Origin of the sequence: Caballeronia humi (assembly GCF_001544475.1) — a bacterium.
In the GTDB taxonomy this organism is placed as follows: Bacteria; Pseudomonadota; Gammaproteobacteria; order Burkholderiales; family Burkholderiaceae; genus Caballeronia; species Caballeronia humi.
Genome location: NZ_FCNW02000012.1, coordinates 1 through 57,523, shown reverse-complemented (window position 1 = coordinate 57,523; position 57,523 = coordinate 1). Strand labels below are relative to the sequence as shown.

Sequence of the window (57,523 nt, the reverse complement as noted above, 5' to 3'; positions counted from 1 at the left end):
GTGCGGCTCGCGGATCGTGAGCACCGTGTAGCCGGTCTGATAGGGCAGGGTCTCGCCGTGCAGTTTGTCGGCGGCGCCCGCGTAGAACTCGAAGTAGCGCGCGACGCCCGCCGCGTCCGCGTACGCCTGCTTGAGCGGCTTGCCGGTGTCGCGGGCTTCGATCTGCGCGATCTCGTCGTGGCACGCGCCGATCAGCATCGACAGGCGCGCGAGCATGCGCCCGCGGTCCGCGGCGCTCGTGCGGCCCCAGGCGCCGTCGTAGGCGGCGCGCGCGGATTGCACGGCGCGGTCGATGTCGGCGGCGTTGCCGCGCGCGAGCTGCGAGAACACCTGGCCGTCCGACGGATCGACGACTGGGATCGTTTCGCCGACGGCCGGCGCGACCCATCGGTTGCCGATGAAATGCTTCGCTTCGTCCATGCACTGTCTCCTCTATTCCGGTACGCGTTTCGCCGCGCCCGTCTCACCCGATTATCGCGCCATCGGACGAGTCTGAACGCGGGTCTCGATTGGCTATAATGACGCATTCGCGCGGTTTCATGCCGCAGTCTCGGCTGCTCCGGCGCGGCGCGCATCATCCGGCTTCAGAACCTCAACTTTCTCAGAGAGCGCTCATGAGCTTCAATAACGTACCCCCGGGCAAGGATCTTCCGCAGGATTTCAACGTCATCATCGAAATCCCCGCGCAAAGCGATCCCGTCAAATACGAAGCGGACAAGGACATGGGCCTGCTCGTCGTCGACCGCTTCATCGGCACCGGCATGCGCTATCCGGCCAACTACGGCTTCATCCCGCAGACGCTCTCCGGCGACGGCGACCCCGTCGACGTCCTCGTCATTACGCCGTTTCCGCTGCTGGCGGGCTCGGTCGTGCGCGCTCGCGCGCTCGGCATGCTGCAGATGACCGATGAATCGGGCGTCGATGCGAAGCTCGTCGCGGTCTGCCACGACAAGATCTGCCCGATGACAGCGCACATGAAAACGGTCGATGACGTGCCCGAGTATCTGAAGGATCAGATCAAGCACTTTTTCGAGCAGTACAAGGCGCTCGAAAAGGGCAAGTGGGTGAAGGTCGAAGGCTGGGCGGGCGTCGATGCCGCGCACAAGGAGATCACCGACGGTGTCGCGAACTACAAGAAGTAAAAGCAAGCGGGTTTGACGAAGGCCGCGTGCGGATCGAGCACGCGGCCTTTTTCATGCTTGGAAAACTGGCTAGACCTCAGGGTTTTCCTCCGGGACGGAAACCGGCTCCGGCACAGGCATCACGGAATCCAGCGTCCGCATCCCCGCGATCAGCGCGCGCTTTTCGATCGCGCTCAGCCGCTTGACCCAATACTCCGCGCGCGACGCCTCCGATCTCCCCGTCAGCTCGAACGAAGCGAGCACGCGCAGCGGCTTTCGCGAACGCGTATAGCGCGCGCCTTTCCCGTTCGAATGCTTTTCGAAGCGTGCGTCGACATCGGTTGCGATGCCCGTGTAGATGCTGCCATCGGCGCACTCGATCAGGTACAGGAACCACGGCATGGCGTCGTGCGTCGTCTCAAAAACGGTGGTAATTGCCGCGCATTATCGCCGAGAGCACCGCTTTGGGCGAACCAGCGTGACTAGCAAAAGCCAAATAAGCGTTCCCGACACAATCGACGCACTTTTTCGACTTGCGCGAGAATAGCCCCTTTGCGGCGCGCATTTCGTCGATTGCGCGCCATGCATCGATCATTCAGCGGGGACGGCTCTTGAATCGCGACGTCGAAATACATGTGGTCGAAACGCTCGAAGGCGTCTCCTCCGACGACTGGAACCGTCTCGCCGGCGACAATCCGTTCGTGCGGCACGAGTTTCTGTCCACGCTGAAGGACACGCGCTGCGCGATCGCGCGCACCGGCTGGCGCGCGCATCATCTCTTGCTCAGGCGCGGCGGCCAGCTTGCCGGCGCGATGCCGCTCTATTTGAAGTCGCACTCACGCGGCGAATACGTGTTCGACCACGCCTGGGCCGACGCCTTCGAGCGCCACGGCATCCGCTATTACCCGAAGGCGCTGTCCGCCGTGCCGTTTTCGCCGGTGACCGGGCCGCGCCTGATCGCCGCGAACCACGCGGACCGCGTGATGCTCGCGCGTGGTGCAATCGAGCTGACGAAGCGGCTCGAACTGTCGTCGCTGCACGTGTTGTTTGCCCAGCAGCAGGATCTCGAAGCGCTGACGGATGCAGGCTACATGCTGCGCGAAGGCGTCCAGTTTCACTGGGAGAACCTGCCCGGCGACGGCTACGAGAGCTTCGCCGCCTTCCTCGCGACGATGAGCCACGACAAGCGCAAGAAGGTGAAGCAGGACCGCCGTCATGTGAGCGAGGCGGGCGTGACCTATACGTGGCTGCGCGGCGCTGAGATCGACGGAGCGGCGCTCGATTTCTTCTACTCGTGCTACGAGAACACGTATCGCGAGCACTGGAACCCGCCGTATCTCACGCGCGAGTTCTTCGCCGAGATCCACGCGGCGGCGCCCGAAAGCATTCTGCTCGTGATCGCCGAAGCCGATGGCGAGCACCTTGCGTGCGCGCTCAACATGATCGGCGGCGACGTGATGTATGGGCGATATTGGGGCACGCGCGAGTTCGTGTCGGGGCTGCACTTCGAGACGTGCTACATGCAGGGCATCGAATATTGCATCGAGCACGGGCTCGCGCGGTTCGAGGGCGGCGCACAGGGCGTGCACAAGATGTCGCGGGGGCTATTGCCGACGCCGACGTGGTCCGCGCACTGGATCGCCGATCGGCGTTTTGCGCATGCGATCGGCGAGTTCCTCGATCAGGAAACCGCCGCGATGGAACAACACATCGGCGAACTCGAAGCGCACACGCCGTTCAGGAAGAAAACGTGAGGTCGCACCAATATGGATCGACGTCGTAGCGCTCGATTGACGTGATCGATTGCACCGCGTGGTTGAAGGCATCGCTGGCTCGATGAAAGCCGTCTAGAATCGAATGCATCTGTCAGAGTTCGACGATACCGACCATCCGAAAGACCACCCGAAACGAGGCTAGCCATGAAACGCATCACCGCCATCATCAAACCGTTCAAGCTCGACGAAGTTCGCGAAGCACTGGCCGAAGTCGGCCTCACGGGTCTGACGGTCACGGAAGTGAAGGGCTTCGGCCGCCAGAAAGGCCACACCGAGTTGTATCGTGGCGCGGAATACGTCGTCGATTTCCTGCCGAAGGTGAAGATCGAAGTGGTCGTCGCGAACGACCAGACCGATCAGGTCATCGACGCAATCATCGGCGCGGCGCGCACCGGCAAGATCGGCGACGGCAAGATTTTCGTCGCCGACGTCGAGCGCGTCATCCGTATCCGCACCGGCGAGGAAAACGAAGCCGCGGTCTGACGCGGCGCATTCACGACATTCAGCAGCAGTAAGCGTCTCGCGGCCCCACGCGCGCACCATTGCGGCGCACGTGCGGGCCGCGCTTCGACAGCGCATCGCTCGCCGTGCCCTCGCATCACCATCTCGAATTTTTCAGGAACCGCCGGCTACGCTAAAAGTCGATGCGGTAACATCGCCGTCTCCGTCAACTTTTTGTAAGGATTTGTGAATGCACCACGCGATCGGCTTTATCCAGGATCTGGCGGTGATCATGGCGATCGCGGGCGTCGTGACGGTGCTTTTTCATCGATTGAAGCAGCCGGTCGTGCTGGGGTACATCGTCGCGGGCGTGATCATCGGGCCGTACACGCCGCCGTTCCAGCTGATCCACGACGAAGCCACGATCCAGACGCTCGGCGAGCTCGGCGTGGTCTTCCTGATGTTTTCGCTCGGCCTCGAATTCAGCCTGCGCAAGCTCTTCAAGGTCGGCGCGACGGCGTTCGTCGCGGCGCTCTCCGAGATCGTGCTGATGATCTGGATCGGTTACGAGATCGGCCGCTGGTTCGGCTGGAACTCGATGGATTCGCTGTTTCTCGGCGCCGTGCTCGCCATTTCGTCGACGACGATCATCGTCAAGGCGCTCTCCGAGCTAGGCATGAAGGGCGAGGAGTTCGCGCAACTTATTTTCGGGATATTGATCGTCGAGGATATTCTCGCGATCGCGATGCTCGTGCTGCTCTCCGGCATCGCGCAGACGGGCTCGGTGAGCGCGGGCGTGGCATTCGCGACGCTGGGGCAATTGCTGCTTTTCATGACGGTGTCGCTCGTGGTCGGCATTTTGATCGTGCCGCGCGTGCTCGATTACGTCGCGCGCGCGAAGAGCGACGAAATGCTGCTCGTGACCGTGCTCGGCTTCTGCTTCGGTTTTTGCCTGCTGGTCGTGAAGCTCGACTACAGCATCGCGCTCGGCGCGTTCCTGATCGGCGCGATCATGGCGGAAGCGCGCAGCCTGCATCGCATCGAGCGGGTGATCGCGCCGGTGCGCGACATGTTCTCCGCGATCTTTTTCGTGACGATCGGTTTGCTGCTGAACCCGACCGTGCTGATCGACTACGCGTGGCCGATCGCCGTCATCACGTTCGCGGTCGTGGTCGGCAAGATCGTGTCGTGCGGGCTCGGCACGTTCCTCGCGGGCAAGGACGGACGCACGTCGATGCGCGTCGGCATGAGCGTCGCGCAGATCGGCGAGTTCTCGTTCATCATCGCGTCGCTCGGGTTGTCGCTGAAGGTGACGAGCGGCTTCCTCTATCCGATCGCGGTCGCCGTCTCGGCGCTCACGACGCTCTTCACGCCCTACCTGATCCGCGCGGCCGATCCGATCACGCTGCGCATCGCCCGCTCGATGCCCGCGCCGGTCGCCAACACGTTCGGGCTCTATTCGCAGTGGCTCGCGAGCATCCGCCCGGAGTCCGGCGCGCCGACGATCTTCAGCATGACGCGGCGCATCGTGCTGCAGATTGCGGTGAATCTCGCGCTCGTCGCGGCGATTTTCCTGGGCGCGTCGTATTCCGCGCCTTATGCGACCGAATATCTGTCGCGCTGGCTGCAGACGAACGATGCGCAGCGCGTCGTCTTGTGGAGCGCGGCGCTCGTCGTGTCGATGCCGTTTCTCGTCGCCGTGTACCGCAAGCTCGAATCGCTCGCGCTTTTGCTCGCCGAAGTCAGCGTGCAGCCGGCGAAGGCGGGGCGCTTCACGAGCGCGATCCGCTCGACGATTTCCGGCTTGATTCCGATCGTCGCGATGTTCGGCGTGTTCCTGCTGGTGGCGGCGCTCTCGGGCGCGATCCTGCCGCCGTTCGGCCTGATGATCGCCGTGCTGCTTTGCGCGGCGCTGTTGCTCACGGTATTGTGGCGCTGGTGCGTGAAGATCCACGCGACGATGCAGATCGCGTTGCGCGAGACCTTCGAGGAGCCGCACGACCACTCGTGATCCTTTCCGATACGCGATTCATCCGGTTCCGGCAATAATGTGAGCAATTGTTTGATGGTTTGCCGCGTCCGGACCAGAGGCGGATAATTAACTTCTGTCCATTCTCAAAGCGCACAAAGCGCCTGAAACGGAATGAGCGAAAATAAAACGCCTGACGCCGGAACACCCGGCGAATCATCTTCCAGCGCGGCTGCGGCAGCATCGGCCGGCGCTGACAGCAAAGCCGCTTCGTCCACGACGGCGCCTTCCACTCCCCCGGGTATTTCTGCGGCGGCCGCACCCGGACCGCAGGCGAGCGCCGCCGAGCGCGCATCGACCGACCAGCCCGCGAGCGCATCGAACGTCGAGCCGACCGACAAAGCCGCCGCCCAGCGTGCCGAAGCGCGCGCAGGGCGGGCGTCGGCGGCAAGCGCGACGGCCGCGCAGGAAGCGAGCGTGCGCGCGGGCAATCCGGCGGCGGCGAGGGCGAGCCTCGCCGCGAACATCGAAACCGCTACGGAAGCGGAAGCCGCTCTGAAGGCAGACGAAGTCGAGACGGTCGAGTTCCGCACGACGAGCCTGCCTTCCGATTTCACGTCCACGCCGGATATCACCGCATCGAACCCCCCGCCGATTCCGCCGAACCCTCCGCCCGGCGCGCAGGCGCCGCCCGCGTACCTGAAGCGCACGGATTCGGCGTGGTCGGTGTTTGGCCGCGTGATGGCGGCGCGCGCACGCCAGATCTTTGATCGCGCGGGACAGCGGATCACGCAGCGCACGTTGCGCATCGGCGTATCGGCGCGGATCTTTCACCCGGAGCCGGGCGCGAAGGGCCTGCGCGGCAAGACGCTGCAGTATCTGGAGGAATCGATTGCGCACTGGGTCATGTCGCGCGACGTGCTCGTCTTCATGATTCCGACGGTCGGCCATCAGGGGATGCTGCATCCGAGCAACATCCGTCTGCGCGACTACGCGAAGCATCTCGACGGTCTACTGCTGCAAGGCGGCGCCGATGTTTCGCCGCAGTCGTATGAAGAAGCGGCGACGCGTCCCGAATGGCCCGGCGATCGCGTGCGCGACATGTACGAGCTGGAACTGCTGCACGAGTTCATCGAGTCGGGCAAGCCCGTGCTCGGCGTGTGTCGCGGCTGCCAGTTGATTAACGTCGCGTTCGGCGGCACGCTGTATCAGGACATCGCGACCGATGTCCCGATGGCCGGCGTCCACGTCAACGAGCAGTACGACCAGCATCGCCACTCGATCCGCTTCCCCGACGGCTCGACGCTCGCCAACATGTTCCCGGGACGCCAGGACGCGATCGTCAATTCCATCCACCACCAGGCTGTGCGGACCGTGGGGCGCGATCTGAACATCGAGGCGGTATCGGCGGCGGACGGGATCATCGAGGCGGTGCGGTATCGGCGGGCCCCGTTTGTGGTCGGCGTGCAGTGGCACCCGGAGTTTCATCGGGCGGGCGGCGAGGAACTGCTGGATTGCACGCCGTTGCTCGATACGTTCCTGCGCGTCGCGCGCGAGACGCGGTTCTGATCGTTGCTTTGAAGAACACCGATTGAAATGCAAAAGGCCCGCTGTCTGACAAGCGGGCCTTTTGCATGGTCTTGCGAAGGATGATCAACGTTCCGACGCCGCCCCCAGCGACGGCAAACCGGCTTCGTTCTGATGCTGAAGCTGCTCGACCTGGCGTTGCAAATCGCGCAGCTTGCGCTCGGCGGAAAGCTTGTCTCCCTGCAGCGCAACCGATTCCGCCTGCAATTGCTGCTGACGTTGCGAGACTTCGCTGTCCTGCGCCCGCGCGATCGACAGATCAGCGGAAAGACGCTTCGCCCGATCATCCGACACCGCGATCACGCGTTCGAGCAGCGCCTTCTGCGACTGCAACTGCATGTGGCGGATTTCGCCGTCGGCGAGATCGTAGCTCTTGCGCGCGAACTGCGCGTAGGCGCTCTCGGCGCGCGCATCGTCCTGCGTCTTCACGACGCGCCAGAAGCGCTTGTCCTGAAACAGCGCGACGTAATACACCACCTCCTGCGGATAGAAGAAGAGCGTTGCGCCGTAGCTGCCGTTGTAGGTTGTGCGCAGTTCGGTGAGTTGCTTCGACTGCACCATCTGCTTCAATTCCGCGACGTTGCCTTGCGCTTGGGAAGCGGTTTCTTCGGCGTCATCGTCGGGGGAGAAAATGTGTTTCGATTTCGACGCGGCGGAGGCGTTTGCCGGAAGCGGCGGGGCGAGCAGTTCGAGTGCGTGCGCGGCGGGCGCGAGCGCCCCGCAAAGGGCGATGGCGACGGCAAGCGTCGCGTGCCGCAATTGAGTGGTAGGCGTCATGGGGCGGGAAGCGGAAAAAGTTGGAGAGGCAAATCGGGACGCGCTCTCAAGCCGGTGCCGCAGGGGCGGGCGCGGCTTGCGAGCGCGCGGTGCATCACTTCGTGAAGTCGCCGGGGGCGTCGGTGACGCGCTGCTTCGAAAGCCGCACGTTGCCGCTCGATGATTCGACCGCCCTCGACTGGCCGCGCGGCGAGGGGCGCGCGAGGGAGCTGTTGTCGTCGAGCGTCGGCGAGTGCTGGAGCATGTTGTACATCTCCGCGACGCTCATCCCGTGCTGCGCGGCGGGACGTGCACCCGGCGCCTCGGGCTGACGCGCGACCGCGCGAGCCGGACGGCGATACGTCGTGTTCTGTTCGATGACATCGTCGCTTTCCCACATCGCGACGAGGCGGTCGCTGGCGGCGTCGCGCGTCGAATTCGCCGATGCCGCCGCGCTGCGCCGCTTGCCGCGCAACTCCTCGACGCCCGACTGACGCGACGTGCGCAGCGCTTTCTTCGTGCCACGCGACGTGACGGGATAGATCTCGTCCGCCTTCGACTTTGAACGCTGAGACGCGACGGCCTTCACATCGGCCGATGCAGGCTTCGCGGCGGTACCGGCAGTCGCGGCTACCGCGACGCGCGGAGCTTTCGACTGCACCGTGATATCAACCGGAATCGCCGCGACTGGTTTGCCCGCCTCGACGGTTTTCGCGACCTTCGGAGCGACCGGCTCGTTCGCTGCGGGAAACGCGCTCGCCGTAGCCGGCGCATAGCTTGCGGGCGCGGCGGGCGTTGCCGCTGATGTGGAGGCGGGCGTCGCGGCCTGTGTGAGTTCGGCGCGGCCGCTTTCGTCCTTGCGCGTCGGCCCGACACCGAACATCAGCCACGCGAGCAGTCCTACGCTCGCCAGCGCAATCGCGCCGCCCACGACCTTCCTGTTGTTGTCCTGCCGCCTGACCGGTGCGACCACGCGGGGCCCGTCCGAATCCGCGGCGAAAGGCTCGAATGGCGCTGCGGCCTTCACAGCCGCCGCCGACGTGATCGATGCCGCCGTCGCGCGCGGCATGAACGCCTCGAAGTCCGTGCGCGACAGCTTGTTCCACAGATTGGAGGGCGCGTAGGGATACGGCGAATCGCGCAACGTCAGCGCGCTGACGTAGGCCGTCAGGAGTTTCGCGGCATAGAACGGAACCTCGTACTCCGAGAACGCGGGGCGGGCGTGCGCCGACGCCCATTCGCGACCGAAAGTCACGGCCTGATTGGCAAGCGGATACAAGGTGGGTAAAAGCAAGTCGCCTTGCACGTCGATCATGGGAGCGGTCATGGGTCTTCTCTGTTCCGGATTCACGCGTCGGGGCTGCTTTTGTCGAGCAGCCTGCCCGCAAAAGTCACCTGACGAACCGCCAGACAACGGGTACCAGATGCGGAAAAAGCACCCTGACCGGCGATGAAAGCAACCCGCGATCATACGGAGCAAGGAAGTCGAAAACGATCAGAACCCTCCGAGTTATGCATCGGATCGACAGCCAGCCTTGACAGGGCGCGGAAAAGACAGTAGTGCAAACAAGTGCGTCTATTCGAGCTCGTAGGTATATACGAGAGAGAACAGATCGACGCCGCCCATGCGGTCGTCTTCGCGCACGGCGAAGCGCCATCCACGCGATTCGTAGAAGCCTATCGCGGGCCGATTGTCTTCGAGCACGGACAAGTGCAGGCGACTCGCGCCGCGCTCGCGCGCCCACGCCTTCGCGGCGTCGAGCATCGCGCTGCCGGCGCCCGTACCCCGATAACCCGGCAACGCGTGCAGGTTGTCGACGAGAACACTGCCGCTCGCGTCCGGATTCGCGAGACAGACGAAGCCGACCGGCACCGCGCCCAGTTCGGCAATCAGCGCGATTCCTTCGCCCGCATCGAGTTCCGCCATGCGCTTTTCCCAATGTGCCGCGCGTTCGATGGGCGCTTCTTTGTCGAGGAAGTCGTCGGGGAGGATGCCTCGATACGCCGCCGCCCAGCTCAGCGAGTGCATCCGCGCGATGAGCGCGGTGTCCGCGCGCGTCGCCTTGCGTAATCGTAATGTGGGTTTGTGTTCCGTATGGTCGAAGATAGGCATATGTAAGATGACGTTCAAATCAGGATGAGCGAAATTAGGCGATGTTCGAAGCGACGTATTAAGCCGTCACACGTTAATATTGAGCACTTCGCCGCTTGCGAAAGCCGACGGAAACCCCCCTGTTCCAGCGCCGCATCGGACTTGCCGATGCTTGCCGCCGGGTTTTATCGAGAGAGTCATGTCCACGTCACACCCCGTTCTCCCCAACGAATCCAAGTTCAAGACGGTCTTTCGCGTCGTCAGTGGCAATTTTCTTGAGATGTACGACTTCATGGTCTATGGCTACTACGCCTCGGCCATCGCCAAGACCTATTTTCCCAGCGGCAACGAATTCGCCTCGCTGATGCTTGCGCTCTCCGTGTTCGGCGCCGGCTTCCTGATGCGACCCGTCGGCGCGATCGTGCTCGGCGCCTATATCGACCACCACGGTCGGCGCAAGGGCCTCATTCTCACGCTTACATTAATGGCGATAGGCACGGCCTGCGTTGCGCTCGTGCCAGGCTACGCGACCATCGGCGCGCTCGCACCGATCATCGTGCTCGGCGGGCGCTTGCTGCAAGGCTTCTCGGCGGGTGTCGAGCTCGGCGGCGTGTCGGTGTATCTCTCCGAAATCGCGACGAAGGGCAACAAGGGCTTCTATTGCTCGTGGCAGTCCGGCAGCCAGCAAGTGGCCGTCGTGTTCGCGGCGCTGATCGGCGTGATCATGAACCGGTGGCTCCCCGCCGACCAGATGAGCGCGTGGGGCTGGCGCGTGCCGTTCCTGATCGGCTGCCTGATCGTGCCGTTTCTCTTCATCATTCGCCGGTCGCTGCGCGAAACCGATGAATTCCTCGCGCGCAAACACCGCCCGGACATGCGCGAGATCGCGAAATCGATGGTGCAGAACTGGAACATCGTCATCGCAGGCATGGGCATGGTGATCATGACGACCGTCTCGTTCTACATGATCACCGCCTATACGCCGACGTTCGGCAAGGAAGTGCTGAAGATGTCGGCAATCGACACCCTCGTCGTGACGGTGTGCGTCGGCTTGTCGAACCTCGTGTGGCTGCCGGTGATGGGCGCGCTGTCCGATCGCATTGGGCGACGGCCCGTGTTGCTCTTTTTCACGATTCTCACGATCGTGACGTCGTATCCGGCGGTGCAGTGGCTGGTCGCGGACCCGTCGTTCCTGCGGCTTCTTGGCGTCGAATTGTGGCTCTCGTTTCTGTACGGCAGCTACAACGGCGCGATGGTCGTGGCGCTGACCGAAGTGATGCCGGTCGATGTCCGCACGACGGGCTTTTCGATGGCCTACAGCCTCGCGACGACGATCGGCGGATTTACGCCCGCGATCTCCACTTACCTGATTCACTCGACGGGAAACAAGGCAGCGCCGGGCCTTTGGATGGGGCTTGCCGCGGTCTGCGGCCTGATCGCGACTCTCGTGCTGTATCGCTCGCCTGAGGCACGGAATCAGTACAAGACGGCCTGAACATCGCAGGTCGCAAAAACAAACCCCTCGCTTTGAAAAGACGAGGGGTTTTTTTACGCGTCGCGCACTGCCGCGGCGACCCTGTCCACGACATCCGCCCACGCACCCGCTTCCGATTGCCGGTAAAGCCGCGCCGTCGGATACCACGCGCTCGACGGCGCATCGATGCCCCAGCGCCAGTCGGCGGCGTGCGGCAGCATCAGCCAGAGCGGCTTGCCGAGCGCGCCGGCCAGATGCGCCACCGACGTATCCACCGACACCACGCCATCCAGCCGATCGACGATCGCGCCGGTATCGGCGAAATTTTCGAGACGGCCGTCCAGGCGATGGATCGCTTTCGAGCACGGATGCACGGCGAGCGCGGCGCGTTCGTCGCTCGTCAGCACAGGCTGCAACGCAATCCAGTCGATGCCTTCGATCGCGAAAAGCGGATCGAGCAGGGCGAGCGGGATCGAGCGCGTTTCGCCGGGCTGCAGCCGCCCCGACCACGCGATGCCGATCCGGCGCTTCGCGTGCCCGCCGATCGACCCGCGCCACTTGCGCCGGTACGCCGCCGGGATCACGAGGTAAGGCGTGCGCGCGGGCATCGCGTCCTGCGTCGTCATGCCGAGCGCGAGCGGCAGGCTCAGGAGCGGACAGGAGGCGTCGGCTTTCGGCGTGGCGTCGGCGGCGCTCGTCAGTTCGACGCGCGCCGCACGGGCCGCCGGTTCCAGCAGTGGCAAGAGCGCCGGCTGCACCTGCAGCACGACGCGGCCGGCCAGCTTCGCGGCGTAAGGCGCGAAGCGGACGAACTGCAACGTGTCGCCGAAACCCTGTTCCGCGCGCACGAGGAGCGTGCGGCCGGGCATCGGCTCGCCGCTCCAGCGCGGCACAGGCGGGGCCTTGGCGGCGCCGGGCGTCGCGAGCCGTGCTTCGTATGCGGCAAGGCCACGCGCGTAATCGCCGAGCGCGAGCAGCGCCAGCGCGCGGTTCAGTCGGGCGGCGGGTTCATCGGGCGCGAGGCGCAGCGCCTGATCGAACGCGCGGATCGCCGCCTGATGCGCGCCGAGCGCGAGATGCGCGTTCCCGAGACCCAGCCACGCGACCCCATATTTCGGATCGAGCCCGACCGCCCGCTCGAACTGCGGCAGCGCTTCCTTCTGACGGCCGAGCGTCGCGAGCGCGTGGCCGAGGCCGAAATGCGCGGGCGCGAACTGCGGATGCATGCGGATCATCTTTTGGAGCGCGTCGACGGCTTCCGCCGGCCGGCCGGTCGCATCGAGCAGATTGCCGAGGTTGAAATGCGCGGCGACATAGTTCGGCTCGACTTCGATCGCGATGCGGAACTGTTCGATCGCGCCATCAATGTCGCCGAGTGCGTTCAGCGCCATGCCGAGGTTGTTGTGCGCGCCGGCGTGTCCTGGACGGATCGCGAGCGCGCGGCGGAACGCCTTCGCGGCATCGTCGAAACGGCGCAGCGCCGAGAGCGCGTTGCCGAAGTTGTTCCACGTCGGGGCGTCGTTCGGTTGCAGGCGCAGGGCTTTTTCAAAGGCGTCGGCGGCGTCTTCGTGGCGGCCGGCCGCCGTGTAAGCGTTGCCGAGGTTGTATTGCGCGAGCGGGAAGCCCGGCTGCAGCGTGAGCGCGTTGCGAAAGCGCTCAATGGCGTCGTCGATGCGGCCGAGCGCCTTCAGCGCGTTGCCGAGGTTGAGCTGCAGGCCGGCGTCGGTCGGACGCAGGTCTACCGCGCGACGCACGAGGTCAGCCGCTTCCGCGTGCTGGCCTTGCTGGTGGCGCAGCACGCCGAGCAGATGCAGGGCGTCGACGTGTCGAGGTTCGGCGGCGAGCGCGGCTTGATAGTCGCGTTCCGCTTCGGTCAGGCGGCCGTCACGATGGGCCGCGAAACCGCGGGCGAATACAGTGTCCATGACGGGAAGAAAACGAAAACCCCGCATTTTCCCACACACTCGGGCGACGCCCGCCGAATTGACAGTTCGGCGCTCAAGGAACTAACATGTGAACACCTATTCATATGTTTTCTTTCGACCGCGCATGGCTTCGCTTCCCAACGCTTCCGATGACCGTGTCGTCCCGCTTGCCGATCTGTTTCGCCTCCTCGGCGATCCGACGCGCCTGCGCATCGTGCTCGCGTGCGTCGACGAGAAACGGGCGGTGGGAGCGATCGCGGAGGCGCTCGGGTTGTCGGCGTCGCTCGTCAGCCATCATTTGAGGCTGCTGCGCGCGGCGCGGATCGTGCGCGCGGAGCGGCAGGGCAAGCAGGTCTTCTATCTCGCCGCCGACCGGCATATCAGCGCAATGCTCGGCGAACTGCTGGAACACGTCGCCGAGCCGCAAACCGACTTCAGACCGGACAACGAGTAAATGAATACGCATTCGCACGGGCAGCACCAGCACGAGGATGAGCACGAGCACGGATATGCGCATGAAGAGCATGCGCAGGGTCACGGCCACGCGCACCAAGAGGACTCGCAGGGCCACGGCCACGCGCACGACCACGGCGGCCACGGCCATCACCACCATCACGCGCCGCAGGAAGGCCAGAGCGGCACCTTCGCGCTCGCCGTCGGGCTGAACATGCTGATCGTCGTCGTGCAGGCGGTGTACGGCTTCATCGCCCACTCGACTGCGCTCCTCGCCGACGCCGGCCACAATCTCTCAGACGTGCTAGGCCTCCTGCTCGCGTGGGGTGCGGTCTGGCTCGGCAAGCGCCAGCCGTCGCAGCGCTACACCTTCGGCCTCGGCAGCTCGTCGATTCTCGCGTCGCTCGCGAACGCCGCGCTTTTGCTCTTCGCGTGCGGCGCGATCGTCCTCGAATCGATCCAGCGGCTCCTGAACCCGGCGCCCGTCGCGGGCCTCGACGTATTCATCGTCGCGACGCTCGGGCTGATTGTGAACGGTTTCTCCGCGTGGCTCTTCATGCGCGGCAGCAAGGAAGACCTGAACGTGCGCGGCGCCTTCCTCCACATGGCCGCCGATGCCGCGATCTCCGCCGCCGTCGCGGTGAGCGGGCTCGTGATCCTGTTCTCGGGCTGGAGCTGGATCGATCCGCTGATGAGCCTCGTCGTGGTCTCGGTGATCGTGTACGGCACGTGGGGGCTCGGACGCGACGCGATGCGCCTCGCGATGGCCGCCGTTCCGCCGAGCGTCGACATGACGCGCATCCGGCAATATCTGTCCGATTTACCCGGCGTCGACGACGTGCATGACCTTCACGTCTGGGCCCTCTCCACGACCGAAAACGCGATGACGGCGCACCTCGTCATGCGCGCGGGCCATCCGGGCGATGTGTTTGTCGACGGCATCGTGGAGACCTTGCGCGCCGACTACGCGATGCATCACGCGACGCTGCAAGTGGAGCTCGGCACGACGCATCATCATTGTGCGCTGCACACGCGCGGCTGATTCCGACCGATCTCCCGCCAGCCGAAACCGCGAACGAGCGGCGTACACTGATACGAACGTGACGTATCAGGGAGGAGTGCATGTTTGCCCCAAAGCTGAATCCGCACGACAAGCTCGACGTGGCGCCGGTGCTGATCGTCGGTGCAGGGCCGACGGGCCTCGCCGCCGCCATGAGTCTCGCGCGCGCGCACATTCCGGTTCGGCTCATCGACAAGGCCCGCGCTCCCTCGCCGTATTCGCGTGCGATCGGCATTCAGGCGCGCACGCTCGAACTCTTCGAGCAGCATCGCATCGTCAAGCCGTTTCTTGAAAAGGGGCATCGCGCGCGCGTCGCCAATCTGTACTCGAACGGTCAGCGGCTCGCGCGGCTCGACTTCGATCCGCTGCAGACGCGCTATCCCTATCTTCTTTTTCTCGAACAGTCCGAAACCGAGCGGCTCCTCACCGAGCATCTGGCGAGCTTCGGCGTGTGGATCGAGCGCGGCGTCGAGCTGCACGATTTCTCGCAGGGCGCGGCGGGTGTGCAGGCGTCGCTGCGTCATCCGAACGGACGCGAGGAAACGCTGCGGCCGTCGTACATGATCGCCGCAGATGGTGCGCATAGTCTCGTCCGGCATCGGCTCGATATCGGCTTCACGGGCAAGACCTTCGAGCAGACCTTTCTTCTCGCCGACCTGCAAGTCGATTCCGACTGGGCCGACGATGAGTTCCACATTTTCGCGTCGGGCGAGGGGCTGGCCGCGCTCTTCCCGATGGGCAACGACCGCGCGCGGCTGATCGCGGACCTGCACGTCGCACCCGAATCCGACCACGGCCCGACGCTCGACGACTGCCGCGCGATTGTCGAGCGGCGCGTGCATCATCGCGTGACGCTGTCGAGCATCGGCTGGTCGTCGTACTTTCGGCTCAACAGCCGCATGGTGGACCGGCTGCGCGTCGAGCGCATCTTTCTCGCGGGTGACGCCGCGCACGTCCACAGCCCGGCCGGCGCGCAGGGCATGAACACGGGCATCCAGGAAGCGCTCAACCTCGGCTGGAAGATTGCGCGGATGCTCTCGGGTGGCGCGTCCGACCGTCTGCTTGACACCTATCACGCCGAGCGCCATCCGATCGAGCGCGACGTGCTGCGGCAATCGAGCATGCTCACGCAGATGGCGAGCGCCGAGCACGGCCCGATGAAGCTGATCCGCGATCACGTGATGCCCGCGCTCTCCGCGATCGGCCCGCTGCGCGACGCGATGCGGCGCACGGTGAGCGAGCTGTCGATCCAGTACCGGCGCAGTCCGCTGACGATGGAGCGTCTGCTCGACGGCGGCCCGCGCGCAGGCGAGCGGGCACCGGATGCGCGGGTGCACGTGGTCGATGGGCCGCTCGGGCGCGTGCCGGGCTTTGGCTGTCTTTTCGATCTGCACGATCCCGGGTACTTTTCACTGTTCCTGCTGGTGACTCCCGAAGGCGAGGACGACATCGCGCTCGCGCCCGCGACCATCACGGTGGCGCATGCGATGCGCGACCCCGATCTCGATGGGCTGGGCGTTCAGATGGAGAGGGTGTTACCCAACGCGGTGCGCGTGTGGCGTATCACGGACGTCATGCAGGGCGAGGGCGCGCAGTCGCTCACCGACAACTACGGGCGCACGCGGCCGTCTTTCTATCTCGTGCGGCCGGACGGTTATATCGCGGCGCGGGGACGGGCGCCGTCGGATGTGCACGGGCTTCTGCGCCACTGCGAGACGTGGTTCAGCGCGAACGCGAGCGCCGCCGATGCGGCGCCCGAGCACGAGTACAAGGAAGACTAGGCGGCTGGAGCCTTGGCAGGCGTCAGATCCTGCCGATGCTCGATCAGCGCCTCGTGCACGATCGGCGTCATCGTGGCGCTCACTTCAGGATCATCTAGCGCGTTGAGGATCGCGAGTCGCATGCGCGGCTCCCAGAAGCGGCGAATATGATCGGCGATGCTGTCGGTCGCTTCGTGCTGGTCCGGCAGCGAATCGAAAAAATCGCCGATGCGGTTCGCCATGTCGATCAGGTTGGCTACGTCCATTTTTCTGTCCTATTTCCCTGAGGTCGTGACGAGCGCGCCTTCTTCCGTGCGCATCTCCAACAGGCCGAGCTGCTGCGAGTTGAAGCGCGAGTAGTCCTTCTGCCATTGCGATGGCTGCTCGACCGGCATCACCTGAACTGCCGTCACCTTGTATTCCGGACAGTTGGTCGCCCAGTCGGAGGAGTCGGTGGTAATCACGTTCGCGCCCGATTCGGGGAAGTGGAACGTCGTGTAGACGACGCCCGGCTGCATCCGCTCGGTGATCTTCGCGCGCAACACGGTCTGCCCGGCGCGCGATTCGATGCCAACCCAGTCGCCCGTCTTGATGCCGCGGTCCTCGGCGTCGACCGGATGGAGTTCGAGCCGGTCCTCGTCGTGCCAGCGCGAGTTCTCCGTGCGCCGCGTCTGCGCGCCGACGTTGTACTGCGACAGGATGCGCCCCGTCGTCAGCAGCAGCGGGAACTTGCGCGTGACCTTCTCCGGCGTCGCGACGAACTTCGTGATGACGAATCGCCCCTTGCCGCGCACGAATTCGTCGATGTGCATCGTCGGCGTGCCTTCCGGCGCGGATTCGTTGCACGGCCACTGGATGCTGCCGAGCTCATCGAGCCGCTTGTAGGAGACGCCGTGGAACGTCGGCGTGAGGCGCGCGATCTCGTCCATGATCTGCGACGGATGCGTGTAGCCCATCTCGTAGCCGAGCGCGCGGGCGAGCAGGATCGTGACTTCCCAGTCGGCATAGCCGGCGAGCGGCGGCATGACCTTGCGCACGCGCGAGATGCGGCGCTCGGCGTTCGTGAACGTGCCGTCCTTTTCGAGGAACGTCGCGCCGGGAAGCAGCACGTGCGCGTACTTTGCCGTCTCGTTCAGGAAGATGTCCTGCACGACGATGCACTCCATCGACGACAGCGCGCCCGTCACGTGGTGCGTGTTCGGATCGGACTGGACGATGTCCTCGCCCTGGCAATAGAGGCCCATGAACGTGCCGTGCGACGCGGCATCGAACATGTTCGGAATGCGCAGGCCCGGCTCCGATTGCAGCTTGCAGTCCCACGCTTCCTCGAAGAGGGCGCGCGTGGCGGCGTCGCTGATGTGCCGGTAGCCCGGCAGTTCGTGCGGGAACGAGCCCATGTCGCACGAGCCCTGCACGTTGTTCTGGCCGCGCAGCGGATTCACGCCGACGCCTTCGCGCCCGACGTTGCCCGTCGCCATCGCGAGGTTCGCGATGCCCATCACCATCGTCGAGCCTTGTGCGTGTTCCGTGACGCCGAGGCCGTAGAAGATCGCCGAATTGCCGGGCCGCGCGTAGACCCGCGCGGCTTCGCGCACCAGATGCGCGGGCACGCCGGTGATCGCTTCCATCGCTTCGGGCGAGTTCTCCTCATGCGACACGAAGTCGCGCCATTGGCCGAACGCGCGCGCTTCGCAGCGCTCGGCGACGAACGCTTCGTTGACGAGCCCTTCGGTCACGATCACGTGCGCGATCGCATTGATGATCGCCACATTGGTGCCCGGACGCAGCGCCAGGTGATGCGACGCCTTGATATGCGGGCCGTCGACGATATCGGTGCGGCGCGGATCGATCACGATCAGTTGCGCGCCTTCGCGGATGCGCTTTTTCATGCGCGACGCGAAGACCGGATGGCCGTCGGTCGGATTCGCGCCGATCACGACGATCACGTCCGCTTTCTCGACCGACGCGAACGTCTGTGTGCCCGCCGATTCACCGAGCGTCGTCTTGAGGCCGTAGCCGGTCGGCGAATGGCAGACGCGCGCGCAGGTATCGACGTTGTTGTTGCCGAACGCGGCGCGCACGAGCTTCTGCACGAGGTACGTTTCCTCGTTCGTACAGCGCGACGACGTGATCCCGCCGATCGAATCGCGGCCGTACTTGTCCTGGATGCGGCGGAATTCGCTCGCCGCGTATTTGAGCGCTTCGTCCCATGACACTTCGCGCCACGGATCGGTGATCTTCGCGCGGATCATCGGCTTGGTGATGCGGTCCTTGTGCGTCGCGTAGCCCCACGCGAAGCGGCCCTTCACGCACGCGTGGCCTTCGTTCGCCTGGCCGTTCTTGTTCGGCACCATGCGAACCACCGTGCTGCCCTTCATCTCCGCCTTGAGCGAGCAGCCGACGCCGCAGTATGCGCACGTCGTCACGACCGAATGCTCCGGCTGGCCGAGCATGATGACGGTCTTTTCCTGCAGCGTGGCGGTCGGGCACGCGGCGACGCACGCGCCGCACGACACGCACTCCGATTCCATGAACGGCACGTTCTCGCTCGCGGCGACGCGCGACTCGAAGCCGCGCGCGGCGATCGTCAGCGCGAAGGTGCCTTGCGTTTCCTCGCAGGCGCGCACACAGCGATTGCAGACGATGCACTTCGACGCATCGTAGGTGAAGTACGGGTTCGACTCGTCCTTCTTGTCCTTCAGGTGGTTCTTGCCTTCGTAGCCGTAGCGCACTTCCCGCAGGCCGACGACGCCCGCCATGTCCTGCAGTTCGCAGTCGCCGTTGGCGGGGCAGGTGAGGCAGTCGAGCGGGTGATCGGAGATATAGAGCTCCATCACGTTCTTGCGCAGCGACTGCAGGCGGTCGCTTTGCGTGCGCACCTTCATGCCCGCTTCGACGGGCGTCGTGCACGACGCCGGATAGCCGCGCTTGCCTTCGATCTCGACGAGGCACAGGCGGCACGAGCCGAACGGTTCGAGCGAATCGGTCGCGCAGAGCTTCGGCACGTTGACGCCGGCTTCGATCGCCGCGCGCATCACCGACGTGCCGGCCGGCACCGTGACCGCTTCGCCGTCGATTTCGAGCGTCACGTCGATGTCGGCGTGGCGCAGCGGCGTGCCGTAGTCCGTGAAGTCGAAGGGATCGCCCTTTTGCACCGATGCCGCGCTCTTGCACGCGCAATTTCCGGAGCCGCAGCCGTTGTTCGTGTTGGACATGTCTTTTGTCTCCATTTGGCCAGCGCTTTACTCGCTGGCCCATGCAATCTGGTTGCTATGCCGCTTTCTTGGACGGCGCTTTCGCAAGACCGAAGTCTTCGGGGAAATGGTCGAGCGCCGACAGCACCGGGAAGGGCGTCATGCCGCCCATCGCGCAGAGCGAACCGGACACCATCGTGTCGCACAGGTCTCGCAGCAGCGTGACCTGTTTCGGCGACGTATCGCCCGAGCGGATCTTCGCGATCACCTCGACGCCGCGCGTCGAGCCGATCCGGCACGGCGTGCACTTGCCGCACGATTCGAGCGCGCAGAAATGCATCGCGTACTGGGCAAGGTCGGCGAGGTTCGACGTGTCGTCGTGGACGACAAGGCCGCCGTGGCCCACCACCGCGCCGACTGCCGCGTAGGCTTCGTAGTCGAGCGGAATGTCCCACTGGCTTTCCGGCAGATACGTGCCGAGCGGGCCGCCCACCTGCACCGCGCGCGCCGGCCGGCCGCTCGCCGTGCCGTCGCCGTATTCATAGACGAGTTCGCGCAGCGTCACGCCGAACGCGAGTTCGACGAGACCGCCTTGGCGGATGTTGCCCGCAAGCTGGAACGGCAGCGTGCCGCGCGAGCGTCCCATGCCGAAGTCGCGATAGAACGACGCGCCCTTCGCGAAGATGATCGGCACGGTCGCGAGCGTGATGACGTTGTTGATGACGGTCGGCTTGCCGTACAGGCCGACGAGCGCCGGCACCGGCGGCTTCGCGCGCACGATGCCGCGCTTGCCTTCGAGCGATTCGAGCAGCGCCGTTTCCTCGCCGCAGACGTAAGCGCCCGCGCCTTTCGCCACTTCCAGCTCGAACGCGTGCGACGAGCCGAGCACGCTTTGACCCAGCCAGCCGGCGTCGCGTGCGCGCTCGATCGCGCGGTTGAGCGTCACGATCGAATGCGGATACTCGCTGCGCACGTAGATGTAGCCCTTCGTCGCGCCCGTCACGATGCCCGCGATGATCATCCCTTCGATCAGCACGTACGGATCGCTTTCCATGACGAGGCGGTCGGAGAACGTGCCGGAGTCGCCTTCGTCCGCGTTGCAGACGATGTACTTCTGGTCGCTGAGCGCGCCGCGCACCGTGCGCCACTTGATGCCGGCGGGAAACGCCGCGCCGCCGCGTCCGCGCAGGCCCGATTCGATCAGCGCCTCGCAGGCGGCATCGCCGTTCATGTCGAGCGCGTTTCGCAATCCTTCGATGCCGCCGTTCGCGACGTAATCGTCAATGGAAAGCGGGTCGGTGATGCCGATGCGCGCGAACGTCAGACGCTGCTGCTTCTTCAGGTAAGGCAGTTCGTCGACCACGCCGACGTTTTTCTCATGCGCGGCGCCTTCGATGAAACCGGCGTCGAACAGCGCGGCGACTTCCTCGGCTTCGACATTCGAATAACCGATGCGGCCGTTCGCCGTCTCCACTTCGACGAGCGGTTCGAGCCAAAGCAACCCGCGCGAACCGTTGCGCACGATCTGGGCGTCGATGCCGCGCGCGGCGGCTTCATCGGCGATGGCGGCCGCGACGGCATCCGCGCCGAGCGCGAGTGCGGACGAATCGCAGGGAACGTAGATGCGTGTCATGCCGTTTCCTCCGTGTTCGTGCTGGCCTGTGCGGCCGCGAAAAGCCGGTCGAACTTCTGCGGCGTGACTTTGGCGTACAGCTCGCCGTTGATCATCATCGACGGCGACAGCGCGCACTGGCCGAGGCAGAACACCGATTCGAGCTCGGTTTCCTCGTGATGGCCGCTGTCGAACTTGCAGCCCGTGTGGCCTTCGACGTGCTGCGCCAGCGCTTCCGTGCCCATGCTGCGACAGGCTTCAGCGCGGCACAACTGCACGGTGACGCGCGCGGGCGGCTCCGACCGGAAATGATGGTAGTAGGTGATGACGCCGTGAACCTCGGCGCGCGAGAGCGACAGCGCTTGCGCCAGATGCGGAACGGTCGCGGGCGGCACGAAGCCGACGTCGTCCTGGATCGCATGCAGGATCGCCATCAGCGTGGCGCCCTGGGTGGCATGGCGGCGCACGAGCTCATCGGGCGCGGGTACAGCTTGCTGCGGGTGTGTCATGGGGCTCCTCCAACGCTCGGTATATGTTTATCGTGTGCATATTAGAGACTTATAATTTGTGCACCGAGCCGATGAAGTGAACAATAGGCGCCGTGATATATCTTGGCAATAGGAACTGGGAGTGCATATGGTCGATGTTCAATGCCGTGCCGAACTCGTGCTGCGTGATGCCGATGGCCGGGAAACCAGTCTCAGCGCGGTTGTGCCGCTTTTGCTGCTCGTTTCCCAGACTGGGAGCATCGCCAATGCCGCGTCCGCTAAGGGTTTGTCCTATCGGCACGCATGGGGCTTGTTGCGCGAAATCGAGGCGCGTCTGGGCGGCGCGCTGATCACGAAATCGCGTGGGCGCGGGTCGGTGCTGTCGGAACTCGGCGAGTCGGTTTTGCGCGCGCAGCGTATTTCCGGCGAACGGCTCGACGCGCCGCTGCAATCGGTCGCGACCGAAGTCGCGCACGAACTGAACCGGCGCCTCGCACGCGAGGCCGCGCAGGTACGCATTCACGCGTCGCACGGCTACGCGGTTGCAACGCTCGTGCGCGCGCTCGGCGTCGAGCGCATCCCCGTCGACATCAAATATCGCGAGAGCGCCGAAGCTGTCAGCGCACTGGCACGCGGCGAGTGCGAACTCGCGGGGTTTCACCTGCCGGTCGGCGAATTCCGTTCGACCTGCGCGCAGATCTACCGGGAGTTCCTCGATCCGGAACGGCATCAGCTCATTCATCTCACGCGCCGCACGCAAGGGCTTTTTCTGCCGAAGGGCAACCCGAAGCACATCGAAGGCTTGCACGACCTCGCACGCGACGACGTGCGCTTCGTCAACCGCCAGCCGGGCTCGGGCACGCGGATGCTGCTGGATCTGTCGCTGAGAAGCATCGGCGTCGATCCGGACCAGATCAATGGCTACGCGACCACCGAACTGACGCACTCGGCGATTGCAGCGTTCGTTGCGAGCGGCATGGCCGACCTGGGCTTCGGCGTGCAGCCCGCGGCGCAGCATTTCGCGCTCGACTTCATCCCGGTGATCGACGAGGACTATTTCTTCGCCTGCGAACGCTCGCGGCTGAACGAAGCGCGGCTCGCGAGCGTGCTCGACGTCCTGAAAAGCGATGCGTTCAACGTGAGCGTCGCGCATCTTGAAGGCTACGATCCGGCGCGCTGCGGCTTGCTGGTCGGCGTGGAGGAGGGCTTGAGCGGTGCGTGAGGCGTAGCGGCTGGCTTTCTCGAAACGAACGGTAAAATTAACGCTTTGCCGGGCGCTGCCCCGCGTCTCAAATTACGTTAACCTAGCGCCTTGCCGTTCACGTCTTAGCGCGACTCGAAACCGCGCCACATCTCGCCATGAAATTGCCTCTTATTGTTTCCACGTGCGCCGCGCTCGTCGCAGGCGTGGTTTATCTTGCTCCGGTCGCTTTCGCGCAAAACTCGCCGGGCGTTCCCGGCGGCGTCCTGCAGGAGCAGTTCCGCCTGAACGAGCACCCGCAAATGCCATTCGCCGCGTCCGCGCCCAGCGACAAATATCAGCAAGGCAAGTCCGCCGCACGCCGCCGCGCCGATAACGGCGATCCGAACGGCTGCAACCTGAAGTGCCCGAAGGACACAGAGTAATTCCCGCCAGCGCGGGTTCACGGTCAACGCGGCCTGAGCCCGCCGCATCCCGCAGACCGGTCGGCTGAAGGGCCACATCACATCGTCCGAGGCGCCCGGAACGGGCGTCAGATGACACCGCGCTTACAGTCCCGGCGACGCGTCCACGAGCCGTCTATGCCATCTCGCGCCCCAATTCAATAAACGCTGCACGGCGACCGAAAAACACTACGAGATGGCGGGCATTTGGTATGACGGGAGGAGTACCTTAAGTCAAGCGTCATCGGTCGGTATCCGATGACAAGCGACTTTTCCTCTTATAAACGATAAAAGAAGCGCGTCGGTTGCCCGGCATCCGCGCACGACACGGCGTCCGGTAGTTGGGGGAGAATGGTCCCAATGCCTGCCGGGCAACGGACGACGCTTCGGAATTGCCGAGGGACTGCATAAATGCGAATTCTCCAGGTCATACTGGCGCCGCGCCTGTCGGGGGCAGAAGTGCTTGTGAAGGGCGTCGCGATTGGCCACCAGCGGGCCGGCCACAGTGTGTGCATCGCATCGCTCCTGCCGCAGCACAGCGACTTCGAGCACATCAGCGACGAACTTCGCACGCACGGCGTGATGTGCCTGTTCCCGAAGAAGAGCCATCGCAAGATCGGCAGGCTGCTGTTCCTCTATCAGGCGATTCGCACGTTCAAGCCCGACATCATCTTCGCGCACGCGACGATTCCCGCCCTCTACGTGCGCGCGCTGCCGACGCGCGTGCCGATCGTCTGGGTGATGCACTCCGGCGCCAACGATTTCTCCAACTACGCGCTGCTGCGCGCCGAGCGTCTGCTGTCCGGCCGCGCGAAAGCGGTGATCGGCGTGTCGCAGAAAAATATCGACGATTACGTGAAAGAGATCGGCACGCATCCGTCGATGATGGTGGTGCCGAACGGCGTCGATATCTCGCGTTTCACCGACGACGTCGCCCCCGTTCCGGTCGCGCACAAGCAGATCGTGCAGGTCGGGCGCTATATCCCCGAAAAAAACCAGTTGCAGACGGTGCATGCGTTCGCGCGCGTCGCCCAAGCCGATCCGGATGCGCGCCTGTTGCTGTGCGGCGTGATCGAGAACCTGGCGTATCACGCGGCCGTGGTCGATCTCGTCGCGAAGCTGGCGCTGCAGGAGCGCGTGGTGATCGACGGGCCGCAGATGAATGTCGCGCAGATTTTGCGGGCGTCGGCGGCGTTCGCGATGCCGTCGAGTTTCGAGGCGCATAGCATCGGATTTCTGGAGGCGCTGGCGTCGGGGATTCCGGTCGTCGCGAATTCGATTCCGTCTTTTGCGTTCGCGAGCAATTTTCCCGGCGTGCAACTGCTTGATACGAACGATGCCGATGCCTACGGCCGCGCGCTGCTCGAATCGCTCTCGGAGCCGCGCGCGACGCGGCCGCTCCACGGGCTCACGCTGCAAAGTACCGCCGACCGCTATCTGGCGATCGCGCGGGAAGTGCTGAATTTGCGGGTGGCGGCGGGTTGAGTTTTTAACGCCGTTATTGCGCCAGCGACCTCAGCCACAGCGACTCCGAATACAACCCCGGCAGATTGCCCCAGATCTGCGCCGGCCCGAGCCTTGTCGGTCCGACAAAGTCGTAGCCCCATAAACTCGGCGCCCCTCCCGTGAAATAGAACTCGCCGAGCGTCGCGTTGGCGCGCTTGAAGAGCATCAGCGTCGCGCGGTCGTTGCGGCGAATGAGCGCGGGCATCGAATCGGACCAGGAGGTGTCGGCGAGCGTCGCGACGCGCACCGGCGCGCCATTCCTGATCTTCCACACGTCGATGCTCGCGCTGTCGCCGCGCGGCTGCAGCACGACGAGATCGTCGATGCCGTCGCCGTCCACGTCGCCCGCTGCTACTTTCACTGCTGATGGCGTGAATTGAGGGTAGGGCGTGCCGCGTTTGGGCGCGCCGAACGCGCCGCCGGTGTTCGCGATCCGCGTGACGGCGAGTGCCGAATTCACGTTTTCGATCGCCAGCAAGCCCGCGCGCGTCGATCCCGCGACGCGCGCCGGCAGAAAACGCGCGGCGGCATCGAGCTGAGGCGCTTCGAGCCAGCGCACCGGCGCGCTCCCGGTCGCATTCGCGTTGCCCGCGAGCATCCACAGGTCGAGGCCAGTATCCGGACGCTTCTGCGCGATCACGACGTCCGCGCGGCCGTCGCCGTTGAAGTCGGCGGCGATATATTGCTGTGCTATCGCGGGCGTCCATACGGCACTCGTCTGATACCAGAGACGCGGCGTATCGAAGCGGCTGCCGGTGCTGCGAAACAACCAGAACGCGGTGCCGCCGTTGCGCGGTGTGACGACCATCAGATCGGCGCGGCCGTCGCCGTCGAAATCCGCGACGAGAAAGCGCGCGCCGTCGAAGCAGAGCGTGTCGGCGCGGCACGTCGGCGCGCTGGCCTCGTGATCGAACGGGACCGCGTTCAGATACCACGGCATCGCGCTCTCGAAACGCGACATCTCCGCGACCCACACGTTGAAGCCCGGTCCGTCCTTGCGGCGCTGGATGTAGACCGTGCTGTCGCGGCCCGCGCCACGGACGTCGCCGTAGAGCGCACCTTCCTCGCGCGTGTCGGTCCATTGCGAGCGCGGCGAGATCGCCCAGCGATATTCGGCGGTCAGGAGCGAACAGCGCCCCACCGATACCGCGCCGTTCACCGCGCCGAGGCAGTGTCCGAGCGGCGTGTAGACGAGCCCGAAATCCCATGGGGTCCAGCGTTGGGCGGCCGCGCTTGGGTCGCAGGCTTCCTCGACGAGACGTCCGTCGCGTTCGGCGATGCACTGGCGCGTCGCCTCATTGACGAGTTGCGCGTCGTTCTTGTCGCCGGGCGTGACGGGGAGCGGCTGCCAGTGCCAGTTCTGCGTGGCGGCGCCTGAGCACGCCGTGAGGCGCGGACTCTTGCCCGCGCCGCCGCCGGAGGCGAGGCACTGGCTCGAATACTCGTTGACGAGCTGGATCGGCTTCGGCTGAAACTCGGCGCCGGGGTCGCCGACGCGCGCGGCGCTCCAGTAGCGGCGCGCGATCCAGTTGCCGTCCCACTGATATTCGCCGAAGACGTGGCCGGCGTCGTTTCCGTCGATCGCGAAATAGCTGCCTACGACGTCGCGCTTCTTCAGCGTCTCGGCGGCGCTCAGGTTTTTCGGCAGGCCGCCGGTCGGATAGGTGACGTGATAGCCGATCGGCAGGTCACGGTTTAGCCCCTGCGCGACGACGCGAGCGATCCGTGCGGCGTAGATGTGGTCCGGATGCTCGATGAAGGGGACCGTGTCCGGATTGAGCGTGTAGAGCTCGGTCGCCGGCGACAGGATCGCGCGCATCGTGGCGATCAGCGCGGCGCGGTCGTAGGTCGTGGCGCCCGTGCCGTCGGCGCTCATCGGATAGGTCGTGAGCGTCTCGCCGCGGTCCCACAGGAGGCCGAGCGGCACCTTGCCGCCGCGCACCGCGCCGCCGGGCAGGCGCAATTCGAGGAGCTTGACCTTCGGCTGCGCTTTCAGCACGAGTTCGTGGACCGGTTTGCCGGCGAAGACGGGGTTGGATTCGACCCATTCGTCGGGCACGCCCGCCATGCGCGCGTAGGCGAGCTTCGTGCCGGTTTCGCGCAGGAGCACGTAGTCGAACTTGGCGCCGTTCGCGCCGCCGATCAGATGCACGACGGTGACGCACCAGCCGGCGTCGAGCTTGTCGCTGATGCCGGGGTTGACGAAGAGGAGGTCGTCGTCGAGATGCGCGACGACGGTGACGAGCGTGCCGGCGCGGCAATCGGCGGTTTCGGCTGCTTTCGCGTGCAGCGGGATCAGCCCCGCGAAGAAGGCGAAGAGGAGCGCGATCGACATCGACTTCACGTGGCGCATGCGTACTCCGTGAACGCTGAATTAGCGCGGCAAAGCGCAAGCGTGCCGACTACGGGCGACACGGTCAGTGCTCAAGCGTACATGTATGACATTTCGACGGAGTGTGTGAAGTTGTCGATCGAAAACGAAAGCCGGTGAGTTACCGGCAAATTCGCGAATCGCTAAAAAATTCCACCGATTCGTCCATAACGACCGCTGGAACGTCGACAAGTTGGCTTCGGCTTATCGATTCCCGCTGCGCGCTTTTTAAAGTTTTTTTGGATTCTGCCGTTAGCCCGATCACGGATCGATCTGCGGATGTTTGGAGATTGAGGGTGACGTGACGAATGTCGGGGCGAAAAACAAAGCTCCGATGTGCTCGTAACGCAATCGGGGCTACGAATCCCGCCGTCTGCGCTGAAGCACGGGGGACCGGCGTGGAGTTTTACTGCAGCAACGCTCGGTTGATAAACCGAGTTACGGTCATAACCGCATTCAGTTTCCGAGTTCGGCTCTCCGCAGCATCTGTCCTGCTCGATAAGTTTTACATCGAGCCCACAACACCTACTACAAAGGAAATCTGAGATGCGCAAATTTTTCAAACTGTTTGTCCGCGATGAGCGCGGCGTCAGCGCGATGGAATACGCTGTCCTCGCGGGTATCGTGGTGATCGCTCTCGGTGGGATGGCGGTCACGTTCAAGGACAGCATCAAAACCATGTATGACGATCTGTTCACGAAGGTAACGACTTCACAGGGAACGTAAGGGTGGGCGGGCGCAATAGCCGTTGCGCCCTTGCATCATCCGCGATCGCGAGATCGGTCAGAGGCATTGGCGTGCGCCGCGGTGGCGCCCTTGGGGGTCGGACTTTCCAAGCCGTCGAAAAACCGCCAGGAACCCCTTTAAGGGGGACTGAAGGTGACGACCCGCGACAGAGTCTGAATGTGAATTGCAGAAAAAAACCCCGAAAGCCAAGGCCATCGGGGTTCAAGTGAGGCAGGTTGAGGGCCTGTGAAACCCCCTGAACACTAATATTGGTGGAGGCGGCGGGAATCGAACCCGCGTCCAGTAGCGCTCTACGACCAGTTCTACATACTTAGTTCTGTCATTTGATTTAGCCATAAAGACGCGGACGAACACGCTTCCTTACAGCGATTCACTAAATTTTCGACCTTGGCGTCGTGACACCGACAAGGCTTAACTGACGTATATGACCTCTCTCGGTATTGCTACCGGTCTTGCGACTCTAGTCCGTCAGTGAACTAGGGAGAGGCAGGCGGCCCTTAGGCTGCCAGTGCGAACGTTTCGTCGTTTGCAGTTACGTTTTTCCCATTGATTAACGAGGTGACGGGTCCTCGGTATGCCCTAGCCGCTTTGCAACCCCTGTCGAAACCAGGTCGCCCCCAAAGCGAAAGTAAATTATCCCACGAAAAGCGCATATGAGGCGCATCGGCGTGCTTTCAATGCGCCCAGCGTAGAGCGTTCTAGCCGATGTCGCGCAGCAACTGCTGCAGTTCGAACGGCGAATCGACGACATGGTTCGCATGCCAGCGGCGCGGCGGAATGTCGTCGCCGCAATAGCCATAGGCCGCCGCGACCGTGATCATGCCCGCAGCGAACCCCGCCTGCACGTCGCGCAGGTCGTCGCCCACGTAGACGATGCGTTCCGGCGCCACGTCGAGCAGTTCGGCCGCGTGCAATAGCGGCGCGGGGTGGGGCTTCGAGTGCGGCGTGGTATCGCCGCACACGAGGCACGCGGCGCGCGTGTCGAGCCCAAGCTGCGCGACAAGCGGTTCCGAATAACGCGTTACCTTGTTCGTCACGATGCCCCAGCGCACGCCTCGCGCATCGAGCTGATCGAGCAATTCGTCGATGCCCGGGAACAGCGTCGTTTCGATGCACAGATCCGCTTCATAGTTGGCAAGGAACTCGTCGCGCATCGCGGGGAAATCGTGATGCTCCGGCCCGATTTCGAACGCGCCGCCGAGCAGCCCGCGCGCGCCCGCCGATGCGAACGGCCGCAGCATCTCAAGCGGCCGCATTTCGAGCCCGCGATCGTGGCGCATCTTGTTGACGGCCGCGACGAGGTCCGGCGCGGTGTCGGCGATGGTGCCGTCGAGGTCGAACAGGACCGCCTGGCAGAGGCCCAGGCGGTCGTCGTCGATGAGCAGTTGCGGCAGCGGAGTAGGGTCGTCCGGCAGGACCGACGGTTTTTGTTCGCTCGTCAGATCGTCTTGGTTCATGGCGTCAGGCTTCGCGGCGGCAAGCCATCAGGTAATTGATGCTGGTGTCGCTGGAAAGGCCGAAGTGCTTGCTGAGCGGCCGGTAGGTGATGCCCTTGATGTCGACCGGCGCTAGCTCGGCTGCGCGCGCGAAGCCCGCTAGCTCCGACGGCTTGATGAAGCGGGCGTAGTCGTGCGTGCCCTTGGGCAGCATCCGCGCGATGTACTCGGCGCCGATCACGGCGAAGAGGTACGCCTTCGGATTGCGGTTCAGCGTGGAGAAGAACACCCAGCCGCCCGGCTTCACGAGCGACGCACACGCCGCGACGGTTCCCGCCGGATTCGGCACGTGTTCGAGCATCTCCATGCAGGTGACGATGTCGTAAGTGCCGGGTTCGCGTGCGGCGAGCGCCTCGGCCGAAATTTCCTCGTACGCGACTTCGACGCCGCTCTCGAGGCTGTGCAGATCGGCGACGCCGAGCGCGCTCGTCGAGAGGTCGATGCCTTTGACAGTCGCGCCGCGCGTTGCCATCGATTCGGAGAGGATGCCGCCGCCGCAGCCGATGTCGAGCACGCGCTTGCCCATCAGATGCGCGTGGGCGTCGATCCAGTCGAGCCGCACGGGATTCAGTTCGTGCAGCGGCTTGAACTCTGCGTTCGGGTCCCACCAGCGATGCGCGAGCTCGCTGAATTTCTGAAGTTCGTGGGGATCGACGTTCGTCATGGTGAAAGCAGCCTTCCTGATGTCGTGATGATTAGCCCCGAGTATATAGGCGCTGGATGGGGCGGGCAAAAGCGGCGGGCGGTGCGCCTGATCGTCGCGCGGGGCATACGGCTACCACGCCGGCGCCGAGACCACGCTCGCCGCGCGGACATAAAAAAACCCCCGCCGAAGCGGGGGTTCGATCCTGCGGTAACTCTTGCGCTATTACTGCGGAGCGCGCGAGGTACCCACAACTTCGACTTCCACGCGACGATCCGGTGCGAGGCAGGCGATGAGTTGCTTGCGGTTCTTCTGGTTGCAACCGGTCGTGACCGGGTTCTTCTTGCCCTTGCCTTCCGTGTAGATACGGTTGGCTTCGATGCCCTTGCTGACCAGGTATGCCTTGACAGCTTGAGCACGACGCAGGGACAGGCGATCGTTGTACTTGTCCGAACCGATGCGGTCGGTGTAGCCGGTAGCGACCACGACTTCCAGGTTCAGGCCGCCGATCTTCGATGCGAGATCGTCGAGCTTTTCCTTACCAGCCGGCTTCAGGACTGCCTTGTCGAAGTCGAACAGAGCGTCAGCTTGGTAGGTGACCTTTTGGCTCACAATAGCGGGCGGCGGAGCGACCGGTGCCGGCGGCGTCGGCGCTTGAGCGACCAGCGCGCCATCGCACTTTGCGTTTGCCGTGGCCGGCGTCCAGAACGCATCGCGCCAGCAAAGCTCGTTCGTGCCGTTCATCCACACGTATTCGCCCGTGCCGTTCACCCAGTTGTCGTTCACGGCTTGTCGCGATGCCGGCACCGACTGTGCCGAAGCCGATGCAGCCATAACTGCGGTAGCTGCAATGAACGCGAGCTTTGAAAGTTTATTCATATTTCTCCTCTCGAAATTGAGATTACCGCAGGTTTACTGCGAGCCTGTTGACAAAGACAAGTCATACATTGCTCGAAGTATAACATTACCGCGGAACAAAACGCGCTGTGTAGACTTCGAGCAGTGTCTAACTTTGTGCGTTGGCATTTTGCCATATCGTTCCCTTGCACCGATAAAAAATATCCCTGCTCCTATAGACCCGCAACCATATGTGGTGCATGAGCAACAAGAAAGGGACAGGAAACGAATGGGATCGTCTAGCGCGCGCGACTCGCGCATTTTGCGTGCCACTTCGCACGTTTTTCAGCGTTTTTTCGCCCGATCGCATGAAGGGGTCCAAACATGTGAGGCGGCATCATAGCCGGTTCACCTGACGAATTCACGTGCTGTCTTGCAGCAATTTGTAAGCGCTTTCCGAGCGGTCTCCGGCGCGCGTCACGTCAGAGGTTTCCGAGCCGCAGTTGACGTGCGCCGAAGGTATGCGGCCGGGATTCCGCCGCTATTCCATTCACCCCTCTGTATACGTACCGCGGCCGGGCGCGGATGTAGCGCATGTTAGAATTATGCGATTCGCCGCGTTTGCGGCGTCGTTTGCAAGCGACAGCAATATGGGTCCCGAAAGCGCCTCTGACGGCCTTCGCGGCGCGCTGTCGCCGCACTGTTCAAGACACGGATAATGGATCAATTCGCCAAAGAGACTCTGCCAATCTCCCTTGAGGAGGAAATGCGCCGTTCGTATCTCGATTACGCGATGAGCGTAATTGTCGGACGGGCGCTTCCCGATGTCCGCGATGGCCTGAAGCCGGTGCATCGTCGCGCGCTGTATTCGATGCACGAGCTGAACAACGACTGGAACCGCGCCTACAAGAAGTCGGCGCGTATCGTCGGCGACGTAATCGGTAAATATCACCCGCACGGCGACGCCTCTGTATACGAGACGATCGTGCGCATGGCGCAGCCGTTTTCGCTGCGCTACATGCTGGTGGACGGGCAGGGCAATTTCGGTTCGGTCGACGGCGACAACGCGGCCGCCATGCGCTACACCGAAATCCGCATGGCGAAGATCGGCCACGAACTGCTCGCGGATATCGACAAGGAAACCGTCGACTTCGGCCCGAACTATGACGGCAGCGAGAACGAGCCGCTCGTTCTCCCGGCGCGCATCCCCAATCTGCTGATCAATGGCTCGGCCGGCATCGCGGTCGGCATGGCGACGAACATTCCGCCGCACAACCTGCGCGAAATCGTCGATGCGTGCCTGCACCTGCTGAACAATCCCGACACCACCGTCGACGAACTGATCGAAATCGTGCCGGCGCCGGATTTCCCGACGGCGGGTGTGATCTACGGCGTCGCCGGCGTGCGCGACGGCTACCGCACGGGGCGTGGCCGCGTCGTGATGCGCGCGACCACGCACTTCGAGGAAATCGACCGCGGCCAGCGCATGGCGATCATCGTCGACGAGATTCCGTACCAGGTGAACAAGCGCACGCTGCTCGAGCGCATCGCCGAACTCGTCAACGAGAAGAAGATCGAGGGCATCTCCGATATTCGCGACGAATCCGACAAGAGCGGCATGCGCGTCGTGATCGAGCTGAAGCGCGGCGAAGTGCCCGAGGTCATTCTCAACAATCTATATAAACAGACGCAGCTTCAGGACACCTTCGGCATGAACATGGTCGCGCTTGTCGACGGCCAGCCCAAGTTGTTGAATCTGAAGGAAATGCTGGAGTGCTTTCTGTCGCATCGGCGGGAAGTGCTCACGCGGCGCACTGTATACGAACTGCGCAAGGCTCGGGATCGGGGCCACATTCTCGAAGGTCTCGCGGTCGCGCTGGCGAACATCGACGACTTCATCGCGATCATCAAGGCCGCGCCCACGCCGCCGATCGCGAAACAGGAGTTGATGAGTCGCTCGTGGGATTCGCAGCTTGTGCGCGAAATGCTCACGCGCACGGAGACGGAAGCGGTCGGCGGGCGCATCGCGTATCGGCCGGAGGGGCTGAACCCGGCGTATGGCCTGCAGGAAGACGGCCAATATAGATTGTCAGACATCCAGGCGCAGGAAATTCTGCAGATGCGTCTGCAGCGCCTGACAGGGCTCGAACAGGACAAGATCGTCAGTGAGTATCGCGAGGTGATGGCGCAGATCGCCGACCTGCTCGATATTCTGGCGCGTCCGGAGCGGATTCGTCAGATCATTGTCGACGAGCTCGGTCAGGTGCGAAACGAATTCGGTGACGAGCGCCGTTCGCGCATCGAAATGAACGCCACGGAACTGAACACCGAAGACCTGATCACGCCGCAGGAAATGGTCGTGACCATGTCGCATACGGGTTACGTGAAGTCGCAGCCGCTGTCGGAATATCGCGCGCAGAAGCGCGGCGGCCGCGGCAAGCAAGCCACGCAGATGAAAGAAGACGACTGGATCGACACGCTCTTCATCGCGAACACGCACGATCACATGCTGTGTTTCTCGAACCGCGGCCGCGTGTACTGGATCAAGGTCTACGAAGTGCCGCAGGGCTCGCGCAACTCGCGCGGCCGGCCGATCGTCAACATGTTCCCGCTGCAGGACGGCGAGAAGATCAACGTCGTGCTGCCGATCAAGGAATTCTCCGCCGACAAATACGTCTTCATGGCGACCGCGCTCGGCACCGTCAAGAAGACGCCGCTCGAAGCGTTCAGCCGGCCGCTGCGAAAGGGCATCATCGCGGTCGGGCTCGATGAAGGCGATTACCTGATCGGCGCGGCCATTACCGACGGCGAACACGATGTCATGCTGTTCTCCGACTCGGGCAAAGCTGTCCGTTTCGACGAAAACGACGTCCGCGGGATGGGCCGCGAAGCCCGCGGCGTGCGCGGCATGCAACTCGAGGACGGCCAGCAGGTCATAGCACTGCTCGTCGCGGGCGGGGAAAACCAGTCGGTGCTGACGGCAACGGAGAACGGCTACGGCAAGCGCACGCCGATCAACGAGTACACGCGTCACGGCCGCGGCACAAAGGGCATGATCGCGATCCAGACGTCGGAGCGTAACGGCAAGGTTGTCGCCGCGACGCTCGTCGAGCCGGAAAGCGAGATCATGCTGATCACCAATTCCGGCGTCCTGATCCGCACCCGTGTTTCCGAGATACGCGAAATGGGGCGCGCAACCCAAGGTGTTACACTCATCAGTCTTGACGAGGGGACGAAGCTCTCGGGACTGCAGCACATCGCCGAAGCGGAAGCTGAGGTCGAGCTGGACGCGGACGTCGAAGATGACGCGAGCGGGAGCGCCGAGACCGGCGATGAGAAGAATGACGACAACGGTGATGCGGTTTAACTGGATGCATGCGCCGTTGCCTGGGTCGCGCTTCTCTTGCGCGACTCGTGTCCTGCTTTCAAAAGCCTGAATGGATCTGGTTGCGCGACCTGCGGCTTGGCCGCCGGGCTCCGCTCGTCAAACGACGAGTGAAGCCGCGAGCGGCGAAACCATGTCGCACGGCTGCGATTGAATACTTTTCAAAGGGAGTAATGATGCAAAAACGATTTAAACAGTGGATGTTGCTGGCTGCTTTCGTACCGACCTTCGCAATGGCCCAGTCGCTGCAAAACCAGGCGCCGAATCAGGCAGCCGCTCCGGCGGCCGCTGCGGCAGCTCCGGTCGACTCCGCGAAGCAGGCAGCCATCAACGATCTGCTGGCAGCAATCGATGCGCAGAAGCTCGTTGGCGCCATCGGCAACAGCGCGCAAATGCAATCGAAGCAACTCGTCCCGGCCATTCTTTCGGATGCGCTTTCCGAGAACAAGTCGCTGAACGACAAGCAGAAGCAAGCCGCCGTTCCGTCGCTGCAGAAGAACGCCGTGCCGAAGCTGGTTGACTCGGCAGGCCAGGTATTCGCAACGGATTCGTTCCGCCAGGACGCGATGAAGGCCCAGTTCGACGCCTACGCGAAGTACTACACGACGGATGAAATCAAGGACCTGACGGCGTTCTACAAGAGCCCGACCGGTCGCAAGTTCATCCAGGTGCAGGATCAGGTTGGCCGCGACGTCGTGAACGGCCTGATGCAGAAGTACATGCCGCAAGCCATCAAGGCGACGCGCACGCAGGCCGACAAGGAAGTGGCCGACGTCAAGCCGGGCAAATAAGCCCGCTGACTCGCCCGTCCCGAGGCCGCCGCACAGCGCCTCTCGGATTGGCGGGTTTTCAGGACGGTGCGATAATGGCTGTTTGCGCGAAAGCGCAAACAGCCATTTCTTTTCCGGGCGCGGTTATCAGTACGAGTGGTTCCTTCCCGCCGCGCCAGGCCATTCGGGGTTCTCAGATGCGCGTGTTCAATTTCTCCGCCGGTCCTGCGGCGATGCCCGAAGAAGTGCTGCGCCAAGCGGCCGACGAAATGCTCGACTGGAACGGCAGCGGCATGAGCGTGATGGAAATGAGCCATCGCGGCGCCGAATTCATGTCGATCCACGAAGCCGCGCTCACCGACCTGCGCGAATTGCTGAACGTGCCGGCATCGCATCGGATTCTGTTTCTGCAGGGCGGCGGGATCGGCGAGAACGCCATCGTGCCGTTGAACCTGCTCGGCACGAAGAAGACCGCCGATTTCATCGTGACCGGTTCGTGGTCGCAGAAGTCGTTCAAGGAAGCGCAGAAATACGGCACGCCGCACATCGCCGCGAACGGCAAGACGGAGCAGGGCTTCACGCACGTGCCGCACATCGCCGAGTGGCATCTTTCCGACGATCCCGCCTACGTGCATCTGTGCACGAACGAAACCATCGACGGCGTCGAGACTTTTGAAATCCCCGATCTCGGCGATATTCCGCTCGTCGCCGATGCTTCGTCGCACATTCTTTCGCGCCCGATGGACGTCGCCAAGTACGGCGTGCTGTTTGGCGGTGCGCAGAAGAACATCGGCATGGCGGGGGTGACCGTCGTGATCGTGCGCGAGGACCTGCTCGACCGCGCGCTGCCGATCTGCCCGTCGGCGTTCGAATGGAAGACGGTCGCCGAGAACAATTCGATGTACAACACGCCGCCCACCTACGCGATCTATATCGCGGGGCTCGTCTTCAAGTGGCTGAAGAAGCAGGGCGGCCTGCCAGCGATCGAGGCGCGCAACGCCGAGAAGGCGAAGCTGCTTTACGACACCATCGATTCGAGCGATTTCTACGTCAACAAGGTGGAGCGCCAGTCGCGTTCGCGCATGAACGTGCCGTTCTTCCTCGCCGACGAATCGCGCAACGCCGATTTCCTGGCCGGCGCGAAATCGCGCGGGCTGCTGCAACTGAAGGGCCACAAGTCCGTAGGCGGCATGCGGGCATCGATCTACAACGCGGTGCCGCTCGAGGGCGTGAAGACGCTCGTCGAATACATGAAGGATTTCGAGCAGGGCCGCGCTTAAGTCGCGTTCTGAGGCGCGCATCGGACGCGCCGCCTTGCACTCCGCACACTGTTTGCCCTCATTTGCCCGCCAGGCAACGCATGGACGACGATCTCAATTCAAAACTGTTACCGCTGCGCGAACGCATCGATGCCATCGATGCGCAACTCATCGCGCTTCTGAACCAGCGCGCCGCGGTGGCGCTGGAAGTCGGCGAGGTGAAAAAGCACTTCAACGCGCCGGTGTTTCGCCCCGAGCGCGAGATGCAGGTGATCCAGCGCCTGCAGGACATGAGCGACGGCCCGCTCGCCGACGATCACATCAGCTCGATCTGGCGCGAAATCATGGCCGCGAGCCGCGCGCTCGAACAAACGATCCGCGCCGCGTATCTCGGCCCGGTCGGCACGTACAGCGAGCAGGCGATGTTCGAATACTTCGGCCATTCGATCGAAGGGCTGCCGTGCCCGTCGATCGACGAAGTGTTCCGCTCGGTCGAGGCGGACGCGGCCGAATTCGGCGTCGTGCCGGTCGAGAATTCGGCGGAAGGCGCGGTGTCGCGCACGCTGGATTTGCTGCTGCAGTCGTCGCTGACGATCGGCGGCGAACTTGCGCTGCCGATTCATCACAATTTGTTGACGGCGTCCGGCAATCTCGACGGCGTGACGCGCGTCTGCGCGCATCCGCAGGCGCTCGCTCAGTGCCAGCGCTGGCTCACGCAGAACGCGCCACATCTGGAGCGCCAGGCTGTATCGAGCAATGCCGAAGCGGCGCGCATGGCGGTGAAGGACCCGACGATCGCGGCGATCGCCGGTGATCGCGCTGCCACGCACTACGGCCTCGGCAACGTCTTTTCACATATCCAGGACGATCCGCACAACCGCACGCGCTTCGTAATGATCGGCAAGCAGCCCACCGGCCCGAGCGGCTATGACCAGACATCGCTGATCGTGTCGGTTGCGAACGAGCCGGGCGCGATGTTCAAGCTGCTCGAACCGCTCGCGAAGCACGGCGTCTCGATGACGCGTTTCGAGTCGCGTCCGGCGCGCGTCGGGACGTGGGAGTACTACTTCTACATCGACCTGGAAGGCCATCGCGACGACGTGTGGGTCGCGGCCGCGCTCACCGAACTCGGTCAGAAGGCGGCGTTCCTGAAAATCCTCGGTTCCTACCCGCGCGCGCGTTGAACCTGCATCCTGCATTCCGCTTGATCGACTGGAGAAAGACATGACATCGCAATTCGGCCCAACGTATGTGCGCGGGATCGCGCCGTACATCGCCGGCAAGCCGATTTCGGAAGTGGCGCGCGAGTTCGGCCTCGATGAAACGACCATCGTGAAACTGGCGTCGAACGAGAATCCGCTCGGCATGCCCGAGTCGGCGAAGCAGGCGATTGCGCTTGCCGTCGCGGAACTGGGGCGCTATCCGGATTCGAACGGCTTCGAGCTGAAGGCCGCCCTGAGCGAGCGCTATGGCGTGCCGCCGGAGTGGATCACGCTCGGCAACGGCAGTAACGACATCCTCGAAATGGCGGCGCACGCGTTCGTGGAGAAGGGTCAGTCGATCGTCTATTCGCAATATTCGTTCGCCGTGTACGCGCTCGCGACGCAAGGTCTCGGCGCGCGGGCGATCGTCGTGCCGGCGGTGGCCTACGGTCACGACCTCGACGCGATGCTCACCGCCATCGAAGACGACACGCGCCTCGTCTTCGTCGCGAATCCGAACAACCCGACCGGTACGTTCATCGACGGCCCGGCGCTCGAGGCGTTCATCGCGAAAGTGCCGCGCCACGTCGCGATCGTGCTCGACGAGGCGTACACGGAGTATTTGTCGCCGGAGTATCGCTACGATTCGATCGACTGGGTCCGGCGCTATCCGAATCTGCTCGTGTCGCGCACGTTTTCGAAGGCGTTCGGGCTGGCGGGCCTGCGCGTAGGCTTTGCGATCGCGCAGCCGGAACTGACCGATTTGCTGAACCGTCTGCGCCAGCCGTTCAATGTGAATTCGCTCGCGCAGGCGGCGGCCGTCGCTGCGCTGAAGGACGCCGCATTTCTGACGGAAAGCGCGTCGGTGAATGCGCAGGGTTATCGGCGCCTGACCGAGGCGTTCGACAAGCTCGGTCTCGAATACGTGCCGTCGTACGGCAATTTCGTGATGGTGCGCGTCGGCGACGACGATAGCGCCGGCGCGCGGGTCAATCTCGAATTACTGAAACAGGGCGTGATCGTGCGGCCGGTCGGCAACTACGGTTTGCCGCAATGGCTGCGCGTGACGATCGGTCTCCCGGCCGAGAACGAAGCCTTCATCGCAGCGCTCGAAAAGACGCTCGCGACTGTCTGAACCCCCGCGCCGAAAGGCGCGCTTCTGGCGAGGCTCCGTGGCTGCGTTCAATTTCAACAAACTGGTAATTTTTGGCGTCGGCCTGATCGGCGGGTCGCTTGCGCGCGCATTGCGCGAAAGGGCGGGGCTCGCGGGCGAGGTCGTGGGGGTCGGGCGGTCAGTGAAAACGATCGAGCGCGCGCTTGAACTCGGCGTGATCGACTCGGCCGCATCGCTCGACGACGACATTGCGCTCGGAAAAGCTCTTGCGGGCGCCGATTTCGTGCTGCTCGCCGCGCCGGTCGCTCAGACCGAGCCGCTGCTCACGCGCATCGCGCCGTTCCTCGATGCATCGACCGTCGTGACGGATGCCGGCAGCACGAAAAGTGACGTCGTTGCGGCGGCGCGCGCGGCGCTCGGCGCCAAGGTCGCGCAGTTCGTGCCCGGGCATCCGATTGCGGGGCGCGAGTCGAGCGGCGTCGATGCCGCGCTGCCCGATCTCTACGTCGGGCGCAACGTCGTGCTCTGTCCGTTGGCCGAGAACCCGGCGCAGGCCGTCGAGCGCGTGGAAGCGATGTGGCTGGCGACGGGCGCGAGCGTCCATCGCATGAGCGAAGCGCAGCACGACCGCGTGTTCGCGGCGGTGAGCCACTTGCCGCACGTGGCGTCGTTCGCGCTCGTCGAGCAGATTCTCGAAGCGCCCGACGCCACGCTCAAGTTCTCATTCGCCGCCGGCGGTTTCCGCGATTTCACGCGGATCGCGGCGTCGAGCCCCGAAATGTGGCGTGACGTCTGCATAGCGAACCGCGCGGCGCTGCTCGCCGAACTCGATGCGTACACGACGGTGCTCGCGCGTTTTCGCGCCGCCATCGACGCTTCGGATGGCGCCGCGCTGGAACAAGCGTTCGCGCGCTCGCGCGTGGCGCGCACCGAATGGCAGGAACGCGGCGGCGCGAAGCCCGGCGAAACCCCTGCGAAATAAGGACTCAATCATGGAATATCTCGATCTCGGACCCTTTTCGCGCGCGTCCGGCACGGTCCGGCTGCCCGGCTCGAAGAGCATTTCGAACCGCGTGCTGCTGCTCGCCGCGCTCGCCGACGGCGAAACCACGATCACCAACCTGCTCGATTCCGACGACACGCGCGTGATGCTTTCCGCCCTGGAAACGCTCGGTGTAGGCGTTCGCAACGACGGCGACCGGTGCGTCGTGACCGGCACGGGCGGCGCGTTCGAATCGAAATCGGCCGAGCTTTTCCTCGGCAACGCGGGCACGGCGGTGCGCCCGCTCACGGCGGCGCTCGCGGTGAACGGCGGCGAGTATCGCGTGCACGGCGTGCCGCGCATGCACGAGCGGCCGATCGGCGATCTGGTCGACGGCTTGCGGCAGATCGGCGCCAGCATCGATTACGAACTGAACGACGGCTTTCCGCCGCTCAAGATTCACCCCGCGCAGATCGCCGTCGATAAACCGATCCGCGTGCGCGGCGACGTGTCGAGCCAGTTCCTCACCGCGCTCCTGATGACGCTGCCGATCGTGAAATCGGCGAGCGGCGCGATTTCGATCGAAGTCGAAGGCGAGCTGATTTCGAAGCCCTACATCGACATCACGATCCGCCTGATGGAGCGCTTCGGCGTGACAGTCGCGCGCGATGGCTGGGCGCGCTTCACCGTGCCGGCGGGCGCGCAGTACCGGTCGCCGGGCACGATCATGGTCGAAGGCGACGCGTCGTCGGCGTCGTATTTCCTCGCGGCGGGCGCGATCGGCGGCGGACCGGTGCGCGTCGAGGGCGTCGGGCGCGCGAGCATCCAGGGCGACGTCGGATTCGCCGACGCGCTGATCCGCATGGGCGCGAACGTCATGATGGGCGATGACTGGATCGAAGTGCGCGGCGTCGAATCCGACGACGGGCGTCTCGCCGCCATCGATATGGACTTCAACCTGATCCCCGACGCCGCAATGACGATCGCCGTCGCCGCGCTTTTCGCTGACGGCAAAACCACGCTGCGCAACATAGCGAGCTGGCGCGTGAAGGAAACCGACCGCATCGCCGCGATGGCGACCGAGCTGCGCAAGGTCGGCGCGACGATCGAGGAGGGCGCGGATTACCTGGTCGTGACGCCGCCCGCCGCGCTCACGCCGAACGCCGCCATCGACACCTACGACGACCACCGCATGGCGATGTGCTTCTCGCTCGTCGCGCTAAGCGGTGTGCCGGTGCGCATCAACGACCCGAAATGCGTCGGCAAGACCTTCCCCGATTACTTCGACCGCTTCGCGACTCTGGCCAAGGCATGACTGAAATGACTGTAACAATGCGCCAGAACGGCCCCGCTCAATGAAACCGACTCGTCCCTTTCATCAAACTCCAGTGATCACCATCGACGGACCGACGGCGTCGGGCAAGGGCACAGTCGCGGCGCTGGTCGCGGCGACGCTCGGTTTCCACCTTCTCGACAGCGGCGCGCTCTACCGCCTGACCGCGCTCGCGAGCATGAGCTACGACATCGACCCGGCGGACGCCGAGGCGCTTGCAAAACTCGTCGGCGCGCTCCACATCACGTTTCGCGAAGGCTGCGCGCAGCTCGACGGCGTCGACGTATCGGCGGAAATCCGCGCGGAAGAGGTCGGCAACCGGGCTTCGGCGATCGCGGTTCATCCCGAAGTCAGGAAGGCGCTGATTGCCCGCCAGCGGGCGTTCCGCAAGCTTCCGGGGCTCGTCGCGGACGGCCGCGACATGGGCACGGTGATCTTTCCCGACGCCCCGCTCAAGGTGTTTCTCACCGCCAGCGTCGAGGCTCGCGCGGCCAGACGGTATAAGCAATTGATACAAAAAGGATTTTCTGCTAATATGGAAGACTTGCTGAGAGATTTGCGTGAACGCGACACGCGCGATACGAATCGCAGCACCGCGCCACTCAAGCCCGCAGCAGACGCGAGAACGCTTGACACATCTGGCTTGTCGGTCGATCAAACGGTCGAACAGATTATCGGCTGGTTCAACGAGATTCGCGTCTAGTTTCAGGTAGTAAAACGCAGTAGCAGTAAAGGCGGGTTGTTTAACCCGCTTGCATGGTGCTCCGTGAGAAACACGGAGCGTGTTCAAACCCTTTAACCCCGCGTGGCTCCCGCTTTTTTTGCCAACTAGCCGTCACTCAACGGCAGGCATCGCGATCAAGCCGTGCAAACCTCGATTTTTATGTCCGACCTGCAAACCTCCACCCCGAATACCGAATCTTTTGCGGCTCTGTTCGAAGAGTCGCTGACCAAGCAGGACATGCGCGCCGGTGAAGTGATCTCCGCCGAAGTCGTGCGTGTCGACCACAACTTCGTGGTCGTCAACGCTGGTCTCAAGTCCGAAGCCTACATTCCGCTCGAAGAATTCCTGAACGACGCGGGCGAGGTCGAAGTGCAGGCGGGCGACTTCGTTTCCGTCGCGATCGACGCGCTGGAAAACGGCTATGGCGACACCATCCTGTCGCGTGACAAGGCGAAGCGCCTCGCTTCGTGGCTGTCGCTGGAAAAGGCCCTCGACAACAACGAACTCGTGACCGGCACGATCACGGGCAAGGTCAAGGGCGGCATGACCGTCATGGTCAACGGCATCCGCGCGTTCCTGCCGGGTTCGCTCGTCGACACGCGTCCCGTCAAGGACACGACGCCGTACGAAGGCAAGACCCTCGAATTCCGCGTGATCAAGCTCGACCGCAAGCGTAACAACGTCGTGTTGTCGCGCCGTGCCGTGATCGAAGCCACTCAAGGCGAAGAGCGCGCAAAGCTGCTCGAGACGCTGAAGGAAGGCGCGATCGTGGAAGGCGTGGTCAAGAACATCACCGACTACGGCGCGTTCGTGGACCTCGGCGGCATCGACGGCCTGCTGCACATCACCGACATCGCATGGCGTCGCGTGCGTCACCCGAGCGAAGTTCTGTCGGTTGGCCAGGAAGTCACCGCGAAGATCCTCAAGTTCGACCAAGAGAAGAACCGCGTCTCGCTCGGCATCAAGCAGCTCGGCGACGATCCGTGGGAAGGCATCTCCCGCCGTTACCCGTCGGGCACGCGCCTGTTCGGCAAGGTCACCAACATCACCGACTACGGCGCATTCGTCGAAGTGGAATCGGGCATCGAAGGCCTGGTTCACGTGTCGGAAATGGACTGGACGAACAAGAACGTTGCACCGTCGAAGGTTGTACAACTCGGTGACGAAGTCGAAGTCATGGTTCTCGAAATCGACGAAGACCGCCGCCGTATCAGCCTCGGCATGAAGCAGTGCAAGCCGAACCCGTGGGACGACTTCAGCCGCAACTTCAAGAAGGGCGACAAGATCAGCGGCGGCATCAAGTCGATCACCGACTTCGGCGTGTTCATCGGTCTGCCTGGCGGCATCGACGGTCTGGTTCACCTCTCGGACCTGTCGTGGAGCGAAACTGGCGAAGAAGCCGTGCGCAAGTACAAGAAGGGCGACGAAGTCGAAGCCGTGGTTCTGGGCATCGACGTCGAGAAGGAACGCATTTCGCTCGGCATCAAGCAACTCGAAGGCGATCCGTTCAGCAACTTTGTCGCGATCAACGACAAGGGCGCAATTGTCGACGGTACGGTGAAGTCGGTGGACGCGAAGGGTGCGGTCATCACGCTGACGGCTGACGTGGAAGGTTACCTCCGCGCGTCGGAAATCGCTCAGGACCGTGTCGAAGACGCTCGTAACGTGCTGAAGGAAGGCGACAAGGTCAATGCGATGATCATCAACATCGACCGCAAGTCGCGTGGCATCAACCTGTCGGTCAAGGCCAAGGATTCGGCTGAACAACAGGAAGCGATTCGCGGTCTGGCAGCATCGGACTCGAACGCCGCTGCTACCGGCACGACCAACCTCGGCGCGCTGCTCAAGGCCAAGCTCGACGGCCAGAACAGCTAAGCCTTAACGGTACCGCTGCAGTATGACCAAATCGGAATTGGTCGCCCAACTGGCGTCGCGTTTTCCGCAACTTGTCCTCAAGGATGCGGATTTCGCGGTGAAGACGATGCTCGATGCGATGTCGGAGGCTTTGGCCAACGGCCATCGCATCGAAATTCGCGGCTTCGGCAGCTTCGGGCTCAATCGTCGTCCGTCGCGCGTCGGGCGCAATCCGAAGTCGGGTGAAAAGGTGCTGGTGCCGGAGAAATTCGTGCCGCACTTCAAGCCGGGCAAGGAATTGCGTGAACGCGTCGACGGCCGCGCAGGCGAGCCGTTGAAAGCATCGGACGATGACGACGACGATCTTTGATCAACGTTCGAATTGACCGGAGCGAAAGACGCAACGTCGTACCAGACGGCAATGACCGGAAAAAGCACCCTCACGGGTGCTTTTTTTTCGCCTGCACTTTTCTCATATGCTTCGCACGAGCACTATCCAATCGATAGGTGCGCGTCTTGCTCACCAGCGCATGTGCGCCGCAGCAACCTCTTACCGCCCGCAACCGCCGCCCTGACGACGATACGCATCATTTACAATACCGGTCACTTTCGGCCCGGCGGCCGTGCCGCGCGGGCTTCACGCGCAGCGCGACATCCGATGCCGTCTGCAACCGCCGTCGAGAGAGTCTCCATGAAATTTTTTGTCTGGCTGATCCGCGTCCTCGTCTTTGTCCTGCTGCTGGTGCTGGCTCTCGCCAACACGCAACCCGCGACGCTCAATTTCCTCGCCGGCTATTTCTGGCAAGCTCCGTTGATCCTGATCGGCCTGGCGTTTTTCGTCGTCGGGTTGCTGGCGGGGCTCGTGTCCGCGCTGCCCGCGATGTTCCGTCTGCGCATGGAGAACGGGCGTTTGAGGCGTGAACTGCGCGTCGCGCGCGAGGCGCCCGTTCCCGTGCAGGAACCGCCGATGCCGCCGCTCATCTGATCCAGCCAGCGCCGGCGCACGTGCAAGCGCGCCCGCATTCACCCCGACTCACCGACTACTCGCATGGATCTAGACTTCTGGTGGCTGCTTGTCGTCCCTGTCGCGTTCGCGCTTGGCTGGATGGCATCCCGCTATGACCTGAAAACGCTGCTCTCCGAAAACGCGAATCTGCCGCGCTCGTACTTTCGCGGCCTCAATTTCCTGCTCAACGAGCAACACGACAAGGCGATCGACGCCTTCATCGAAGTCGCGAAGCTCGACCCTGAAACCATCGAACTGCACTTTGCGCTCGGCAATTTGTTTCGCCGGCGCGGTGAGACGGACCGCGCGATCCGCGTCCACCAGAACCTCCTGAGCCGCGCCGACTTGCCCGTCGCCGAGCGCGATCACGCCCTCTTCGAACTCGGCCAGGATTTCCTCAAGGCCGGCCTGCTGGATCGAGCGGAAGAAACCTTCCGCTCGCTGGAAGCAGGCGAATATGAGCTCGGCGCGCAGCGCGCTTTGCTGACGATCTACGAAATCGAGAAAGACTGGCCGAAGTCGATCGTGACGGCGGAGCGCATCGAGAAGATGGGCGCGCCGTCGCTGGCGAAGGAAGTCGCGCATTTTCACTGCGAACTCGCGCAGGAAGCGCTGCAGCGAAAACAGCCCGACGAAGCCCGCGCCGAGCTGAAACTGGCGCTCGCGGCCAACCCCGACAGCGTGCGCGCGACCATCCTCGCGGGCGACGTCGATGCTGCCGGCGGCGATCTCGTCTCGGCGATCGCTTGCTGGAAACGCGTCGAGGAGCAGAATGCGGCGTATCTGCCGCTCGTCGCCGAGAAGCTGATGGACGCGTACACGAAGCTCGATCGCGCGGAAGACGGCGTCGATCTGCTGACCGGCTACGTGCACCGCTATCCGTCGACCGATCTGCTCGACGTCGCGTTCAAGCACGTCGAGACGCTGCGCGGCCTCGACGCCGCGCACGCGCTCGCGCGCACGCAGATGCAGACGTCGCCGAATCTCGCGGGCATGCTGCGTTTGCTGGAAGCGCAGGAAGCAAGCGCCGAGGAACCGCGCCGCGGTGAACTGCAACTGATGCGCGCGCTCGTCAAGCAGCGCACCAAGAACCTGCCACGCTATACGTGTCAAACTTGTGGCTTCCGCGCCCGTCTTTTCTACTGGCAGTGTCCCGGCTGCAGCGGCTGGGAAACGTATGCGCCGCGCCGCGTCGAGCCCATCACTTCGGCCTGACGGCGCGCGCGGCTAATCGGCAAGCCGGCTGCGCGGGAGGCGAACGGGTCGACGCTGACCCGGCTTCCGGCCATCGCCGGCATCTTCAGAACAACCGGAACGCGTATGAAAATTACCATCGTCGGCACGGGTTACGTCGGTCTGGTGACCGGCGCGTGCCTTGCTGAAATCGGTCACGACGTGTTTTGCGTCGACGTCGATCCCCGCAAGATCGACATCCTCAACAACGGCGGCGTGCCGATCCACGAGCCAGGGCTGCTGGAAATGCTCAGGCGCACGCGCACGGCCGGCCGCATCCAGTTTTCGACCGACGTGAAGGCGAGCGTCGAGCACGGCGAAATCCAGTTCATCGCGGTCGGCACGCCGCCCGACGAAGACGGCTCCGCCGACCTGCAATACGTGCTCGCGGCGGCGCGCAACATCGGCCGGTATTCGAACGGCTTCAAAGTGATCGTCGATAAATCGACGGTGCCGGTCGGCACCGCGCTCCAGGTGCGGCGCGTGGTCGAGGAAGAGTTGACGGCGCGCGGGCTGGAAGCATCGGGCAACCACGGCTTTTCGGTCGTGTCGAATCCGGAGTTCCTGAAGGAAGGCGCGGCGGTCGACGATTTCATGCGCCCCGACCGCATCGTGATCGGCCTGGACGATGACGAAGCCGGCCGCCTCGCGCGCGAGAAAATGAAGCGCCTGTACGCGCCGTTCAACCGCAATCATGAGCGCACGCTGTACATGGACGTGCGCTCGGCGGAATTCACGAAGTACGCGGCGAATGCAATGCTCGCGACGCGCATCTCGTTCATGAACGACCTGTCGAATCTGGCCGATACGGTCGGCGCCGATATCGAGTCGGTGCGCCGGGGAATCGGCTCCGATCCGCGCATCGGCTACGACTTTTTGTATGCGGGCTGCGGCTACGGTGGCTCGTGCTTCCCGAAGGATGTGCAGGCGCTCGTGCAGACGGCGCGTGAAAACGGCCATCGGCTGCGGATTCTGGAAGCGGTCGAGGACGTCAACGACGCGCAAAAGGAAGTGCTCGTCAGCAAGATCGTCAGGCGCATGGGCGAAGACCTGCGCGGGCGCACGTTCGCGGTCTGGGGCCTCGCGTTCAAGCCCAATACCGACGACATGCGCGAAGCGTCGAGCCGGCGCCTGATCGACGCGCTGCTCGCGCGCGGCGCGACGGTGCGTGCGTACGATCCGGTGGCGCTCGAGGAAGCGCAGCGCGTCATCGCGCTCGATCTGGCCAATCGTCCCGACGACATGAAGCGCCTCTCGTTCGTCCACACGCAAAAAGACGCGCTGCCCGGCGCGGATGCGCTCGTGATCGTGACCGAGTGGAAGGAATTCAAGAGCCCCGACTTCGCCCATCTCAAAAGCGAACTGAAAATGCCGGTCGTCTTCGATGGCCGCAACCTGTACGAACCCGAAGCGATGGCGGAACTCGGCATCGACTATTACGCGATAGGACGTCCCCATGTCGAACTCGACGGCGCCGGCTCCAGCCACTAAGCCCGCCCCCATCCCGGTCGTGCCGCGCGCGCGGATTTCGGCGGCGCGCGTATTGGTCGTCGGCGACGTGATGCTCGACCGCTACTGGTTCGGCGACGTCAACCGCATCTCGCCGGAAGCGCCGGTGCCGGTCGTGCATGTGCAGCGCAAGGAAGACCGCCTCGGCGGCGCGGCGAACGTCGCGCGCAACGCGGCGGCGCTCGGCGCGCAGGCGGGGCTGCTCTGCGTGGTGGGCCACGACGAACCGGGCGAGCGCATCGTCGAATTGCTCGGCGAGAGCAAGGTCGCGGGGCACCTCGAACGCGATCCCGAACTGCTCACGACGATCAAGCTGCGCGTGCTGTCGCGCCAGCAGCAGTTGCTGCGCGTCGATTTCGAAAACTCGCCGACGCACGAAGTGCTCGCCGCGTGTCTCGCGCGTTTCGCCGATCTGCTGCCGCAGCACGACGTGATCCTGATGTCGGATTACGCGAAGGGCGGCCTGACGCATGTGACGCAGATGATCGCGGATGCGCGCCGGGCGAACAAGCCGGTGCTGGTCGACCCGAAGGGCGACGACTGGGACCGCTATCGCGGCGCCACGCTGATCACGCCGAACCGCGCGGAGTTGCGCGAGGTCGTCGGGCGCTGGCATTCGGAGGAGGATTTGCACGAACGCGTCGCGAAGCTGCGCGCCGAGTTGCAAATCGACGCGCTGCTGCTCACGCGTTCCGAGGAAGGCATGACGCTCTTTACCGACAACCGCGTGCTGCACACGCAAGCCGACGCGCGCGAGGTCTACGACGTGTCCGGCGCGGGCGACACCGTCATCGCGACGGTCGCGACGATGCTCGGCGCGGGCGTGCCGCTCATCGACTCGATCGCGTATGCCAACCGGGCGGCGGGCATCGTCGTTGGGAAGCTGGGCACGGCGACCGTCGACTACAACGAACTTTTCGCTTGAGAACATCATGACCATCATCGTCACCGGCGCGGCCGGGTTCATCGGCAGCAATATCGTGAAGGCGCTCAACGATCGCGGCGAACATCGCGTGATAGCCGTCGACAACCTGACGCGCGCCGACAAGTTCAAGAATCTCGTCGATTGCGAGATCGACGACTATCTCGATAAAACAGAGTTCGTCGAGCGCTTCAGGCGCGGCGACTTCGGCAAAGTGCGCGCGGTGTTCCACGAAGGTGCCTGTTCGGACACGATGGAAACCGACGGCCGCTACATGATGGACAACAATTTCCGCTACAGCCGCGACGTGATGAACGCGTGTCTGGAACAGGGCGCGCAATTCCTGTACGCCTCGTCGGCAGCGACTTATGGCGGGTCGAGCCAGTTCGTCGAGGACCGCGAGTTCGAAAAACCGCTGAACGTGTACGGCTACTCGAAGTTTCTCTTCGACCAGATCGTGCGACAGACGCTTCCGCAGGCGAAGAGCCAGATCGTCGGGTTCCGCTATTTCAACGTCTACGGGCCGCGAGAGACGCACAAGGCGCGCATGGCGTCGGTGGCGTTCCACAACTTCAACCAGTTCCGCGCCGAGGGCAAGGTCAAGCTCTTCGGCGAGTACAACGGCTACGCGGCGGGCGAGCAGACGCGCGATTTCGTGTCCGTCGAGGACGTGACGAAGGTCAACCTCTTCTTCTTCGATCACCCGGAGAAGTCGGGCATCTTCAATCTCGGCACCGGCCGCGCGCAGCCGTTCAACGACATCGCATCGACCGTCGTGAACACGCTGCGCGCGATCGACGGCGAGGCGACGACGCTGTCGCTCGCCGAACTCGTGCAGCGCGGGCTGATCGAGTACATCCCGTTCCCCGACGCGCTGCGCGGCAAGTACCAGTGCTTCACGCAGGCGGATCAGTCGAAGCTGCGCGCGGCCGGATACGACGCGCCGTTCTTGAGCGTGCAGGAAGGCGTCGACCGCTACGCGCGTTGGCTATTCGGCCAGCTATAAAAGGCTGGCGCGTTTTTTTAAACTGGGTCTCACGGTCAGCGACGGACGCTGGCCGGTTCCTCAAGGTTCTTCAAGGGAGACTCAGATGATCAAAAAAGTAATCGCGGCGTTCGCGCTCGCCCTGTCGGTCGGTTCCGCTTTCGCGGCCGTCGACGTCAACACCGCCAATACCGATGCGCTGCGCGGCATCAAGGGCATCGGTCCGGCAAAAGCCAAAGCCATACTCGACGAGCGCGACGCGCACGGCCCGTTCAAGGACGCCGCCGAAATGAGCAAGCGCGTCAAGGGCATGGGCGGCAAGACGATGGAACGCCTGCAGGCCGAAGGGCTCACCATCGGGCCGGCGAGCAAGACCGCCGCCGCGGCGCACGCGGGCTCCGGCGCGCTCGCGGCCAATGCGGCTACGGCGGCGGCGTCCGCACATCAGCCAGTCGTCGTGAAGAAGTAGACGGGACGCGGCGCATGCGGCCGACGCGCCGGTCAGCGCGTGCGCCGCCCTCCCGATTGGTTACAGGTTCGCGCAAGTGGTATGTGCATGGCTCCTTCGGCCCTCAGTGTGATTTGGCTCCCGTGGTCCTCGCCGCGGGCTTTTTGCTGTAGAGGCGACGACGCAACCCCTGTAGCCGACAGGGGCGGGCGGCAGCGAAAGGACCGCTGGGCTACAATCGGTGGATTCCCCGCATCCCAATATTCACGCATCGGCTGCACTCGCGGCCGCACACAGCACCGCTTATGGCTTACATGACAATCGAAGACACGATCGGCAATACGCCGCTCGTGCAGCTCGTCCGTCTGACGGACGACGACATCCGCGGCCGCAACAACGTCGTTCTCGGCAAGCTGGAAGGCAACAATCCGGCGGGCTCGGTGAAGGACCGTCCGGCGCTCTCGATGATCAAGAAGGCCGAGGAGCGCGGCCGCATCAAGCCCGGCGACACGCTGATCGAAGCGACGAGCGGCAATACCGGCATCGCGCTCGCGATGGCCGCTGCCGTGCGCGGCTACAAGATGGTGTTGCTGATGCCCGAGGACCTCTCCATCGAGCGGCGCCAGAGCATGGCCGCCTACGGCGCGCAGATCGTGCTGACGCCGGTGACAGGCGGCATGGAATACGCACGCGATCTCGCCGACCAGATGCAACGCGAAGGCAAGGGCGTCATCCTCGACCAGTTCGCGAATCCCGACAATCCGCTCGCGCACTATGAGACGACCGGGCCGGAACTGTGGCGGCAGACGGAAGGGCGCATCACGCATTTCGTTTCGGCGATGGGCACGACCGGCACGATCATGGGCGTGTCGCAGTATTTGAAGGAACAGAACGAGAAGATCGAGATCGTCGGGGCGCAGCCGGAAGAGGGTTCGCGTATTCCGGGCATCCGCAAGTGGCCCGAGGCTTATCTTCCGAAGATTTTCGACCGCAGCCGGGTGGATCGCGTGGAGAACGTGAGTCAGGCGGCATCGGAAACGATGGCGCGCCGGATGGCGTCGGTCGAAGGGATTTTCAGCGGGATTTCGTCGGGCGGCGCGTGCGAAGTCGCGTTGCGCATCGCGCGGCAGGTCGAGAACGCGACGATCGTGTTCATCGTCTGCGATCGCGGCGACCGGTATCTCTCGACGGGTGTTTTCCCTGCGTAACGTGTTTCAAAAACAAGGAAGGCCGTTCAAACGAACGGCCTTCTTTTTGATGCGGAATCAGAAAGTCACTGCACCGTCGACGTTCCCGTATCGCCCGCCGCGATGCGCGCCTTGATCGCCTCGCCCAACTGATAGACCGACAGCGCATAAAAGAAGCTTCGGTTATAGCGCGTCAACACGTAGAAGTTCTTCGTGCCGAGCGTGTATTCGGTCGGGCGGCCCGGCGTCGGCAAATCGACGACCGTTACAGGCGTTCCCGCCTCCGACGCCGTATTCAAAGCCGGCTCGTTCAGCAGCATGCCCGCCTTCAGCAACTGCGCGAGCGACCAGTGCGGCTCCGGCGCGCCGTCGGCCGCCGCCTGCGCGATGCCCTGGCTGCCGACATCGCCCGCGATGCGCCACACCACCGGACGCCCGCCCTCCCAGCCGTGCTTGCTCAGGAAATTCGCGACGCTGCCGATCGCGTCGGCCTGGCTCGTGCGCAGGTCGATGCGGCTGTTGCCGTCGTAATCGATCGCGTATTGCACGATGCTGCTCGGCATGAACTGCGGAATGCCGATCGCGCCTGTGTACGAGCCGAGCACCGTTGACGGATCGATCTGCGCGTCGCGCGTCCAGACGAGCAGGTCTTCGAGGTTCTTGCGGAACGTCGCCTGCCGCTCGGCACGATTCGGCGTGTTCGGGTAGTCGAAGGTGAGCGTGGTGAGCGCGTCGAGCGCGCGGAAGTTGCCCATGTAGCGCCCGTAGATCGTCTCTACGCCAATGATGCCGACGATCACCTCCGGCGGCACGCCGTATTGCTCAGACGCACGCTGCAACGTGGCCTGATTCGCGCGCCAGAACTTCACACCGGCGTTGATGCGCACCGGCTCGATGAAACGCGCCTGATACGCGCGCCAGTTCTTCGCGGCGGGCGTCGGCGAGGGCGTCACGAGCTTGACCGCGGTCGTCGAATAGCTGACGCGATTGAAGAGGTCATGCAGCGCGCTTGAATCGAAGTCGTAGCGCGCGACCATGTCGTTGATAAACGCATCGACATTCGGATTTTTCGCGTAGCGCTGCGGCACGATTTCTTCTTCGAAGTCCTGCCCTTGCGGCGTCGCGGTTTGAGGCTGCGACTGTGACTGCGACTGCGCAAAGGCACTGCCGGCGGCGAGGGCGCCGAGAGCACAAACGAGGAAGGCTTTGGAGACGACGGTGGCGAGTGAGTGCGGCTTGAACGCGTGGGGCAAATCAAGCGGAGCAAACTTGAATGTCATAGTGTGCGTGGTTGTGACGATGTGTGGCAGTGCGTCGGGTGTCGGGGCAGTATAACCGACGCCCTTAAGCCCGCATCCTGCCTCGAAACCCTGAATTAACGGCGGCGACGGGAATAAACGGTGTGGTAACTTAACGTCAATCGCGCGGCGTGTGGTCGTGCGTATGACGAAAAGACACGAGACACGCGGTCCGGCGCACACCGGCCGCCGAAAGCCTATGGCGACCGCCTTCTATTCCCACCCCGACTGTCTTCTCCACGACATGGGTCCGTGGCATCCCGAATGCCCGGACCGCCTGAAGGCGATCGAAGACCAGTTGATCGGAAGCCGCATCGACGCGCTGATCGAGCGCGAAGAAGCGCCTCTTGCAAGCGAGATCGACCTTGCGCGCGTGCACACGCAGGCGCACATCGACTTCGTGCGGCAGTGCCAGCCGGCCGAAGGCCGTGCCGAAGTCGATCCCGACACGCTGATGTGCCCGCATTCGTATCAGGCGGCGTTACGCGCGGCGGGCGCCGCCATCGCCGCGACCGATGCCGTGATCGAAGGCCGCTACGACAACGCGTTCTGCAGCGTGCGCCCGCCCGGCCATCACGCCGAACCCGCGCGCGCGATGGGCTTCTGCTTCTTCAACAACATCGCCGTTGCGGCGCGCCACGCGCTGGAAGTACACGGCCTGCAGCGCGTCGCGGTGATCGATTTCGACGTGCATCACGGCAACGGCACGGAAGCCGCGTTCGCGGGCGACCCGCGCGTCCTGATGTGCAGCTTCTTCCAGCATCCGTTCTATCCGTATTCCGGCGCTGACAGCCAGGCGCCGAACATGGTCAACGTGCCGATGCCCGCGCGAACCAAGGGCATGGCCGTGCGCGAGGCGGTGGATTTGCTGTGGCTGCCCCGGCTCGACGCGTTCAAGCCGGAGATGATCTTCGTGTCGGCGGGCTTCGACGCGCATCGCGAGGACGATCTCGGCAACATGGGCCTCGTCGAGGACGATTACACGTGGCTCACGCAGCAGATCCGCGCGGTGGCCGATCGTCACGCGAAGGGGCGCATCGTGAGTTCGCTCGAGGGCGGGTACAACCTGTCGGCGCTCGGGCGCAGCGTCGTCGCGCATGTACGGGCGCTGGCCGATATCTGAGCGGCGCGCCGGCTACGTCCGCGAGCGCTGCAAATCCGCGCGCACGAGCGTCCAGTCGATCAGCGCGCGGATCACGCGATCGCGGTCGAGATCGTTCAGCGTCTCGTGATAGCTGCCCTCCAGCATCAGAAGCGTGCTGTCGGTCGAGCTCGTGGCCGCTTCGAACTCGCGGCTGCCGTCGGGTTCGGTGAGCTTGTCGGCGGTGCCGTGGAAGACGAAGAGCGGCAGTGCGATCGACGCGCGTTTCGTTTCGATGCGCGTCATCGCGGCGAGCAACTGGGCGCCGGTGCGGGCGGGAATCGCGTCGTGATGGACGAGCTGGTCGCGCCGGTTCGCCTCGACGACTCCCGACGCCCGCGACAACAGCGCCGGATCGATCGTCAGCGCCGGGAGGCGCGGGCTGATTGCGCCGATGATTTTCCCCAGCGCGAGTTGCCAGCGCGGCACGTCGCGGCCGGGTTTTAGTGCGGCGCTCGACAGGATCAGCCCCGCGAGTTTGCGCTCCGCCGCCCGCTCGGCGACGTACAGCGCCGCGATCGTTCCGCCCATGCTGTGGCCCATCAGGAAGAGCGGCACGCCTGCCGGCGCGGTCGTCTCGGCGACTTCGACGAGCACGTCGGCGTCGAGCAGGTAGTCGTCAAAACGGTCGATCCACACCCGTGCCCCCGACGAGCGCCCGTGCCCGCGCAAATCCACCGCGATCAATTCGACGCCCGCCGCGTTCAGCGGTTGCGCGAAGGCGTCATAGCGCTGCGCGTGTTCGGCCAGCCCGTGCACCAGCGCGATGCGCGCGAGCGGCTTCCCCACCGCCTGCCAGCGATGCAAAAACAGTTCGACACCCTGACGGGTCTTGACGGTGCTCGTGGAATACATGTCGTTAAATGCCCCGAAGTAATTAGCGGCATGGAAATCATTATTAAAGCGAATGATAAGCGTGCGGTAAAATTTCGGATTAACACTAAGAACATCGACGGCGGCCGGCTGCCCGGGTGCGAACCCCCACGGAGCCGCCGCCGTTTGTATTGACATGATCGAAATACGCAACCTGTCACAGCGCTTCGCCGGACCCCGGGGCTGGGTCGAAGCATTGCATAACGTCAATCTGACGATTCCCGCCGGCGAAGTGTTCGGCATCATCGGGCGAAGCGGCGCTGGCAAAAGCACGCTGGTCCGCACGATCAACCTGCTGACGCGCCCGAGCGAAGGCAGCGTGATCGTCGAGGGGCGCGATCTCACCACGCTTTCTGCTGCCGATTTGCGTGCCGCGCGCCGCGACATCGGCATGATCTTCCAGCACTTCAACCTGCTCTCGTCGCGCACGGTGTTCGACAACGTCGCGCTGCCGCTCGAACTCGCCGGCATGAAGCGCGCCGAGATCGAGGCGACCGTGTTGCCGCTGCTCGACCTCGTCGGCCTGACCACTCAGAAGGACCGCTACCCCGCGCAGATCAGCGGTGGGCAGAAGCAGCGCGTGGGCATCGCGCGGGCGCTGGCGAGCAAGCCGAAAGTGCTGCTGTCCGACGAAGCGACGTCCGCCCTCGATCCCGAAACCACGCGCTCGATCCTCGACCTCCTGCGCAAGATCAACCGCGAACTGGGCCTGACGGTCGTGCTGATCACGCACCAGATGGACGTGATCAAGCAGGTCTGCGACCGCGTCGCCGTGCTCGACGCGGGGCGCGTGGTCGAAGAGGGCAACGTGGTCGATGTGTTCATGCAGCCGCATCACGAAGTCACGCGCGCGCTGATCGGCGATGTAATCGCGCACGAACTCCCGCCCGCGATGAAAAAACGCGTCGCCGAGCGGCTGAAGACGGGCAGCGGCCACTTGCTGCGGCTCGCATTCACGGGCTCGGGCGTCGATCAGCCGATTCTCTCGGAGACGATCCGCCGCTACGAGCTCGATTTCAACATCCTGCACGGACAAATCGACGAGATTCAGGGCCAGGCATTCGGCTCGCTCGCGGTGCTGGCGGGCGGTCAGCCAGTCAAGGTCGCCGAGGCGATCACTTTTTTGCGCGCTCAAGGCGTGGTGGTGGAGGAGCTTTCGTATGTTGAGTGAAATGTTCGACATGTTCGTGCAGTCGTTCTGGGAGACGCTCGTGATGGTCGGCATCTCGGGGCTCGTGGGCGCCGCGATCGGCCTGCCGCTCGGCGTGCTGCTCTATCTCACCGACCGCGACGGCGTCCTGCAGAACCTCGGCGTGAACCGCGTGCTCGGCGGCATCGTCAATGCAGTGCGCTCGACGCCGTTCATCATCCTGCTCGTCGCCGTGATTCCGTTCACGCGGCTCGTGGTCGGTTCGTCGATCGGCACGGCGGCTGCCGTCGTCCCCCTGACGATCGCGGCCGCGCCGTTCATCGCGCGGCTCGTCGAGACGGCGCTGCGCGAAGTCGACCGCGGCCTGATCGAAGCCGCCCAGGCGATGGGCGCGACCACTCGCCAGATCGTGTTCAAGGTGCTGCTGCCGGAATCGTTGCCGGGCGTCGTCGCCGGGCTGACGATCACGTTCGTGTCGCTCGTCGGCTATTCGGCGATGGCGGGCGCGATCGGCGGCGGCGGTCTCGGCGATCTCGGCATCCGCTACGGCTATCAGCGCTTTTTGCCTGAAGTCATGCTTACGGTAGTCGTGATCCTGATCGTGTTCGTGCAGCTCGTGCAGTCGTTCGGTGACTGGCTCGTGCGGCGTCTGAGCCACAAGTAACGTCAATTTTTCTATTAAAAACAAAGGCCAATCCATGCAACGCCGATTCATTCTCAAGTTCGCCGCCGCGCTCTCCGTGGCTACGCTGTTCGCGAGCACCGCCGCTCACGCTGATGAAGCCATCAAGCTCGGCGTCACGGGCGGCCCGCACGCGCAGATCATGGACGTCGTCAAGCAGGTCGCCGCGAAGAACGGGCTGAAGATCACGGTCGTCGAGTTCTCGGATTACGTGCAGCCGAACGCCGCACTCGCTGCCGGCGACCTCGACGCGAACAGCTACCAGCACGCGCCGTATCTTGACGCGCAGGTGAAGGACCGCGGCTACAAGCTGATCAAGGTCGCCGATACGGTCACGTTCCCGATGGGCATCTATTCGAAGAAGGTCAAGTCGCTCGCCGAACTGCAGCCGGGCGCGCGCATCGCGGTGCCGAACGATCCGACCAACGGCGGCCGCGCGCTGCTCCTGCTCCAGAAGCAGGGCCTGCTCAAGCTGCGCGCCGACGCCGGATTGAAGGCGACGCCGCTCGATATCGTCGAGAACCCGAAGAAGCTGAAGATCGTCGAACTCGATGCCGCGCAGATCCCGCGCTCGCTCGGCGACGTCGATGCCGCCGCGATCAACACCAATTTCGCGATGGAAGCGGGCCTGAAACCGAAGTCGGACGCGATCGCGATCGAAGACCCGAAGGGACCGTATTCGAACATCATCGCGATCCGCGCCGCCGACAAGGACAAGCCGTGGGTTGCGAAGCTGGTTGCGGCGTACCACTCGCCGGAAGTGAAGCAGTACATCGAAGGGAAATACGCGGGCGCGGTGATCGCAGCCTGGTAAGTAGCGGGTCGCGATGAACCCGGGTTTCCTTGGATATGATATAGAACGATCGTTCTATATTATCTCAGCCATTGCTGATTGTCTGTCTGCCTGACGGCCGCTCTCGGCCATTCCGCGGTCCGGGGGCGCGTGTCGCTCGTATAATGAGACGTTGGGTTGACGTAATCGTAACTTTGGAGCGTGTGCATGAAAATCCTGGTGCCAGTGAAAAGAGTGGTCGACTACAACGTGAAAGTGCGCGTGAAATCGGACGGCAGCGGCGTCGATATCGCGAACGTGAAGATGTCGATGAACCCGTTCGATGAGATTGCTGTCGAGGAAGCGGTGCGTTTGCGTGAGGCGGGGGTGGCGACTGAGGTTGTTGCGGTCTCGTGCGGCGTGACGCAATGTCAGGAAACGCTGCGTACCGCGATGGCGATTGGCGCGGATCGCGCGATTCTCGTCGAATCGACTGAGGAATTGCAGCCGCTGGCGGTCGCGAAGATTCTGAAGGCGCTGGTGGATAAAGAGCAGCCGCAACTCGTCATCCTCGGCAAGCAAGCGATTGACGACGATTCGAACCAAACCGGTCAGATGCTCGCCGCTTTGGCTGGCCTGCCGCAAGCGACGTTTGCCTCGAAAGTCGTGGTCGCCGATGGCAAAGCCACGGTGTCGCGTGAAGTCGATGGCGGTTCGGAAACGTTGTCGCTGAAACTGCCCGC

Annotated in this window: 51 protein-coding genes and 1 other RNA gene (1 of these 52 cut by a window edge); 35 read left to right on the top strand and 17 right to left on the bottom strand. The window is 63.9% G+C overall.

Features of this window, described 5'->3' with window-relative positions:
- On the bottom strand, positions 1-420 hold the 5' portion of the coding sequence (locus AWB65_RS14100; RefSeq protein ID WP_087667741.1) for an aldehyde dehydrogenase family protein. Its footprint begins 1,020 nt before the window's first position; the window shows 420 of its 1,440 coding nt (coding positions 1-420); its start codon is at positions 418-420; its stop codon lies beyond the left edge, outside the window.
- 194 nt (positions 421-614) lie between these two features.
- Here AWB65_RS14100 and ppa point away from each other — a divergent pair, with 194 nt between their 5' ends.
- Entirely contained in the window at positions 615-1,142 is a 528-nt protein-coding gene (gene ppa, locus AWB65_RS14095; protein ID WP_087667805.1) for an inorganic diphosphatase, read from the top strand.
- A 69-nt stretch (positions 1,143-1,211) separates the two neighbouring features.
- On the opposite strand, the gene AWB65_RS14090 is transcribed toward ppa, so the two are convergent.
- Positions 1,212-1,523, bottom strand: a complete 312-nt coding sequence (locus AWB65_RS14090; protein WP_087667740.1) for a GIY-YIG nuclease family protein — start codon at positions 1,521-1,523, stop codon at positions 1,212-1,214.
- Between the two features lie 209 nt (positions 1,524-1,732).
- On the opposite strand from AWB65_RS14090, the gene AWB65_RS14085 reads away from it, so the two are divergent.
- The 4 genes from AWB65_RS14085 (at position 1,733) to AWB65_RS14070 (ending at position 6,875) form a co-directional block, all read left to right on the top strand.
- The gene (locus tag AWB65_RS14085) at positions 1,733-2,875 is read left to right on the top strand and encodes a GNAT family N-acetyltransferase (protein ID WP_087667804.1); all 1,143 of its coding nucleotides are present in this window, start codon (positions 1,733-1,735) and stop codon (positions 2,873-2,875) included.
- Between the two features lie 165 nt (positions 2,876-3,040).
- Complete coding sequence (glnK, locus tag AWB65_RS14080; protein ID WP_008342452.1) at positions 3,041-3,379, top strand: P-II family nitrogen regulator; 339 nt, start codon at positions 3,041-3,043, stop codon at positions 3,377-3,379.
- 208 nt (positions 3,380-3,587) lie between these two features.
- Positions 3,588-5,348, top strand: coding sequence for a cation:proton antiporter (locus AWB65_RS14075; RefSeq protein WP_087667739.1), 1,761 nt, complete (start codon positions 3,588-3,590; stop codon positions 5,346-5,348).
- Between the two features lie 132 nt (positions 5,349-5,480).
- The gene (locus tag AWB65_RS14070) at positions 5,481-6,875 is read left to right on the top strand and encodes a gamma-glutamyl-gamma-aminobutyrate hydrolase family protein (RefSeq protein WP_087667738.1); all 1,395 of its coding nucleotides are present in this window, start codon (positions 5,481-5,483) and stop codon (positions 6,873-6,875) included.
- 84 nt (positions 6,876-6,959) lie between these two features.
- On the opposite strand, the gene AWB65_RS14065 is transcribed toward AWB65_RS14070, so the two are convergent.
- The 3 genes from AWB65_RS14065 to AWB65_RS14055 all read right to left on the bottom strand — a co-directional run bounded on the left by AWB65_RS14065 (position 6,960) and on the right by AWB65_RS14055 (position 9,762).
- A complete protein-coding gene (locus AWB65_RS14065) occupies positions 6,960-7,670 on the bottom strand; it encodes a DUF2968 domain-containing protein (protein ID WP_087667737.1) in 711 nt (236 codons plus the stop codon).
- A gap of 94 nt (positions 7,671-7,764) precedes the next feature.
- Positions 7,765-8,976: a hypothetical protein gene (locus AWB65_RS14060; protein ID WP_125474129.1), complete on the bottom strand. Its 1,212-nt coding sequence runs from the start codon at positions 8,974-8,976 to the stop codon at positions 7,765-7,767.
- Positions 8,977-9,225: 249 nt separating this feature from the next.
- Positions 9,226-9,762, bottom strand: a complete 537-nt coding sequence (locus tag AWB65_RS14055) for a GNAT family N-acetyltransferase (RefSeq protein ID WP_087667735.1) — start codon at positions 9,760-9,762, stop codon at positions 9,226-9,228.
- Between the two features lie 178 nt (positions 9,763-9,940).
- Here AWB65_RS14055 and AWB65_RS14050 point away from each other — a divergent pair, with 178 nt between their 5' ends.
- Positions 9,941-11,236 carry an MFS transporter gene (locus AWB65_RS14050; RefSeq protein ID WP_087667734.1) on the top strand — a complete coding sequence of 432 codons (1,296 nt, stop codon included), beginning with the start codon at positions 9,941-9,943 and terminating at the stop codon, positions 11,234-11,236.
- Positions 11,237-11,289: 53 nt separating this feature from the next.
- On the opposite strand, the gene AWB65_RS14045 is transcribed toward AWB65_RS14050, so the two are convergent.
- Complete coding sequence (locus tag AWB65_RS14045; protein WP_087667803.1) at positions 11,290-13,140, bottom strand: tetratricopeptide repeat protein; 1,851 nt, start codon at positions 13,138-13,140, stop codon at positions 11,290-11,292.
- A gap of 124 nt (positions 13,141-13,264) precedes the next feature.
- On the opposite strand from AWB65_RS14045, the gene AWB65_RS14040 reads away from it, so the two are divergent.
- The 3 genes from AWB65_RS14040 to AWB65_RS14030 all read left to right on the top strand — a co-directional run bounded on the left by AWB65_RS14040 (position 13,265) and on the right by AWB65_RS14030 (position 16,434).
- The gene (locus AWB65_RS14040; protein ID WP_087656280.1) at positions 13,265-13,594 is read left to right on the top strand and encodes an ArsR/SmtB family transcription factor; all 330 of its coding nucleotides are present in this window, start codon (positions 13,265-13,267) and stop codon (positions 13,592-13,594) included.
- Positions 13,595-14,635, top strand: coding sequence for a cation diffusion facilitator family transporter (locus tag AWB65_RS14035; RefSeq protein ID WP_087667733.1), 1,041 nt, complete (start codon positions 13,595-13,597; stop codon positions 14,633-14,635).
- 80 nt (positions 14,636-14,715) lie between these two features.
- Positions 14,716-16,434: an FAD-dependent monooxygenase gene (locus AWB65_RS14030; RefSeq protein WP_087667732.1), complete on the top strand. Its 1,719-nt coding sequence runs from the start codon at positions 14,716-14,718 to the stop codon at positions 16,432-16,434.
- Here the strand turns inward: AWB65_RS14030 and AWB65_RS14025 are convergent.
- The 4 genes from AWB65_RS14025 to AWB65_RS14010 are packed head-to-tail and all read right to left on the bottom strand — an operon-like array spanning position 16,431 to position 21,728.
- On the bottom strand, positions 16,431-16,679 hold the full coding sequence (locus AWB65_RS14025) for a formate dehydrogenase subunit delta (protein WP_087656195.1): 249 nt from the start codon (positions 16,677-16,679) through the stop codon (positions 16,431-16,433). The genes AWB65_RS14030 and AWB65_RS14025 overlap by 4 nt on opposite strands.
- A gap of 9 nt (positions 16,680-16,688) precedes the next feature.
- The gene (gene fdhF / locus AWB65_RS14020) at positions 16,689-19,628 is read right to left on the bottom strand and encodes a formate dehydrogenase subunit alpha (protein ID WP_087667731.1); all 2,940 of its coding nucleotides are present in this window, start codon (positions 19,626-19,628) and stop codon (positions 16,689-16,691) included.
- A 55-nt stretch (positions 19,629-19,683) separates the two neighbouring features.
- Positions 19,684-21,240, bottom strand: coding sequence for an NADH-ubiquinone oxidoreductase-F iron-sulfur binding region domain-containing protein (locus tag AWB65_RS14015; RefSeq protein WP_087667730.1), 1,557 nt, complete (start codon positions 21,238-21,240; stop codon positions 19,684-19,686).
- Positions 21,237-21,728 carry an NAD(P)H-dependent oxidoreductase subunit E gene (locus tag AWB65_RS14010; RefSeq protein WP_087667729.1) on the bottom strand — a complete coding sequence of 164 codons (492 nt, stop codon included), beginning with the start codon at positions 21,726-21,728 and terminating at the stop codon, positions 21,237-21,239. Before AWB65_RS14010 ends, AWB65_RS14015 begins: the two co-directional genes overlap by 4 nt.
- A gap of 127 nt (positions 21,729-21,855) precedes the next feature.
- Here AWB65_RS14010 and AWB65_RS14005 point away from each other — a divergent pair, with 127 nt between their 5' ends.
- The 3 genes from AWB65_RS14005 (at position 21,856) to AWB65_RS13995 (ending at position 24,836) form a co-directional block, all read left to right on the top strand.
- The gene (locus tag AWB65_RS14005) at positions 21,856-22,929 is read left to right on the top strand and encodes a substrate-binding domain-containing protein (RefSeq protein WP_087667728.1); all 1,074 of its coding nucleotides are present in this window, start codon (positions 21,856-21,858) and stop codon (positions 22,927-22,929) included.
- A 137-nt stretch (positions 22,930-23,066) separates the two neighbouring features.
- A complete protein-coding gene (locus tag AWB65_RS14000; RefSeq protein ID WP_087667727.1) occupies positions 23,067-23,333 on the top strand; it encodes a hypothetical protein in 267 nt (88 codons plus the stop codon).
- Between the two features lie 429 nt (positions 23,334-23,762).
- On the top strand, positions 23,763-24,836 hold the full coding sequence (locus AWB65_RS13995) for a glycosyltransferase family 4 protein (protein ID WP_087667726.1): 1,074 nt from the start codon (positions 23,763-23,765) through the stop codon (positions 24,834-24,836).
- 13 nt (positions 24,837-24,849) lie between these two features.
- Here AWB65_RS13995 and AWB65_RS13990 read toward each other — a convergent pair whose 3' ends face one another.
- Entirely contained in the window at positions 24,850-27,210 is a 2,361-nt protein-coding gene (locus tag AWB65_RS13990; RefSeq protein WP_235007619.1) for an FG-GAP-like repeat-containing protein, read from the bottom strand.
- A 564-nt stretch (positions 27,211-27,774) separates the two neighbouring features.
- On the opposite strand from AWB65_RS13990, the gene AWB65_RS13985 reads away from it, so the two are divergent.
- A complete protein-coding gene (locus AWB65_RS13985) occupies positions 27,775-27,954 on the top strand; it encodes a Flp family type IVb pilin (RefSeq protein WP_087656188.1) in 180 nt (59 codons plus the stop codon).
- A 270-nt stretch (positions 27,955-28,224) separates the two neighbouring features.
- Here the strand turns inward: AWB65_RS13985 and ssrA are convergent.
- From ssrA to ompA, 4 genes are all read right to left on the bottom strand, one after another.
- Positions 28,225-28,594: a transfer-messenger RNA gene (gene ssrA / locus AWB65_RS13980) on the bottom strand.
- A gap of 79 nt (positions 28,595-28,673) precedes the next feature.
- Positions 28,674-29,432 carry an HAD family hydrolase gene (locus AWB65_RS13975; protein ID WP_087667725.1) on the bottom strand — a complete coding sequence of 253 codons (759 nt, stop codon included), beginning with the start codon at positions 29,430-29,432 and terminating at the stop codon, positions 28,674-28,676.
- A gap of 4 nt (positions 29,433-29,436) precedes the next feature.
- Entirely contained in the window at positions 29,437-30,135 is a 699-nt protein-coding gene (ubiG, locus tag AWB65_RS13970) for a bifunctional 2-polyprenyl-6-hydroxyphenol methylase/3-demethylubiquinol 3-O-methyltransferase UbiG (RefSeq protein WP_087667724.1), read from the bottom strand.
- Positions 30,136-30,339: 204 nt separating this feature from the next.
- Positions 30,340-30,993 (bottom strand): outer membrane protein OmpA, encoded by a 654-nt coding sequence (gene ompA / locus AWB65_RS13965; protein WP_087667723.1) that lies wholly within the window; start codon positions 30,991-30,993, stop codon positions 30,340-30,342.
- A gap of 676 nt (positions 30,994-31,669) precedes the next feature.
- Between ompA and gyrA the strand changes: the two genes are divergently transcribed.
- The 17 genes from gyrA (at position 31,670) to cysM (ending at position 50,885) form a co-directional block, all read left to right on the top strand.
- Complete coding sequence (gene gyrA, locus AWB65_RS13960; RefSeq protein WP_087667722.1) at positions 31,670-34,318, top strand: DNA gyrase subunit A; 2,649 nt, start codon at positions 31,670-31,672, stop codon at positions 34,316-34,318.
- 194 nt (positions 34,319-34,512) lie between these two features.
- Positions 34,513-35,127, top strand: coding sequence for a DUF2059 domain-containing protein (locus AWB65_RS13955; protein ID WP_087667721.1), 615 nt, complete (start codon positions 34,513-34,515; stop codon positions 35,125-35,127).
- 176 nt (positions 35,128-35,303) lie between these two features.
- Entirely contained in the window at positions 35,304-36,386 is a 1,083-nt protein-coding gene (gene serC, locus AWB65_RS13950) for a 3-phosphoserine/phosphohydroxythreonine transaminase (protein ID WP_087667720.1), read from the top strand.
- Positions 36,387-36,466: 80 nt separating this feature from the next.
- Complete coding sequence (pheA, locus tag AWB65_RS13945; RefSeq protein ID WP_087667719.1) at positions 36,467-37,549, top strand: prephenate dehydratase; 1,083 nt, start codon at positions 36,467-36,469, stop codon at positions 37,547-37,549.
- 40 nt (positions 37,550-37,589) lie between these two features.
- A complete protein-coding gene (gene hisC, locus AWB65_RS13940) occupies positions 37,590-38,702 on the top strand; it encodes a histidinol-phosphate transaminase (RefSeq protein WP_087667718.1) in 1,113 nt (370 codons plus the stop codon).
- Positions 38,703-38,739: 37 nt separating this feature from the next.
- Positions 38,740-39,663, top strand: coding sequence for a prephenate dehydrogenase (locus AWB65_RS13935; protein WP_087667717.1), 924 nt, complete (start codon positions 38,740-38,742; stop codon positions 39,661-39,663).
- 10 nt (positions 39,664-39,673) lie between these two features.
- A complete protein-coding gene (gene aroA / locus AWB65_RS13930) occupies positions 39,674-40,978 on the top strand; it encodes a 3-phosphoshikimate 1-carboxyvinyltransferase (protein WP_087667716.1) in 1,305 nt (434 codons plus the stop codon).
- 40 nt (positions 40,979-41,018) lie between these two features.
- Positions 41,019-41,699: a (d)CMP kinase gene (cmk, locus tag AWB65_RS13925; RefSeq protein WP_087667715.1), complete on the top strand. Its 681-nt coding sequence runs from the start codon at positions 41,019-41,021 to the stop codon at positions 41,697-41,699.
- A gap of 162 nt (positions 41,700-41,861) precedes the next feature.
- Positions 41,862-43,595 carry a 30S ribosomal protein S1 gene (gene rpsA, locus AWB65_RS13920; RefSeq protein ID WP_200821720.1) on the top strand — a complete coding sequence of 578 codons (1,734 nt, stop codon included), beginning with the start codon at positions 41,862-41,864 and terminating at the stop codon, positions 43,593-43,595.
- A gap of 22 nt (positions 43,596-43,617) precedes the next feature.
- Positions 43,618-43,944, top strand: a complete 327-nt coding sequence (locus tag AWB65_RS13915; protein WP_087667713.1) for an integration host factor subunit beta — start codon at positions 43,618-43,620, stop codon at positions 43,942-43,944.
- Between the two features lie 321 nt (positions 43,945-44,265).
- On the top strand, positions 44,266-44,559 hold the full coding sequence (locus AWB65_RS13910; protein WP_087667712.1) for a LapA family protein: 294 nt from the start codon (positions 44,266-44,268) through the stop codon (positions 44,557-44,559).
- A gap of 63 nt (positions 44,560-44,622) precedes the next feature.
- Positions 44,623-45,795: a lipopolysaccharide assembly protein LapB gene (gene lapB, locus AWB65_RS13905; protein ID WP_087667711.1), complete on the top strand. Its 1,173-nt coding sequence runs from the start codon at positions 44,623-44,625 to the stop codon at positions 45,793-45,795.
- A gap of 105 nt (positions 45,796-45,900) precedes the next feature.
- Positions 45,901-47,304 (top strand): UDP-glucose dehydrogenase family protein, encoded by a 1,404-nt coding sequence (locus AWB65_RS13900; protein ID WP_087667710.1) that lies wholly within the window; start codon positions 45,901-45,903, stop codon positions 47,302-47,304.
- Entirely contained in the window at positions 47,270-48,247 is a 978-nt protein-coding gene (gene rfaE1 / locus AWB65_RS13895; protein WP_087667709.1) for a D-glycero-beta-D-manno-heptose-7-phosphate kinase, read from the top strand. The genes AWB65_RS13900 and rfaE1 overlap by 35 nt, the downstream gene beginning before the upstream one ends.
- 7 nt (positions 48,248-48,254) lie before the next feature.
- Positions 48,255-49,250 carry an ADP-glyceromanno-heptose 6-epimerase gene (gene rfaD / locus AWB65_RS13890; protein WP_087667708.1) on the top strand — a complete coding sequence of 332 codons (996 nt, stop codon included), beginning with the start codon at positions 48,255-48,257 and terminating at the stop codon, positions 49,248-49,250.
- Between the two features lie 85 nt (positions 49,251-49,335).
- Positions 49,336-49,698: a ComEA family DNA-binding protein gene (locus AWB65_RS13885; protein ID WP_087667707.1), complete on the top strand. Its 363-nt coding sequence runs from the start codon at positions 49,336-49,338 to the stop codon at positions 49,696-49,698.
- 284 nt (positions 49,699-49,982) lie between these two features.
- On the top strand, positions 49,983-50,885 hold the full coding sequence (gene cysM, locus AWB65_RS13880) for a cysteine synthase CysM (protein ID WP_087667706.1): 903 nt from the start codon (positions 49,983-49,985) through the stop codon (positions 50,883-50,885).
- A gap of 65 nt (positions 50,886-50,950) precedes the next feature.
- Here cysM and mltB read toward each other — a convergent pair whose 3' ends face one another.
- On the bottom strand, positions 50,951-52,144 hold the full coding sequence (mltB, locus tag AWB65_RS13875) for a lytic murein transglycosylase B (protein ID WP_087667705.1): 1,194 nt from the start codon (positions 52,142-52,144) through the stop codon (positions 50,951-50,953).
- A 217-nt stretch (positions 52,145-52,361) separates the two neighbouring features.
- Here mltB and AWB65_RS13870 point away from each other — a divergent pair, with 217 nt between their 5' ends.
- Positions 52,362-53,285, top strand: a complete 924-nt coding sequence (locus AWB65_RS13870; RefSeq protein ID WP_087667704.1) for a histone deacetylase family protein — start codon at positions 52,362-52,364, stop codon at positions 53,283-53,285.
- Between the two features lie 12 nt (positions 53,286-53,297).
- Here the strand turns inward: AWB65_RS13870 and AWB65_RS13865 are convergent, their stop codons facing one another.
- Positions 53,298-54,158, bottom strand: coding sequence for an alpha/beta hydrolase (locus AWB65_RS13865; protein WP_087667703.1), 861 nt, complete (start codon positions 54,156-54,158; stop codon positions 53,298-53,300).
- A gap of 154 nt (positions 54,159-54,312) precedes the next feature.
- On the opposite strand from AWB65_RS13865, the gene AWB65_RS13860 reads away from it, so the two are divergent.
- The 4 genes from AWB65_RS13860 to AWB65_RS13845 form a co-directional block, all read left to right on the top strand.
- A complete protein-coding gene (locus AWB65_RS13860; RefSeq protein ID WP_087667702.1) occupies positions 54,313-55,347 on the top strand; it encodes a methionine ABC transporter ATP-binding protein in 1,035 nt (344 codons plus the stop codon).
- Positions 55,337-55,990: a methionine ABC transporter permease gene (locus AWB65_RS13855; protein WP_087656162.1), complete on the top strand. Its 654-nt coding sequence runs from the start codon at positions 55,337-55,339 to the stop codon at positions 55,988-55,990. Before AWB65_RS13860 ends, AWB65_RS13855 begins: the two co-directional genes overlap by 11 nt.
- A gap of 34 nt (positions 55,991-56,024) precedes the next feature.
- Complete coding sequence (locus tag AWB65_RS13850; protein WP_087667701.1) at positions 56,025-56,822, top strand: MetQ/NlpA family ABC transporter substrate-binding protein; 798 nt, start codon at positions 56,025-56,027, stop codon at positions 56,820-56,822.
- 186 nt (positions 56,823-57,008) lie between these two features.
- Positions 57,009-57,523 (top strand): electron transfer flavoprotein subunit beta/FixA family protein (locus tag AWB65_RS13845; RefSeq protein ID WP_087667700.1); only part of this gene is annotated, 515 nt, incomplete at its 3' end.

Coding starts and splice junctions, on each gene's coding strand:
- ppa (WP_087667805.1), top strand. CDS start 615: ATGAGCTTCAATAACGTACCCCCGGGCAAGGATCTTCCGCAGGATTTC.
- AWB65_RS14090 (WP_087667740.1), bottom strand. CDS start 1,523: ATGCCGTGGTTCCTGTACCTGATCGAGTGCGCCGATGGCAGCATCTAC.
- glnK (WP_008342452.1), top strand. CDS start 3,041: ATGAAACGCATCACCGCCATCATCAAACCGTTCAAGCTCGACGAAGTT.
- AWB65_RS14075 (WP_087667739.1), top strand. CDS start 3,588: ATGCACCACGCGATCGGCTTTATCCAGGATCTGGCGGTGATCATGGCG.
- AWB65_RS14070 (WP_087667738.1), top strand. CDS start 5,481: ATGAGCGAAAATAAAACGCCTGACGCCGGAACACCCGGCGAATCATCT.
- AWB65_RS14065 (WP_087667737.1), bottom strand. CDS start 7,670: ATGACGCCTACCACTCAATTGCGGCACGCGACGCTTGCCGTCGCCATC.
- AWB65_RS14060 (WP_125474129.1), bottom strand. CDS start 8,976: ATGACCGCTCCCATGATCGACGTGCAAGGCGACTTGCTTTTACCCACC.
- AWB65_RS14055 (WP_087667735.1), bottom strand. CDS start 9,762: ATGCCTATCTTCGACCATACGGAACACAAACCCACATTACGATTACGC.
- AWB65_RS14050 (WP_087667734.1), top strand. CDS start 9,941: ATGTCCACGTCACACCCCGTTCTCCCCAACGAATCCAAGTTCAAGACG.
- AWB65_RS14045 (WP_087667803.1), bottom strand. CDS start 13,140: ATGGACACTGTATTCGCCCGCGGTTTCGCGGCCCATCGTGACGGCCGC.
- AWB65_RS14040 (WP_087656280.1), top strand. CDS start 13,265: ATGGCTTCGCTTCCCAACGCTTCCGATGACCGTGTCGTCCCGCTTGCC.
- AWB65_RS14035 (WP_087667733.1), top strand. CDS start 13,595: ATGAATACGCATTCGCACGGGCAGCACCAGCACGAGGATGAGCACGAG.
- AWB65_RS14030 (WP_087667732.1), top strand. CDS start 14,716: ATGTTTGCCCCAAAGCTGAATCCGCACGACAAGCTCGACGTGGCGCCG.
- AWB65_RS14025 (WP_087656195.1), bottom strand. CDS start 16,679: ATGGACGTAGCCAACCTGATCGACATGGCGAACCGCATCGGCGATTTT.
- fdhF (WP_087667731.1), bottom strand. CDS start 19,628: ATGTCCAACACGAACAACGGCTGCGGCTCCGGAAATTGCGCGTGCAAG.
- AWB65_RS14015 (WP_087667730.1), bottom strand. CDS start 21,240: ATGACACGCATCTACGTTCCCTGCGATTCGTCCGCACTCGCGCTCGGC.
- AWB65_RS14010 (WP_087667729.1), bottom strand. CDS start 21,728: ATGACACACCCGCAGCAAGCTGTACCCGCGCCCGATGAGCTCGTGCGC.
- AWB65_RS14005 (WP_087667728.1), top strand. CDS start 21,856: ATGGTCGATGTTCAATGCCGTGCCGAACTCGTGCTGCGTGATGCCGAT.
- AWB65_RS14000 (WP_087667727.1), top strand. CDS start 23,067: ATGAAATTGCCTCTTATTGTTTCCACGTGCGCCGCGCTCGTCGCAGGC.
- AWB65_RS13995 (WP_087667726.1), top strand. CDS start 23,763: ATGCGAATTCTCCAGGTCATACTGGCGCCGCGCCTGTCGGGGGCAGAA.
- AWB65_RS13990 (WP_235007619.1), bottom strand. CDS start 27,210: ATGCGCCACGTGAAGTCGATGTCGATCGCGCTCCTCTTCGCCTTCTTC.
- AWB65_RS13985 (WP_087656188.1), top strand. CDS start 27,775: ATGCGCAAATTTTTCAAACTGTTTGTCCGCGATGAGCGCGGCGTCAGC.
- AWB65_RS13975 (WP_087667725.1), bottom strand. CDS start 29,432: ATGAACCAAGACGATCTGACGAGCGAACAAAAACCGTCGGTCCTGCCG.
- ubiG (WP_087667724.1), bottom strand. CDS start 30,135: ATGACGAACGTCGATCCCCACGAACTTCAGAAATTCAGCGAGCTCGCG.
- ompA (WP_087667723.1), bottom strand. CDS start 30,993: ATGAATAAACTTTCAAAGCTCGCGTTCATTGCAGCTACCGCAGTTATG.
- gyrA (WP_087667722.1), top strand. CDS start 31,670: ATGGATCAATTCGCCAAAGAGACTCTGCCAATCTCCCTTGAGGAGGAA.
- AWB65_RS13955 (WP_087667721.1), top strand. CDS start 34,513: ATGCAAAAACGATTTAAACAGTGGATGTTGCTGGCTGCTTTCGTACCG.
- serC (WP_087667720.1), top strand. CDS start 35,304: ATGCGCGTGTTCAATTTCTCCGCCGGTCCTGCGGCGATGCCCGAAGAA.
- pheA (WP_087667719.1), top strand. CDS start 36,467: ATGGACGACGATCTCAATTCAAAACTGTTACCGCTGCGCGAACGCATC.
- hisC (WP_087667718.1), top strand. CDS start 37,590: ATGACATCGCAATTCGGCCCAACGTATGTGCGCGGGATCGCGCCGTAC.
- aroA (WP_087667716.1), top strand. CDS start 39,674: ATGGAATATCTCGATCTCGGACCCTTTTCGCGCGCGTCCGGCACGGTC.
- cmk (WP_087667715.1), top strand. CDS start 41,019: ATGAAACCGACTCGTCCCTTTCATCAAACTCCAGTGATCACCATCGAC.
- AWB65_RS13915 (WP_087667713.1), top strand. CDS start 43,618: ATGACCAAATCGGAATTGGTCGCCCAACTGGCGTCGCGTTTTCCGCAA.
- AWB65_RS13910 (WP_087667712.1), top strand. CDS start 44,266: ATGAAATTTTTTGTCTGGCTGATCCGCGTCCTCGTCTTTGTCCTGCTG.
- lapB (WP_087667711.1), top strand. CDS start 44,623: ATGGATCTAGACTTCTGGTGGCTGCTTGTCGTCCCTGTCGCGTTCGCG.
- AWB65_RS13900 (WP_087667710.1), top strand. CDS start 45,901: ATGAAAATTACCATCGTCGGCACGGGTTACGTCGGTCTGGTGACCGGC.
- rfaE1 (WP_087667709.1), top strand. CDS start 47,270: ATGTCGAACTCGACGGCGCCGGCTCCAGCCACTAAGCCCGCCCCCATC.
- rfaD (WP_087667708.1), top strand. CDS start 48,255: ATGACCATCATCGTCACCGGCGCGGCCGGGTTCATCGGCAGCAATATC.
- AWB65_RS13885 (WP_087667707.1), top strand. CDS start 49,336: ATGATCAAAAAAGTAATCGCGGCGTTCGCGCTCGCCCTGTCGGTCGGT.
- cysM (WP_087667706.1), top strand. CDS start 49,983: ATGGCTTACATGACAATCGAAGACACGATCGGCAATACGCCGCTCGTG.
- mltB (WP_087667705.1), bottom strand. CDS start 52,144: ATGACATTCAAGTTTGCTCCGCTTGATTTGCCCCACGCGTTCAAGCCG.
- AWB65_RS13870 (WP_087667704.1), top strand. CDS start 52,362: ATGGCGACCGCCTTCTATTCCCACCCCGACTGTCTTCTCCACGACATG.
- AWB65_RS13865 (WP_087667703.1), bottom strand. CDS start 54,158: ATGTATTCCACGAGCACCGTCAAGACCCGTCAGGGTGTCGAACTGTTT.
- AWB65_RS13860 (WP_087667702.1), top strand. CDS start 54,313: ATGATCGAAATACGCAACCTGTCACAGCGCTTCGCCGGACCCCGGGGC.
- AWB65_RS13855 (WP_087656162.1), top strand. CDS start 55,337: ATGTTGAGTGAAATGTTCGACATGTTCGTGCAGTCGTTCTGGGAGACG.
- AWB65_RS13850 (WP_087667701.1), top strand. CDS start 56,025: ATGCAACGCCGATTCATTCTCAAGTTCGCCGCCGCGCTCTCCGTGGCT.